The organism is Streptomyces sp. NPDC041124, assembly GCF_055592385.1.
In genome coordinates, this window is record NZ_JBVIYR010000001.1 from 1 (window position 1) to 55,681 (window position 55,681).

Annotated in this window: 52 protein-coding genes and 1 pseudogene (1 of these 53 cut by a window edge); 32 read left to right on the forward strand and 21 right to left on the reverse strand. The window is 71.7% G+C overall.

The genetic code is table 11. The features are described 5' to 3' along the window. From ACZ6A9_RS00005 to glgB, 3 genes are all read left to right on the forward strand, one after another. Positions 1-113: alpha-glucosidase C-terminal domain-containing protein (locus ACZ6A9_RS00005; RefSeq protein ID WP_385059174.1), on the forward strand; the 113-nt coding region annotated here is incomplete at its 5' end. 112 nt (positions 114-225) lie between these two features. Continuing rightward, positions 226-1,644, forward strand: coding sequence for a maltokinase N-terminal cap-like domain-containing protein (locus tag ACZ6A9_RS00010; protein WP_468975630.1), 1,419 nt, complete (start codon positions 226-228; stop codon positions 1,642-1,644). Positions 1,645-2,056: 412 nt separating this feature from the next. After that, on the forward strand, positions 2,057-4,261 hold the full coding sequence (gene glgB / locus ACZ6A9_RS00015) for a 1,4-alpha-glucan branching enzyme (protein WP_468977877.1): 2,205 nt from the start codon (positions 2,057-2,059) through the stop codon (positions 4,259-4,261). A gap of 10 nt (positions 4,262-4,271) precedes the next feature. Here the strand turns inward: glgB and ACZ6A9_RS00020 are convergent, their stop codons facing one another. From ACZ6A9_RS00020 to ACZ6A9_RS00035, 4 genes are all read right to left on the reverse strand, one after another. Continuing rightward, positions 4,272-6,503, reverse strand: coding sequence for a HelD family protein (locus ACZ6A9_RS00020; protein ID WP_468977879.1), 2,232 nt, complete (start codon positions 6,501-6,503; stop codon positions 4,272-4,274). A gap of 178 nt (positions 6,504-6,681) precedes the next feature. Beyond that, positions 6,682-7,005 carry a thioredoxin family protein gene (locus tag ACZ6A9_RS00025; RefSeq protein WP_468975633.1) on the reverse strand — a complete coding sequence of 108 codons (324 nt, stop codon included), beginning with the start codon at positions 7,003-7,005 and terminating at the stop codon, positions 6,682-6,684. Then, the gene (locus tag ACZ6A9_RS00030; RefSeq protein WP_468975635.1) at positions 7,002-7,430 is read right to left on the reverse strand and encodes a MerR family transcriptional regulator; all 429 of its coding nucleotides are present in this window, start codon (positions 7,428-7,430) and stop codon (positions 7,002-7,004) included. The genes ACZ6A9_RS00025 and ACZ6A9_RS00030 overlap by 4 nt, the downstream gene beginning before the upstream one ends. A gap of 206 nt (positions 7,431-7,636) precedes the next feature. After that, the gene (locus ACZ6A9_RS00035) at positions 7,637-9,034 is read right to left on the reverse strand and encodes a cation:dicarboxylate symporter family transporter (RefSeq protein WP_468975638.1); all 1,398 of its coding nucleotides are present in this window, start codon (positions 9,032-9,034) and stop codon (positions 7,637-7,639) included. 175 nt (positions 9,035-9,209) lie between these two features. Here ACZ6A9_RS00035 and ACZ6A9_RS00040 point away from each other — a divergent pair, with 175 nt between their 5' ends. Further along, positions 9,210-10,835, forward strand: a complete 1,626-nt coding sequence (locus ACZ6A9_RS00040) for a sensor histidine kinase (protein ID WP_468975641.1) — start codon at positions 9,210-9,212, stop codon at positions 10,833-10,835. Further along, the gene (locus tag ACZ6A9_RS00045; protein ID WP_468975644.1) at positions 10,832-11,530 is read left to right on the forward strand and encodes a response regulator; all 699 of its coding nucleotides are present in this window, start codon (positions 10,832-10,834) and stop codon (positions 11,528-11,530) included. Before ACZ6A9_RS00040 ends, ACZ6A9_RS00045 begins: the two co-directional genes overlap by 4 nt. A 79-nt stretch (positions 11,531-11,609) precedes the next feature. On the opposite strand, the pseudogene ACZ6A9_RS00050 reads toward ACZ6A9_RS00045, so the two are convergent. Further along, positions 11,610-12,374 (reverse strand): annotated as a pseudogene (locus ACZ6A9_RS00050) (tetratricopeptide repeat protein); the annotation flags it as partial. On the opposite strand from ACZ6A9_RS00050, the gene ACZ6A9_RS00055 reads away from it, so the two are divergent. Further along, positions 12,367-13,962, forward strand: a complete 1,596-nt coding sequence (locus tag ACZ6A9_RS00055) for a tetratricopeptide repeat protein (RefSeq protein WP_468975647.1) — start codon at positions 12,367-12,369, stop codon at positions 13,960-13,962. The pseudogene ACZ6A9_RS00050 and the gene ACZ6A9_RS00055 overlap by 8 nt on opposite strands. Positions 13,963-14,002: 40 nt before the next feature. Here ACZ6A9_RS00055 and ACZ6A9_RS00060 read toward each other — a convergent pair whose 3' ends face one another. Next, complete coding sequence (locus ACZ6A9_RS00060; RefSeq protein WP_468977880.1) at positions 14,003-14,239, reverse strand: DUF7848 domain-containing protein; 237 nt, start codon at positions 14,237-14,239, stop codon at positions 14,003-14,005. Positions 14,240-15,032: 793 nt separating this feature from the next. Here ACZ6A9_RS00060 and ACZ6A9_RS00065 point away from each other — a divergent pair. The 4 genes from ACZ6A9_RS00065 (at position 15,033) to ACZ6A9_RS00080 (ending at position 16,771) form a co-directional block, all read left to right on the forward strand. Next, positions 15,033-15,770, forward strand: coding sequence for an XRE family transcriptional regulator (locus ACZ6A9_RS00065; RefSeq protein WP_383351533.1), 738 nt, complete (start codon positions 15,033-15,035; stop codon positions 15,768-15,770). 5 nt (positions 15,771-15,775) lie between these two features. Beyond that, positions 15,776-15,967, forward strand: coding sequence for a hypothetical protein (locus ACZ6A9_RS00070; protein WP_468975651.1), 192 nt, complete (start codon positions 15,776-15,778; stop codon positions 15,965-15,967). Positions 15,968-16,085: 118 nt separating this feature from the next. Next, entirely contained in the window at positions 16,086-16,328 is a 243-nt protein-coding gene (locus tag ACZ6A9_RS00075; protein ID WP_383351542.1) for a hypothetical protein, read from the forward strand. After that, positions 16,325-16,771 (forward strand): hypothetical protein, encoded by a 447-nt coding sequence (locus tag ACZ6A9_RS00080; protein WP_468975654.1) that lies wholly within the window; start codon positions 16,325-16,327, stop codon positions 16,769-16,771. The genes ACZ6A9_RS00075 and ACZ6A9_RS00080 overlap by 4 nt, the downstream gene beginning before the upstream one ends. Positions 16,772-16,992: 221 nt before the next feature. Here ACZ6A9_RS00080 and ACZ6A9_RS00085 read toward each other — a convergent pair whose 3' ends face one another. Next, positions 16,993-18,018, reverse strand: coding sequence for an ATP-dependent 6-phosphofructokinase (locus ACZ6A9_RS00085; protein WP_468975656.1), 1,026 nt, complete (start codon positions 18,016-18,018; stop codon positions 16,993-16,995). Positions 18,019-18,221: 203 nt separating this feature from the next. On the opposite strand from ACZ6A9_RS00085, the gene pta reads away from it, so the two are divergent. From pta to pyk, 3 genes are all read left to right on the forward strand, one after another. Further along, positions 18,222-20,330, forward strand: a complete 2,109-nt coding sequence (pta, locus tag ACZ6A9_RS00090) for a phosphate acetyltransferase (RefSeq protein WP_468975659.1) — start codon at positions 18,222-18,224, stop codon at positions 20,328-20,330. Beyond that, positions 20,327-21,538, forward strand: a complete 1,212-nt coding sequence (locus ACZ6A9_RS00095; protein WP_468975662.1) for an acetate kinase — start codon at positions 20,327-20,329, stop codon at positions 21,536-21,538. The genes pta and ACZ6A9_RS00095 overlap by 4 nt, the downstream gene beginning before the upstream one ends. Before the next feature lie 73 nt (positions 21,539-21,611). Then, a complete protein-coding gene (gene pyk, locus ACZ6A9_RS00100; RefSeq protein WP_468975665.1) occupies positions 21,612-23,039 on the forward strand; it encodes a pyruvate kinase in 1,428 nt (475 codons plus the stop codon). Positions 23,040-23,122: 83 nt separating this feature from the next. Here the strand turns inward: pyk and ACZ6A9_RS00105 are convergent, their stop codons facing one another. The 4 genes from ACZ6A9_RS00105 to ACZ6A9_RS00120 form a co-directional block, all read right to left on the reverse strand. Further along, positions 23,123-24,430, reverse strand: coding sequence for a prolipoprotein diacylglyceryl transferase (locus tag ACZ6A9_RS00105; RefSeq protein WP_468975668.1), 1,308 nt, complete (start codon positions 24,428-24,430; stop codon positions 23,123-23,125). Continuing rightward, on the reverse strand, positions 24,420-25,022 hold the full coding sequence (locus ACZ6A9_RS00110) for a DUF6114 domain-containing protein (RefSeq protein WP_468975671.1): 603 nt from the start codon (positions 25,020-25,022) through the stop codon (positions 24,420-24,422). The genes ACZ6A9_RS00105 and ACZ6A9_RS00110 overlap by 11 nt, the downstream gene beginning before the upstream one ends. A gap of 117 nt (positions 25,023-25,139) precedes the next feature. Beyond that, on the reverse strand, positions 25,140-25,772 hold the full coding sequence (locus tag ACZ6A9_RS00115; RefSeq protein ID WP_468975674.1) for a DUF6230 family protein: 633 nt from the start codon (positions 25,770-25,772) through the stop codon (positions 25,140-25,142). A 690-nt stretch (positions 25,773-26,462) separates the two neighbouring features. Beyond that, positions 26,463-27,437: a tetratricopeptide repeat protein gene (locus ACZ6A9_RS00120; protein ID WP_468975676.1), complete on the reverse strand. Its 975-nt coding sequence runs from the start codon at positions 27,435-27,437 to the stop codon at positions 26,463-26,465. 239 nt (positions 27,438-27,676) lie between these two features. On the opposite strand from ACZ6A9_RS00120, the gene ACZ6A9_RS00125 reads away from it, so the two are divergent. The 5 genes from ACZ6A9_RS00125 to ACZ6A9_RS00145 all read left to right on the forward strand — a co-directional run bounded on the left by ACZ6A9_RS00125 (position 27,677) and on the right by ACZ6A9_RS00145 (position 31,912). After that, the gene (locus tag ACZ6A9_RS00125; protein WP_468975679.1) at positions 27,677-28,297 is read left to right on the forward strand and encodes a TetR/AcrR family transcriptional regulator; all 621 of its coding nucleotides are present in this window, start codon (positions 27,677-27,679) and stop codon (positions 28,295-28,297) included. Positions 28,298-28,410: 113 nt separating this feature from the next. Further along, complete coding sequence (locus tag ACZ6A9_RS00130) at positions 28,411-29,223, forward strand: SAM-dependent methyltransferase (RefSeq protein ID WP_468975681.1); 813 nt, start codon at positions 28,411-28,413, stop codon at positions 29,221-29,223. A 56-nt stretch (positions 29,224-29,279) separates the two neighbouring features. Beyond that, entirely contained in the window at positions 29,280-30,185 is a 906-nt protein-coding gene (locus ACZ6A9_RS00135; RefSeq protein ID WP_468975684.1) for a LysR family transcriptional regulator, read from the forward strand. A 93-nt stretch (positions 30,186-30,278) separates the two neighbouring features. Next, a complete protein-coding gene (locus ACZ6A9_RS00140; RefSeq protein WP_468975687.1) occupies positions 30,279-30,869 on the forward strand; it encodes a cysteine dioxygenase family protein in 591 nt (196 codons plus the stop codon). After that, a complete protein-coding gene (locus ACZ6A9_RS00145; RefSeq protein ID WP_468975689.1) occupies positions 30,869-31,912 on the forward strand; it encodes a YeiH family protein in 1,044 nt (347 codons plus the stop codon). Before ACZ6A9_RS00140 ends, ACZ6A9_RS00145 begins: the two co-directional genes overlap by 1 nt. 74 nt (positions 31,913-31,986) lie before the next feature. On the opposite strand, the gene ACZ6A9_RS00150 is transcribed toward ACZ6A9_RS00145, so the two are convergent. Both ACZ6A9_RS00150 and ACZ6A9_RS00155 read right to left on the reverse strand, forming a co-directional pair. Then, positions 31,987-33,687, reverse strand: a complete 1,701-nt coding sequence (locus ACZ6A9_RS00150; RefSeq protein ID WP_468975692.1) for an acyl-CoA mutase large subunit family protein — start codon at positions 33,685-33,687, stop codon at positions 31,987-31,989. 85 nt (positions 33,688-33,772) lie between these two features. Then, positions 33,773-34,111 (reverse strand): DUF3817 domain-containing protein, encoded by a 339-nt coding sequence (locus ACZ6A9_RS00155; RefSeq protein WP_468975696.1) that lies wholly within the window; start codon positions 34,109-34,111, stop codon positions 33,773-33,775. A gap of 172 nt (positions 34,112-34,283) precedes the next feature. On the opposite strand from ACZ6A9_RS00155, the gene ACZ6A9_RS00160 reads away from it, so the two are divergent. Next, positions 34,284-34,787 carry a hypothetical protein gene (locus tag ACZ6A9_RS00160; RefSeq protein ID WP_468975698.1) on the forward strand — a complete coding sequence of 168 codons (504 nt, stop codon included), beginning with the start codon at positions 34,284-34,286 and terminating at the stop codon, positions 34,785-34,787. Positions 34,788-34,844: 57 nt separating this feature from the next. On the opposite strand, the gene ACZ6A9_RS00165 is transcribed toward ACZ6A9_RS00160, so the two are convergent. The 3 genes from ACZ6A9_RS00165 to ACZ6A9_RS00175 form a co-directional block, all read right to left on the reverse strand. Beyond that, complete coding sequence (locus tag ACZ6A9_RS00165; RefSeq protein WP_468975701.1) at positions 34,845-35,354, reverse strand: MarR family winged helix-turn-helix transcriptional regulator; 510 nt, start codon at positions 35,352-35,354, stop codon at positions 34,845-34,847. Positions 35,355-35,500: 146 nt separating this feature from the next. Beyond that, a complete protein-coding gene (locus tag ACZ6A9_RS00170) occupies positions 35,501-35,800 on the reverse strand; it encodes an MTH1187 family thiamine-binding protein (RefSeq protein WP_468975703.1) in 300 nt (99 codons plus the stop codon). After that, a complete protein-coding gene (locus ACZ6A9_RS00175; protein WP_468975706.1) occupies positions 35,797-36,141 on the reverse strand; it encodes a DUF3817 domain-containing protein in 345 nt (114 codons plus the stop codon). Before ACZ6A9_RS00175 ends, ACZ6A9_RS00170 begins: the two co-directional genes overlap by 4 nt. 194 nt (positions 36,142-36,335) lie before the next feature. On the opposite strand from ACZ6A9_RS00175, the gene ACZ6A9_RS00180 reads away from it, so the two are divergent. From ACZ6A9_RS00180 to ACZ6A9_RS00195, 4 genes are all read left to right on the forward strand, one after another. After that, positions 36,336-36,968, forward strand: coding sequence for an AIM24 family protein (locus ACZ6A9_RS00180; protein ID WP_468977882.1), 633 nt, complete (start codon positions 36,336-36,338; stop codon positions 36,966-36,968). Position 36,969: 1 nt separating this feature from the next. Beyond that, complete coding sequence (locus ACZ6A9_RS00185) at positions 36,970-37,620, forward strand: AIM24 family protein (RefSeq protein ID WP_468975709.1); 651 nt, start codon at positions 36,970-36,972, stop codon at positions 37,618-37,620. Continuing rightward, on the forward strand, positions 37,617-38,405 hold the full coding sequence (locus tag ACZ6A9_RS00190; protein WP_468975712.1) for an AIM24 family protein: 789 nt from the start codon (positions 37,617-37,619) through the stop codon (positions 38,403-38,405). Before ACZ6A9_RS00185 ends, ACZ6A9_RS00190 begins: the two co-directional genes overlap by 4 nt. Positions 38,406-38,502: 97 nt before the next feature. After that, entirely contained in the window at positions 38,503-38,979 is a 477-nt protein-coding gene (locus ACZ6A9_RS00195; RefSeq protein WP_468975714.1) for a MarR family winged helix-turn-helix transcriptional regulator, read from the forward strand. Between the two features lie 21 nt (positions 38,980-39,000). Here the strand turns inward: ACZ6A9_RS00195 and ACZ6A9_RS00200 are convergent, their stop codons facing one another. Both ACZ6A9_RS00200 and ACZ6A9_RS00205 read right to left on the reverse strand, forming a co-directional pair. After that, entirely contained in the window at positions 39,001-40,461 is a 1,461-nt protein-coding gene (locus ACZ6A9_RS00200; RefSeq protein WP_468975716.1) for a sensor histidine kinase, read from the reverse strand. Further along, positions 40,458-41,177 (reverse strand): response regulator transcription factor, encoded by a 720-nt coding sequence (locus ACZ6A9_RS00205; RefSeq protein ID WP_468975718.1) that lies wholly within the window; start codon positions 41,175-41,177, stop codon positions 40,458-40,460. Before ACZ6A9_RS00205 ends, ACZ6A9_RS00200 begins: the two co-directional genes overlap by 4 nt. Before the next feature lie 120 nt (positions 41,178-41,297). Between ACZ6A9_RS00205 and ACZ6A9_RS00210 the strand changes: the two genes are divergently transcribed. After that, positions 41,298-41,942, forward strand: a complete 645-nt coding sequence (locus ACZ6A9_RS00210; RefSeq protein ID WP_468975720.1) for a PepSY domain-containing protein — start codon at positions 41,298-41,300, stop codon at positions 41,940-41,942. A gap of 112 nt (positions 41,943-42,054) precedes the next feature. On the opposite strand, the gene meaB is transcribed toward ACZ6A9_RS00210, so the two are convergent. Together meaB and ACZ6A9_RS00220 are read right to left on the reverse strand one after the other, a co-directional pair. Further along, positions 42,055-43,011, reverse strand: a complete 957-nt coding sequence (meaB, locus tag ACZ6A9_RS00215; protein WP_468975723.1) for a methylmalonyl Co-A mutase-associated GTPase MeaB — start codon at positions 43,009-43,011, stop codon at positions 42,055-42,057. Positions 43,012-43,061: 50 nt separating this feature from the next. Continuing rightward, the gene (locus ACZ6A9_RS00220) at positions 43,062-44,285 is read right to left on the reverse strand and encodes an acetyl-CoA C-acetyltransferase (protein WP_468975726.1); all 1,224 of its coding nucleotides are present in this window, start codon (positions 44,283-44,285) and stop codon (positions 43,062-43,064) included. 147 nt (positions 44,286-44,432) lie between these two features. Between ACZ6A9_RS00220 and mce the strand changes: the two genes are divergently transcribed. The 7 genes from mce to ACZ6A9_RS00255 all read left to right on the forward strand — a co-directional run bounded on the left by mce (position 44,433) and on the right by ACZ6A9_RS00255 (position 54,146). Beyond that, entirely contained in the window at positions 44,433-44,873 is a 441-nt protein-coding gene (gene mce / locus ACZ6A9_RS00225; RefSeq protein WP_468975728.1) for a methylmalonyl-CoA epimerase, read from the forward strand. A 227-nt stretch (positions 44,874-45,100) separates the two neighbouring features. Then, on the forward strand, positions 45,101-48,982 hold the full coding sequence (gene scy, locus ACZ6A9_RS00230) for a polarized growth protein Scy (RefSeq protein WP_468975730.1): 3,882 nt from the start codon (positions 45,101-45,103) through the stop codon (positions 48,980-48,982). A gap of 184 nt (positions 48,983-49,166) precedes the next feature. Beyond that, positions 49,167-50,105, forward strand: a complete 939-nt coding sequence (locus ACZ6A9_RS00235) for a cellulose-binding protein (RefSeq protein ID WP_468975733.1) — start codon at positions 49,167-49,169, stop codon at positions 50,103-50,105. A gap of 86 nt (positions 50,106-50,191) precedes the next feature. Then, on the forward strand, positions 50,192-51,145 hold the full coding sequence (locus ACZ6A9_RS00240; protein ID WP_468975736.1) for an ABC transporter ATP-binding protein: 954 nt from the start codon (positions 50,192-50,194) through the stop codon (positions 51,143-51,145). A gap of 2 nt (positions 51,146-51,147) precedes the next feature. Next, entirely contained in the window at positions 51,148-51,921 is a 774-nt protein-coding gene (locus ACZ6A9_RS00245; RefSeq protein ID WP_468975738.1) for an ABC transporter permease, read from the forward strand. Between the two features lie 120 nt (positions 51,922-52,041). After that, positions 52,042-53,277, forward strand: a complete 1,236-nt coding sequence (locus ACZ6A9_RS00250; RefSeq protein WP_468975740.1) for an ABC transporter ATP-binding protein — start codon at positions 52,042-52,044, stop codon at positions 53,275-53,277. After that, positions 53,274-54,146, forward strand: coding sequence for an ABC transporter permease (locus ACZ6A9_RS00255; RefSeq protein WP_468975743.1), 873 nt, complete (start codon positions 53,274-53,276; stop codon positions 54,144-54,146). Before ACZ6A9_RS00250 ends, ACZ6A9_RS00255 begins: the two co-directional genes overlap by 4 nt. 16 nt (positions 54,147-54,162) lie before the next feature. Here the strand turns inward: ACZ6A9_RS00255 and ACZ6A9_RS00260 are convergent, their stop codons facing one another. Next, positions 54,163-54,495 carry an ATP/GTP-binding protein gene (locus ACZ6A9_RS00260; protein ID WP_468975745.1) on the reverse strand — a complete coding sequence of 111 codons (333 nt, stop codon included), beginning with the start codon at positions 54,493-54,495 and terminating at the stop codon, positions 54,163-54,165. Positions 54,496-54,735: 240 nt separating this feature from the next. Between ACZ6A9_RS00260 and ACZ6A9_RS00265 the strand changes: the two genes are divergently transcribed. Beyond that, a protein-coding gene (locus ACZ6A9_RS00265; RefSeq protein WP_468975748.1) for an LLM class flavin-dependent oxidoreductase crosses the window boundary here: on the forward strand, positions 54,736-55,681 show its 5' portion. 83 nt of this gene lie beyond the right edge of the window; 946 of the gene's 1,029 nt are visible here — the first part of the coding sequence; its start codon is at positions 54,736-54,738; its stop codon lies off the right edge, out of view.

Below are 55,681 nucleotides of genomic sequence, written 5' to 3' on the forward strand. Positions count from 1 at the left end.
CCGTCGAACTGTTCGGCGGGGTGCGGTTCCCGGCCGTCGGCGAGCTGCCGTACCTGCTGACCCTCGGGGGCCACGGCTTCTACTGGTTCCGGCTCCGCAAGGACGCCGCGTAAATGCGGGGCGGGTCGGTTTTCACCGGCCCGCCCGGGGCACGCATCAGTAACACCCCGCCCACCGGCGGCGCCCCGTGCGGCGCGCCGAAAAGAGGGGAGAGGACGCGACGCCATGTCGGAAGCCGTCACACGCACCGTCACGACACCACCCGGCCTCCTTGCGTCACTGGATCCGCTGCTGAGGGAGTGGCTGCCGCGGCAGCGCTGGTTCGCGGGCAAAGGCAGGCCGGTCACCGGGTTCGCCCTGGTCGCGGCCACCGAGCTGCTGCCGCCCACCGCCAACCTGGGCCTGTACCACCTGCTGGTGCGCGCCCACCAGCCGCTCCAGCCGGGGCACACCGGGCAGGACCGGCCCGGCGACTGCTACCAGTTGCTGATAGGCGTGCGCGAGGCGCTGCCGCCCCGGCTCGCGCCCGCGCTGATCGGTCATGTGACGCGGGGCCCGCTGGCCGGACGGACGGTCTACGAGGCCCTGCACGACACCCGGCCCGCCGAACTGCTCCTGGAGGCCCTGCGCACCCAGGCCCGGATCGGCGGGCTTCGTTTCGAGCGCGACCCGCGCCAGGAGATCCGCTCCGGGCTGGTCCCGCGCCTGATGACGGCCGAGCAGTCGAATTCGTCGGTCGTCTACGGCGATACGTTCATCCTGAAACTGTTGCGCCGGATCGTGCCCGGGGTCAATCCCGACCTGGAGCTGCCGCTGGCGCTGGCCCGCGAGGGCTGTCCCCGGGTGCCCCCGCCGACGGCCTGGCTGGTCGCGGACCCCGACGAGCCGTCCGGCCGGCCGCCCGCGGCCCAACCGTACGTCCTGGGGGTGCTCCAGCCGTTCGTGCAGGGCGCGACGGACGGCTGGGAACTGGCGCTGCGGGAGCTGGCCAAGGGCGAGGACTTCATCGCCGAGGCGCGGGCGCTCGGCCGGGCCACCGCCGAGGTGCACACCGCGCTGGCCCGCGCGCTGCCCACGGTCACCCTGGGCCACGCCCAGATGCGCTCCCTGGTCGACGGCATGACCGAGCGGCTGGAGGCCGCCGTGCACGCGGTGCCCGCGCTGCGGCCGTACGCGGACGGGCTGCGCTCCGCGTACACGGCGCTGGACGACCTGGCCGCCGGGGGACGCGCCTGGACCGCGCAGCGGGTGCACGGCGACCTCCACCTCGGGCAGTGCCTGCGCTCCCCGGCCGGGGAGTGGTCGCTGATCGACTTCGAGGGCGAACCGGCCCGGCCGCTGGCGGAGCGGCGGATGCCGCAGCCGGCGGTGCGGGACGTCGCCGGCATGCTGCGGTCCTTCGACTACGCGGCCCGTTCGGCGGACCCGCCGCAGCCGGACTGGGCCACGCACTGCCGGGCGGCGTACTGCGCCGGGTACGCGGAGGCCGCGGGCCGTGATCCGCGCACCGAGCCGGTGCTGCTGCGCGCGTACGAGACCGACAAGGCGGTCTACGAGGCGGTCTACGAGGCCCGGCACCGCCCCGACTGGCTCCCCGTGCCGCTGGCCGCCGCGCACCGGCTGGCGTCGCCCGACCGGATCTGACCCCACTCCGACCTTCGCCCAGGAGGCTTCGCCCGTGACCCCCCGCCCCACGTCCAGCGGTTCGCATCCGGAGCAGCCGGCCGACCAGCGGCGCACCGAGCCACCGGCGCCCGCGCGGAAGAAGGCAGCCGTGAAGAAGGCCAGCGCGAAGAAGGTCCCCGCGAAGAAGACGGCCGCGGCGGCCAAGGCCACGGCCAAGAAGGCGGCGACCGAGAAGTCGGCGGTGAAGAAGGCCGCGGTGAAGAAGGCCGCGAAGAAGGCGGTGGAGAAGACCTCGGCCAAGACCTCGGCGAAGGGCGCGGGAAAGGAGGGCGCGGCGAAGACCGCAGGGAAGGCCGGAAAGAAGGCCCCGCAGGCGAGGACCCTGCGGGACACCACCGCCCCCTCGCCCGTCCCGCCCGTCCCGCCCGAGATGGATCTGGAGATCGCCGTCTCCCCCGCCCTGGACGCCGCCGACCGGGAGCGGCTGCTGGACGGCACCCACCACGCCCCGCACTCGCTGCTCGGCGCGCACCCGGTGCCCGGCGGGGTCGTCTTCCGGGCGTTCCGTCCCTACGCCCGGGCGGTGAGCGTCGTCTCCGGCGGTGTGACCGTCGAGCTGCACGACGACGGGGACGGCTTCTTCTCCGGACTGCTGCCGCTGCGCGAGGTACCGGCCTACCGGCTGCTCGTGACGTACGAGGGGACGGTGCAGGAGACGGAGGACGCCTACCGCTTCCTGCCCACGCTCGGTGAGCTCGATCTGCACCTGATCGGCGAGGGCCGCCACGAGGAGCTGTGGACGGTGCTCGGCGCGCACCCGATGACCCACCAGGGTGTCACGGGCACCCGGTTCTCGGTGTGGGCGCCGAACGCGCGCGGGGTGCGGGTGGCGGGCTCGTTCAACTTCTGGGACGGCACCGGCTTCCCCATGCGGTCGCTGGGCGCGACCGGGGTGTGGGAGCTGTTCGTGCCGGGCATCGGCGAGGGGGAGCTGTACAAGTTCGAGATCACCCGTCCCGACGGCTCGAAGACCCTGCGCGCCGATCCGCTGGCCCGCCGGACCGAGGTCCCGCCCGCCACCTCGTCCGTCATCACCTCCTCGGCGTACGAGTGGGGCGACGCCGAGTGGCTGGAGCGCAGGGCCGGCGTACCCGCCCACCGGGCGCCGTTGTCCGTCTACGAGGTGCACCTTCCCTCCTGGCGGCCGGGACTGACCTACCGCCGGCTCGCGGACCAGCTCCCCGCGTACGTGAAGGACCTCGGCTTCACGCACGTGGAGCTGATGCCGGTCGCCGAGCATCCCTTCGGCGGCTCCTGGGGCTACCAGGTCACCGGGTTCTACGCGCCCACCGCCCGCCTCGGCACCCCGGACGACTTCCGGTACCTGGTCGACGCCCTGCACCGGGCCGGCATCGGCGTGATCATGGACTGGGTGCCCGCGCACTTCCCGCGCGACGAGTGGGCGCTGGCCGAGTTCGACGGGCGCCCGCTGTACGAGCACGAGGACCCGCTGCGGGCCGCCCACCCCGACTGGGGAACCCTGGAGTTCGACTTCGGGCGGCGCGAGGTGCGCAACTTCCTCGTCGCCAACGCCCTCTACTGGTGCGAGGAGTTCCACATCGACGGGCTGCGCGTCGACGCGGTCGCCTCGATGCTCTACCTCGACTACTCGCGCGAGCCGGGCCAGTGGACGCCGAACGAGCACGGCGGCCGGGAGAACCTGGACGCGGTGGCGTTCCTCCAGGAGATGAACGCCACCCTGTACCGCAGGGTGCCGGGGGTCGTGACGATCGCGGAGGAGTCCACCGCCTGGGACGGCGTCACCCGGGCCACCCACCACCGGGGCCCCAGCGGTTTCGGGGGGCTGGGGTTCGGGCTGAAGTGGAACATGGGCTGGATGCACGACTCGCTCGAGTACATGAGCCACGAACCGGTCCACCGCCGCTACCACCACGGCGAGATGACGTTCTCGATGGTCTACGCCTACAGCGAGAACTACGTGCTGCCGATCTCCCACGACGAGGTGGTGCACGGCAAGGGGTCCCTGGTGTCGAAGATGCCCGGCGACTGGTGGCAGCAGCGCGCGAACCTGCGCGCCTACCTGGCCTTCATGTGGGCCCACCCCGGCAAACAACTCCTCTTCATGGGCCAGGAGTTCGCGCAGGGCGCGGAGTGGTCGGAGGTGCACGGCCCGGACTGGTGGCTGCTGGACCCGCACTACGGCGCCGAGGCAGACCACCGCGGGGTGCGCGACCTGGTGCGCGACCTCAACACCGTGTACGGGCAGACCCCGGCGCTCTGGCAGGGTGACACCGACCCGTCCGGTTTCCGGTGGGTGACCGGGGACGCGGCCGAGGACAACGTGTTCGCCTTCCTGCGGTACGACTCCGACGGCTCCCCCCTGCTCGACGTGTCGCACTTCGCGCCGGTGGTGCGGCAGGACTACCGGATCGGGGTCCCCGACGACGTGCCGGCCTGGCATGAGGTGGTGAACACCGACGCCGGGCGCTACGGGGGCGGTGACGTCACCACCCCCGACCCGGTCAAGCCGGAGCCGCAGGGGTGGCACGGTCACCCGGCGAGCATCCGGCTGACCCTGCCGCCCCTGGCGACGGTGTGGCTGCGCCCGGCCTGAGCGCCGCCGCTCAGTCCAGGGCGGCGGCCAGCGGCTCCGGCAGCGGCCCGGTGTGCAGGACGCCGAGCCGCTGCGTGGCACGGGTGAGCGCCACGTACAGGTCGCTGGTGCCGTAGCGGCCCGGTTCGACCACCAGGACCGAGTCGAACTCCAGCCCCTTGGCCTGGCGCGGGTCGAGCAGGACGACGTCGTGCGTCAGGTCCGGTTCGGCGCCGGCCGTCACCCCGTCCAGCCGGGCCGCCAGCGGGCGGTGCAGTTCGCGCGGGGCGATGACGGCGAGGCGGCCCTCGTCGGGGGTGAGTTCGGCGACGGCCTCGGCGACGGCGGCCGGCAGGTCGCCGGTGGCGCGGGCCCAGGGCCGTACACCCGTGGCGCGCACCGATCCGGGCGGCTCGAAGGCGGGGTGCCCGGCGCGCACGACCGCGGCGGCCACGTCCATGATCTCGGCAGGGGTGCGGTAGTTGACGCCCAGCCGGGTGTGCTCCCAGCGATCGGCGACGTACGGGGTGAGGATGTCCTCCCAGGAGCCGACGCCGCCCGCCTCCGAGGTCTGCGCCGGGTCGCCGACCAGGGTCATGGAGCGGGTGGGGCTGCGCCGCATCAGCAGCCGCCACGCCATCGGGGACAGTTCCTGCGCCTCGTCGACGATGATGTGCCCGAACGCCCAGGTGCGGTCGGCCGCGGCACGTTCGGCGGCACTGCGGTGGTCCTCCTCCTCGTGCCGCTCGGCGAAGCGTTCGGCGTCGATGATGTCGTGCGCGGACAGCACCTCCGAGGAGTCGGGGTCGTCGTCCTCCTTGTCCTCGAACTCGAAGGTCCGCGAGGCGTAGGAGACGTCGAGGACGCCCTGGGCGAAGGCGATCTGCGTCTGCCGCCGGCGTTCGGCCCGCTCCCGGGCGAGCCGGTCGTCCTCGCCGAGGAGCTCGGCGGCCTCGTCGAGCAGGGGCACGTCGGAGACGGTCCAGTGCCGGGTGACCGGGCGGCGGACCGCGGCGGCGTCCTCGTCGCAGAGGTACCCCTCGGGGGCGGCGAGGAAGTCGGCGACCAGGCGTTCGGGAGTGAGGCGCGGCCACAGCCGGTCGACGGCCGACCAGACCTCGGGGTTCTCGGCGAGTTCGTCGCGGATCTGGGTGATGTCACTGGGGTCGAGCAGGTTGGAGCCGTCATAGGGGTCGGTGCCGATGCGTTCGGCGACCATGTCGGTGAGCGCGTTGAGGACGTGGCCCTCGAAGTGCTCACGGGCCACGTTGTGCGGCAGCCCGGTGGCGCGGGTGCGCTCGCGGGCGACGTTGACCAGTCCGTCGTCGAGCAGGAGGACCTCGCGGTCGTGCTCGATCGCGATCACCGGGTCGGGCAGCGTCTGCCGGTCGCGTACGAGGTCGGCGAGGACGTCCGCCATGTCGGCGCGGCCCTTGACGGTGGCCGCCGCCGGGGTGTCCGTACGGGTGGTCCGCACCCCGGGGTACAGCTCGCCGACGGTCGCCAGGAGTACGCCGGTCTCGCCGAGGCTGGGCAGCACCTCGCCGATGTAGCCGAGGAACGCCGGGTTGGGGCCGACGATCAGGACGGCGCGGCGGGCCAGCAGCTCGCGGTGCTCGTAGAGGAGGTAGGCGGCGCGGTGCAGGGCGACGGCGGTCTTGCCCGTGCCGGGGCCGCCCTCGACGACCATGACCCCCCGGTGCGGGGCGCGGATGATGCGGTCCTGGTCGGCCTGGATGGTGCGCACGATGTCGCCCATGCGGCCGGTGCGCGCGGAGTCGAGGGCGGCGAGCAGGACGGCGTCGCCGGTGGGGTCCTCGTGGCCGGTGCGGGTCTCGTCACCGAGGTCGAGGATCTCGTCGTGCAGGGCGGTGACCCGCCGCCCCTCGGTGGCGATGTGGCGGCGGCGCCTCAGGCCCATCGTGGTGTGGCCGGTGGCCAGGTAGAACGGGCGGGCCACGTCGGCGCGCCAGTCGATGAGGACGGGCGTGCGCTCGGCGTCGTCGGCGCGCAGGCCGATGCGGCCGATGTGGTGGGTCGCGCCGGAGGCGAGGTCGATCCGGCCGAAGCAGAGGGAGCCGTCCACCGCGTTCAGCGCGGCGAGCAGCCCGGAGCGCTCGGCGACGAGGATGTCCCGCTCCAGCCTGGCCTGCCGGGGGGTGTGGCCCTGGGCGAGCGCGTCCGTGACGGAGTCCTCGGCGTCGCCGCGCAGGACGTCCACGCGTGCGTACAGTCCGTCGATGAATTCCTGTTCCTGCCGCAATTCATCGTCCGGAAATTCGGTGTTTGACAATTGCACTCCCGCCCGGATATACTGTGCTCACTGAACTTCACCGCGACTCGCCTTTCCGAAGTCGCGAATCAATGAATATACGCAGGGAAAACCCCCGAGCGCAATTGCCCGGGGGTTCCTTTGTGTCCGCCGACGACCGGTCCGCAGGTCAGAGCACGTCCGCCAGCTCCTCGAGCAGCCTCCGTTTGGGCCTCGTCCCCACCATCGAGCGCAGCGGCTCCCCGTCACGGAACACGATGAAGGTCGGCATCGACAGCACCTTGTACGCGTGGGTCGTGTCCGGATTGGCGTCCACGTTCACCTGCACCACCTTCAGCCGGCCCTCCTCCTCCGCCGCCAGCGCGCCCAGCACCGGCGCCATCTGCCGGCACGGCGGGCACCAGTCGGCCGTGAACTCCACCAGCACCGGCAGCCGCGACCCGATCACCTCCGTGGCGAAATCGGCATCACTCACTTCGGGTACATTCCTCACCGCGGTTCCCCTCCCAGTTCGCACGCCGGTTCCGGACCGCCCGGAACCGCTGCACCGGCCGCCAGTCCGCGCATCGCCGCCTCAGCCCGCGCCAGCTGGTGTCCCACCTCGGCCCGCACCGTCCGCAGCTCCCCGATGAGCGCGTCGAGCTCGTCGAGCTTGCGCCGGTAGACCTGGAGCGAGGCGGGACACGCGTCGCCCTCGGGGTGGCCGGCCCGCAGGCACTCCACGAAGGGCCGGGTCTCCTCCAGGTCGAACCCGAAGTCCTGGAGCGTGCGGATCTGCCGCAGCAGCTTCAGGTCGCCCTCGTCGTACGTCCGGTGGCCGTTGGCCGTCCGCCGCGCGGGCAGCAGCCCACGGGATTCGTAGTACCGCAGCGTCCGCGTGGTGGTCCCGGCCCGTGCGGCCAGCTCGCCGATTCGCATGCGTACGAACGTAGGCCTTGACGTCGGCGTCAGGGCAAGGGCGGCCGGAAGGCGGGAACGAACCGAGCGGCCGGGCCCACGGGGGTGGGAACCGGCCGCTCGGCGGTGGTGGAGGTCCCGGCAAGGGCAGGGGCCTCCAGGACCGGGCGGCTGGGCTACGGGGGAGTACCCGGCCGCCCGGAGTGTGCGGGGAGTGACACCGGCCGTCAGGCCTTGGCCAGCTCCTTCTCGCTGCTCCTGCCGGGCAGCTCGGCGCGGGGCTCCTCGGAGTCGCCGCCGCCGCCGTGGTCGTCCAGCAGCGTCGTCTCGTCGAAGGGCGCGCGGCCGGCGAGGACGTCGGCCACCCGGTCCTTGTCGATCTCCTTGGTCCAGGTGCCGATCAGCACCGTGGCGATGGCGTTGCCGGCGAAGTTGGTCAGCGCGCGCGCCTCGCTCATCAGGCGGTCGATGCCGACGATGAGGCCGATGCCGTCCACCAGGGCCGGCTTGTGCGACTGCAGTCCGCCGGCCAGCGTCGCGAGGCCGGCGCCGGAGACACCGGCGGCACCCTTGGAGGCGACCAGCAGGAAGAGCAGCAGCGGGATCTGCTCACCGACCGACATCGGCGTGCCCAGGGCGTCGGCGATGAACAGCGAGGCCATGGTCATGTAGATCATGGTGCCGTCGAGGTTGAAGGAGTAGCCGGTGGGCACGGTGATGCCGACGACCGGCTTGCTGACACCGAGGTGCTCCATCTTCGCGATGAGGCGCGGCAGCGCGGACTCCGAGGAGGAGGTCGACAGGATCAGCAGGAACTCGCGGCCCAGGTACTTGAACAGCGACAGGACGTTCAGCCCCGCGACGATCCGCAGCATCGCGCCGAGCACCACGAAGATGAACAGCACGCAGGTGATGTAGAAGCCGAGCATCAGCACCGCGAGGCTCTTCAGGGCGTCCACGCCCGAGGCACCGGTGACGGCGGCCATGGCGCCGAAGGCACCGATCGGGGCGGCCCACATGATCATGGCGAGGACCCGGAAGACGAGCCGCTGGATGTGCTCGATGCCGCGCAGGACCGGCTGGCCGGCCTTGCCCATGGCCTGCAGCGCGAAGCCGCACAGCAGGGCGATCAGCAGGGTCTGCAGGACCTCGCCCTGGGTGAAGGCGGACACGATCGTGGTCGGGATGATGCCGAGCAGGAAGTCGGTGGTGGACTTGGCCTCGGCGTCGACCTGGGCCTGGCCCGTCTCCTTGACCGCGTCGGTCACCGCGAGACCCGTACCCGGGTCCAGGATGTTGCCGACGACCAGGCCGATGCCGAGCGCGACGACCGACATCACCATGAAGTAGCCGAGGGCGATGCCGCCGACCGCGCCGACCTTGGCGGCCTTCCGCACCGACCCGATGCCCAGCACGATGGTGCAGAAGATGATCGGCGAGATCATCATCTTGATCAGGTTCACGAACCCGGTGCCGATCGGCTTCAGCTCGACCGCGAAATCGGGAGCGATCAGACCGACGGTGATTCCGAGGGCGACCGCGACGATCACCGCGATGTAGAGATAGTGCGTGCGGTCCCGCTTGGCTTTGGGTGCGGCAGGTGCCGGAGCGGCAGTGCTGGTCACGGCGGCCCTCCTTGACGTCTTCGTCGGCATCACCGGCGTGCGGCTCACGTCCGGGGGATGGGGGGTCAGGGCCCGTCCGGCCCTGGGGGAACGCCGTGACTATGCCGCGCCCTGTGAGTGCGGTCACCCTTCCGTTCATTTAGTTCATCGCGGAACCGCGAGGCAGACTGTCGGGATGCGCCCCACCCTCCCCCTGCCCCGCTCCCTCGCGGGCCAGCTCTTCGCCATGCAGGCCGTGCTCATCGCGGTCGTCGTGGCCGGGTACGCGCTGTTCAGCTACGTCAGCGACCGCGGCCAGGCCGAGGATGCGGCGGGCCGCCAGGCCACCTCGGTGGCCCTGTCGGTCGCCGACTCCCCGTCCGTGCGGGAGGCGATCCGTACGCCCGACCCGTCGGCGGAGCTCCAGCCGTACGCGCTGGCCGTGGTGCGCGACGCCGACGTCGACTTCGTGACGATCATGGACCCGCGGGGCATCCGCTGGACGCATCCCGACCCGGCCCAGATCGGCCTGGCCTTCCGGGGCCACACCGCCCCGGCGCTGGAGGGCCGCACCTTCACCGAGACCTACACCGGCACCCTCGGTCCCTCGGTCCGCGCGGTCACCCCGGTCCTGGACGGCGAGCGGATCGTCGGGCTGGTCAGCGCCGGCATACGGGTCGAGGAGATCAGCCAGCGCGTCCAGGAGCAGCTCACCGCGCTGCTCGGCGTCGCGGCCGGCGCCCTCGCACTCGGCGCGGTCGGCACGTACGTCATCAACGCCCGGCTGCGGCGTCACACCCACGGAATGAACGCGACCGAGCTCAGCCACATGCACGACTACCATCAGGCCGCGCTGCACGCCGTGCGCGAGGGGCTGCTGATGCTGGACGGGCAGTACAGGGTGGCGCTGATCAACGACGGCGGCCGGGAGCTGCTGGGCGTGGACCAGGAGGAGGACGTGGTGAGCAGGCCGGTCACGGAGCTGGACCTTCCGGCGCCGCTGACGGGTGCGCTGCTCGCCTCGGAGCCCCGGGTGGACGAGGTGCACCTGACGGCGGACCGGGTGCTGGTGGTGAACACCTCGCCGGTCACCGGAGGCCAGCGGCGCGGCACGGTGGTGACCCTGAGGGACGTGACCGAGCTGCAGTCACTGATGGGTGAGCTGGACTCCGAGCGCGGTTTCACCCAGGCTCTGCGGTCGCAGGCGCACGAGGCGGCGAACCGGCTGCACACCGTGGTCTCGCTGATCGAGCTGGGCCGGGCCGAGGAGGCCGTGGACTTCGCGACGGCCGAGCTGGAGCTGGCGCAGGCGCTCACCGACCAGGTGGTGGCCGCGGTGAGCGAGCCGGTGCTCGCGGCGCTGCTGCTGGGCAAGACGGCCCAGGCCAACGAGCGGGGCGTGGAGCTCGTGGTGTCGCCCGACAGCCGTCTGGACGACGGTCTGCTGCCGGACTCCCTGCCCGCCCGGGACCTGGTGACCATCCTCGGCAACCTGATCGACAACGCCGTGGACGCGGCACAGGGCGGGGTGCGGCCCCGGGTGACGGTGACGGCGCTGACCGCGGACCCCTCGCGGCTGATCCTGCGGGTGTCCGACACCGGCCCCGGGGTGGACCCGGAGCGGGCGGAGGAGGTCTTCCGGCGCGGCTTCACCACCAAGCCGTCCGGCCCCGGCGGGCGGGGCCTGGGCCTGGCGCTCGTCCGGCAGGCGGTGACGCGGCACGGCGGGGCGCTGTCGGTGGCCTCCGGGGAGGAGGGCGGCGCGGTGTTCGAGGTGCGGCTGCCGCTCGGCAGGGCCGCGGCCGCGGGAGGTGCCGTATGACCGCGGGGCAGCCCATCAGGGTGCTGGTCGTCGAGGACGACCCGGTCGCCGCCGACGCCCATGTGATGTACGTCGGCCGGGTGCCCGGGTTCGTCGCGGTCGGCAAGGCGCACACCGGCGCGGAGGCCCGCCGGGCTCTGGAGCGCACCCCCGTCGACCTGCTCCTGCTCGACCTGCACCTGCCCGACGTGCACGGCCTCCAGCTGGCCCGCTCCCTGCGGGCGGCGGGCCACCACGCCGACGTGATCGCGGTGACCTCCGCCCGGGACCTCGCGGTGGTGCGCGAGGGGGTGTCGCTCGGGGTGGTGCAGTACGTGCTGAAACCGTTCACGTTCGCGACCCTGCGGGACCGGCTGCTGCGGTACGCCGAGTTCCACGCGGCGGTGGGCGAGGCCAGCGGGCAGGACGAGGTGGACAGGGCGCTGGCGGCCCTGCGCGCCCCCGGTCCCGCCGCGCTGCCGAAGGGACTGAGCGCACCGACGCTGGAGCGGGTGACGGGGGCACTGCGGGAGGTCGAGGACGGGCTGACCGCGGCGGGGGTCTCCGAGGCGGTGGGGATCTCCCGGATCACGGCCCGGCGGTACCTGGAGCACCTGGTGGAAGCGGGGAGGGCCGGGCGGGCTCCGGTTTACGGGCAGGTGGGGCGGCCGGAGTTGGTGTATCGGTGGGTTCGGGGAGTCGAGAAGGGGCGTTAGGGGGCGGGGTGTCCAGGACGGCGGCGCGGGTGCGGGCTTCGGCGGCTTCGGTGGGGGCGTTGGCGCGGGTGTAGGCGTTGGCGGACTGGAGGTAGGCGGTGCGGGCCTCGACGGGGCGGCGAGCAGCCCCATGAGCGGCGGCCAGGTTGCTGAGGGTCTGCCCCTCGCCGTACCAGTCATCGAATCCCCGGCGGCACTTCAGGGACCTGCCGTACGCCTTGATCGCCTTCTCCACCCGGCCCGCCTTGTGCAGGGCGAGGCCGAGGTTGTGCCATACGATGGCTTCCTCGTGGCGATCTCCGGTGACCTTGTACAGGTTACGGGCCCGGGTGAGGGCGTCGATCGCCTCTTTCACCCGACCCACCTCGTGCAAGGCGAGGCCGAGGTTGTTCAACGCCCTGGCTTCGCGGTGGTAATCTCCGGCAGTCTGAGACAGGTCACGAGCCCAGGTGAGGACGTCGATCGCCTCCTCCACCCGGCCTGCCTCGCGCAGCGCGTTGCCGAGGTTGTTCCACACAATGGCCTCGTCGTGGCGATCTCCAGTGGCCTGGTACAGGTCACGGGCCCGGGTGAGGGCGTCGATCGCCTTCCTCGCCTGGCCCGCCTCACGTAGAGCGTTGCCGAGGTGGTCCCACGCGATGGCCTCGCTCAGCCGGTCTCCAGCAAGGCGGGCGGCTTCACGCGCCGCCTCCGCGACGGCGATCAAGTCGTCAAAGTACCGCCGCCAGGCCAGATACTCCCCCAGACACTGGGCCAGCCGCACCGCCACGCCCGCGAACCGCTCCTCCCGCCCCCCCCAGTACCTGCCCCTCCTGCACGGCACGGACCACCACCGGGTGCTCATCACCTCCCGGGACCGCCCCGACGCCCTCCCGGTACGCCTGATCGACCTGGAAACGCTCGCCCCGGACGACTCCGTCGCCCTCGTGGCCCATGCCCTGCGCGACACCGACGAACGGGACGACCGCCCGGCGCGTGAACCCGACGCACTGCGCGAACTGGCCGATCTCTGTGGTCATCTGCCCCTGGCCCTCCAGATCGCGGCGGGCATGCTGCGTCGGCGTCGCCATAGGGGCATCGCTTCTCTGGTGGCCGAGATCCGGGAGACCGGGGACGCGACCACCGTCCTCGACCACGGCAGTCCCGGAACCGACCTGTACGGACGCTCACTTGTCCTGCGCCCTGTTCTGGAGACCTCCTACCGCCGACTGCCACCCGACCATGCCCGGCTGCTGCGCCTGCTCTGCCTCGCGCCGGGCGCGGAGACCGGCACGGAGGCGATCGCCGCTCTCGCCGACCTCGACACCAGTTCCGTGTTGTCACTGCTGGAGGATCTGGCTGCCCGGGGGCTCGTCAAGCCAGTGGGTGCTGGCAACGGGACGGCTTCCGCCATGCGGTGGCGGTTGCATGACTTGGTGCGGGTGTTCGGGGCGGGTGTGGCGGCGGGGGATGCGAGGTTGTGGGAGGAGGGGGAAGCTGCGAGGGAGCGGGTGCTGGAGTTCTACGCGCAGTGGGCGGCTGCGGCCGATGACCGGTTGCGGTGGCTGCCGGGAAAGCCGGTGCCGGAACGGTTCGGGGGCCGGAGGGAAGCATTGACGTGGCTGGACGCGGAGCGTGCGGTTCTGGTCGCAGCGGTGGGGTGGGGGCGGGAGGAGCGGTTCGCGGACACGGCAATGCGGCTGGCCGAGCGCCTGGGGGAGTACCTGGACTGGCGGCGGTACTTCGATGACCTGATCGCCGTTGCGAAAGCTGCACTCGATGCAGCATTGCTTTCCGGGGACCAACTGAACGAGGCCAACGCGTGGAACAGCCTCGGCAACGCCCTGCTGGTGGCGGGCCGGGCGGAGGAGGCGATCGACGCCCACAGCCAGGCCCGCTACCAGTACCAAGCCACCGGAGAACTCCACGACGAGGCTATAACGTGGGGCAACCTCGGCAACGCCCTGCGCGCTGCGGGCCGGGCGGAGGAGGCGATCGACGCCCACGCCTGGGCCCGGGACCTGTACCAGGCCGTCGGAGACCGCCACCGCGAGGGCATGGCGTGGAACAACCTCGGCAACGCCCTGCAGGAGGCGGGCCGGACCAGGGAGGCGATCGACGCCCACACCCGGGCCCGCGACCGGTTGCAAGCCGCCGGAGACCGCCACGGCGAGGGTCGGGCCTGGCACAACCTCGGTAACGCTCTGCGAGCTGCGGGCCGGGTGGAGGAGACGATCGAGGCTTACGGCAAGGGTCTGGAGATCTTCAGGGAGTTCGAGGACTGGTACGGCGAGGGACAGACCCTTCGCAACCTGGCCCACGTTTACAGGACCATCCACCGCCCCGTCGACGCCCGCGCCGCCTACCTCCAGGCCGCCGACGCCTACACCCGCGCCAACGCCCTCGCCGAAGCCGCCCAAGCCCGCGCCTGGGCAGCCGAACAACCGGAATGACTCCCCACCCGAGCCCACCCCCGCGTACCTCCGGGTGTACTCAGGCGTCAAGCTCCCGGTAAGGGTTGCCCTCCGCCGGAGTCACCCGCCAATAGGTCTCGACCATGGCCTTGAACTGCCGATGGGCCGGATTCAGACCCGTGTGTTTCAGCACCCAGACCTCCACTGGCTCAGAAGAGTCGTCCGACGCCGGCGCCTCTGCCCCGCACGCCGTGCACAGGGCGGAACAGACGGCCTGCGGGGCACCCTCGCCGGTTTCCGGACAGCGCCCATTCAGCCGCTTCGATGATCGAGCGCGTCACAGTTCCCCCCGACTCCGCCTGTTCACTTCCGTCACTTGGGCGCGCAGCCTCGCATCCGTCCTCGCCCGGCAACGCGGGCAGGCACAGGGCGGAAACCTGTCGAAGAGTTCCGGTACATCGGCAGGCTTGACGGTCCGCAACGGCCGGATCTGAGTACGGACGCCTGTCCTCGGGTTGATCCGGTAGACCTCGATCGTCATCGTCACCGGGCATCACCCCAGGAATTCACCCAGGGTCCCGCCCATGCCTGAGCGTCCGTGCGGCCGGTCCTGGCCGAAACGCCCAGATGTGCCACGTAGGGCCGGACAAGTACGCCCGCCGGCGCCCAGGCTTCCTCCGCCTCCCAGTCACGGAGCGACTGCGCCCGCGTCTGCGGTGGCGTCGGGCGCCCTTTCATGTGGAGCCGATGCACGGTGACCAGTCGAGCACCCAACACACATGGGAAGAGAGGGAATTGCACCCTCCGGGGCGCCGCGGAGGCCACTGCGCGTCGGCTGTGCCTGCCGGAAGTACGCGGTCCGAACAGGATCGCTCTCAGCCAGTCGAGCAACTGCGTGATAAGCATGGGTCGTCGACGCTCCTCGTAAGCGTTGGCCATGCCCCGGGGCCGTTCGCGCGGTCGCCGGGGTCCTTGCGTCTCGTCATGCTGACGCGCCCTCAAGGAGCTTTCGGGGCAGTTATGGATACATCTGAGACGTTTCAGCGGTAGCGTGGAATAACGCCCAAACGTCCTCGGGGGAAGTCTTGAACAGCGCACTGAGAGCGGCTATGCAGTCGGCCAATCTGTCGCCCAGGCAGTTAGCGGTACGGGTGGGCGTTTCCGGCAAGACCGTGGAACGGTGGGTGGCGGACGCCGAACTGATCCCGCACGCCAGGAACCGGGAAGACGCCTGCGAGGCTCTGGGAGTTGACGAAGAGATGCTGTGGCCGAAAGCAGTGAAGGACCGGATCAAGTCCGGCGGGGACCGCGAGATCATCCATTCCTACCCGTACCGGTCCTCCTGTCCGTCGACGGTCTGGGCCGAACTCGTCGAGAAGTCCACGACGGACATCCTCTTCGCGGGGTACACGAACTACTTCCTCTGGATCGACCAGCCCGCGTTCGTGTCGACCCTGCGCCGGAAACTCGACAGCGGGTGCCGCGTGCGTTTCCTGCTGGGCGACCCCGACGGTGAGACGACGCGCGACCGCGAGCAGATCGAAGACGTGGCCCTCACCGTTTCCACGCGCATCCGGATCACGCTTGAGCACCTGGACAAACTCGGTGCGCACGAGGGCCTGGAAGCACGTTTCTCCGCGGCGGGCGACGCGACCAGTCACGTCTCGCTGTCGGTCTTCCGTTTCGACGACGAGGCGCTTGTCACGCCCCACCTGGCCCGACTGGTCGGGCACGACTCACCTCTGCTGCACCTGCGGAAGTTCGGCGGTACCGGCATGTTCGCCCGGTTCGCCGAACATGCCGAAGAGTTGTGGTCAAAGGGAGTGCCGACAGGCCCTCGAGCCTAGCCGCCATGAACGACATCACCTGGGAAGACCCCTTCTGCGCCGAGGGCAACAACTGCTTCCGCATAGGCACCGACCCCCGAGGCAACGCCTACATCGCCGTCGCCGGCCAGGAGGACCACTACCTCACCGACTCCCGCGAAGCCCTCCGCACCCTCATCCGCGACATCAAGGCAGGCAAGGCAGACCACCTGCTCTGACCACCGCCCCTACGGCAGCACCCCGGGACGAAACGGCACCACCCCTGCCACACGCCGCTCCTCTCGCCCCGAAAGTTCGCAAGAGGAATTTTCCTACCAGCGGTGCTACGTTTCAGGCATGAGCTCTCACGCCGTCTCCCCCACACCGGAGCGGGCTGGTAAGCGGTCCGTCTCCCTGCCGCAGTCGTTGATAAAGGAGGTCGAGGTTCGGACCGGGAAGTCCGGGTTCTCGGCCGTCGTCTCCGAGGCGCTGGAGCAGTGGCTTGCCATGGCCAAGCTGCGCGAGGCCGTCGAGGCCGACGAGCGCGAGTTCGGGCCGGTCAGCGACGAGGCGATGAGGCGGGCGGAATCCGAGTGGTGAGCAAACGTCTCAAGGCCAGGGTGCAGGCCGGAGGCACTCTCGTGCTGGACCCCCAGGGCCTGTTCCTGTATGTCGACGGTGACGACGGGATGCGAGCCCGGATCAAGTCCGCCGAGCAGAACGGTCGCAGGGTGGCGCTGTCCGCTCTCACGCCGCTCGAGGTGCGGCGCTCGGGGCAGCAGGGCAAGCGCCTCGCGTTCCTGTTGTCCCGGTTGGACACCAGGGCCGTCGACGACAGCGTCCTCGAGACGGCCGGCCGCCTCCTGGACGCGACCGGCCTGGACGGTCACGAATGTCTGGTAGACGCCGTCGTCGTGGCCACCGCGGCACTGTGCACACCGCCCGTCCGCCTTGTGACGTCCGACAGATCACACATACCGAAGCTGTGTGCCGCCGCCCTGGACCTGCCGGGACAGCCCTCGATCGGCGTCATCACGGTGTGAGTGAGCGCAGGTGGCCCCCACCACTGAACGGGACACTGTCGACGAATCCCACCACCGTTCGGTGATGGGAGCGTTTCTCCCGTCGAAACACCGTATGAGCGGCGTCACGCCTGGAGAAACGCTCCCATCATGCTGCTGGCGCGGGGGACTGAGCGGCCGTCCGACGGGTTCGCCGACGGCATCCGCTCGACGGGGCGGGGCCGCCCCTCGGGCGGTACCGCCTAGAAGACCGACTCCGCCTCGTCCATCCGGTCGCCCGGGACGGTCTTCAGCTCGGTGACCGCCTCCGCGAGCGGCACCATCACGATGTCCGTGCCGCGCAGCGCGGTCATGTTCCCGAACTCGCCCCGGTGCGCCGCCTCCACCGCGTGCCAGCCGAAGCGGGTGGCCAGGACGCGGTCGTACGCCGTCGGCACGCCGCCGCGCTGGACGTGGCCGAGGATGACCGGCTTGGCCTCCTTGCCGAGGCGGCGCTCCAGTTCGTACGCCAGCGCCGTGCCGATGCCCAGGAAGCGCTCGTGGCCGAACTTGTCGATCTCGCCCTTGCCGTAGTCCATGGTGCCGTCGGCCGGGTGGGCGCCCTCGGCGACGCAGATCACCGCGAACTTCTTGCCGCGGGCGAAGCGTTCCTCGACCATCTTCACCAACTGGGCAGGGTCGAAGGGGCGTTCGGGCAGGCAGATGCCGTGGGCGCCGGCGGCCATGCCGGACTCCAGGGCGATCCAGCCCGCGTGCCGGCCCATGACCTCGACGACCATCACGCGCTGGTGGGACTCGGCGGTGGTCTTCAGGCGGTCCATCGCCTCGGTGGCGACGCCGACGGCGGTGTCGAAGCCGAAGGTGCGGTCGGTGGAGGAGATGTCGTTGTCGATCGTCTTCGGGACGCCGACCACCGGCAGGCCCGCCTCGGACAGCATGTGCGCGGCCGTCAGCGTGCCCTCGCCGCCGATCGGGATCAGCGCGTCGATGCCGAAGTCGCGGATCATGTCCGAGGCGTTCTCGCAGGCCTCGCGCAGCCGGTCGCGCTCCAGCCGGGAGGAGCCCAGTATGGTCCCGCCCCGGGCCAGGATGCCGCTGACCGCGTCGAGGTCGAGGGCGCGGTAGCGGCCGTCGAGCAGGCCCGAGTAGCCGTCCTCGAAGCCGATGACCTCGTCGCCGTAGTTGTCGATCGCGCGATGCACGACCGACCGGATCACTGCGTTCAGGCCGGGGCAGTCGCCGCCTGCGGTGAGAACTCCGATACGCATCGCGCTGTGTCTCCTGGTCCGTGTCGATACCGGGTGAGCCAGTCCCGATTGTTTCATGCCCCCCAGCGCGACGCCGACGCCGGACAGGCGGGCGTCCTAGCCAGCGCCAAGGGTATTGTCAAGAGGGATCTGCTCACCTCTGTGGGCGATTTTTGTGGCCTTGACGTTGACTCTTGCGGCCCCCGACGAAACGGAGAGCACGCGTGACCCGCAGCGTGTACGTGACCGGCATCGACCGCGGCGACGGCCGTCAGGTCGTCGAACTCGGGGTCATGGAGCTCCTGACCCGGCAGGTCGACCGGGTGGGCGTGTTCCGTCCCCTGGTGCACGACGGCCCGGACCGCCTCTTCGAACTGCTGCGGGCCCGCTACCGGCTCACCCAGGACCCGGCGACCGTCTACGGCCTCGACTACCACGAGGCGTCCGCCCTCCAGGCGGAGCAGGGCACGGACGAACTCGTCTCCACCCTCGTCGACCGGTTCCACCGGGTCGCCCGCGACTACGACGTCGTCCTCGTCCTGGGCACCGACTACGCCGACACGCAGTTCCCCGACGAACTGGCGCTGAACGCGCGGCTCGCCAACGAGTTCGGCGCCTCGGTGATCGGCGTCGTGGGCGGGCGCAGGCAGACCGCCGAGTCGGTGCGCGCCGAGACCCGCAACGCCTACCGCGCCTACGCCACCCTGGGCTGCGACGTGCTCGCCATGGCCGTCAACCGGGTCGCCCGCGAGGACCGCGACGAGATCGCCGAGCGGCTCGCCAACCGGCTTCCGGTGCCCTGCTACGTGTTCCCCGACGAGCCGGCGCTCTCCGCCCCGACCGTCTCGCAGATCGCGCACACCCTCGGCGCGAAGGTGGTGCTCGGCGACGACTCCGGGCTCGCCCGCGACGCGCTCGACTTCGTCTTCGGCGGTGCGACGCTGCCGAACTTCCTCGCCGCGCTCTCCCCCGGCTGCCTGGTGGTCACCCCGGGCGACCGCGCCGACCTGGTCATCGGCGCGCTGGCCGCGCACAGCTCCGGCACCCCGCCGATAGCGGGGGTGCTGCTCACCCTGGACGAGGTGCCCGGCGAGCACGTCCTCACCCTCGCCGACCGGCTCGCCCCCGGCACCCCGGTGCTCTCCGTGCCGGGCACCAGCTTCCCCACCGCGGAGCAGCTCTTCTCCCTGGAGGGCAAGCTGAACGCGGCCACCCCGCGCAAGGCGGAGCGGGCACTGGGCCTCTTCGAGCGGTACGCCGACACCGCGGAGCTCACCCAGCGGGTCTCCGCGCCCAGCAGCGACCGCGTCACCCCGATGATGTTCGAGCACAAGCTGCTCGAACAGGCCCGCTCCGACCTGCGCCGGGTCGTGCTCCCCGAGGGCACCGAGGAGCGGGTGCTGCACGCGGCGGAGGTGCTGCTGCGCCGGGGGGTGTGCGAGCTGACCCTGCTCGGCGACGTCGACCAGATCCGCAAGAAGGCCGCCGACCTCGGCGTCGACCTCGGCGACACCCAGCTCATCGACCCGGCGACCTCTCCCCTGCGGGACTCCTTCGCCGAGCAGTACGCGGCGCTGCGCGCCCACCGGGGCGTCACCGTGGAGCTGGCCTACGACGTCGTCTCCGACGTCAACTACTTCGGCACCCTGATGGTGCAGGAGGGCCTCGCCGACGGCATGGTGTCGGGTTCGGTGCACTCGACGGCCGCGACGATCCGGCCCGCCTTCGAGATCATCAAGACGCGGGAGGACGCGGGGATCGTCTCCTCGGTCTTCTTCATGTGCCTGGCCGACAAGGTCCTCGTCTACGGCGACTGCGCGGTCAACCCCGACCCGGACGCCGAGCAGCTCGCCGACATCGCCGTGCAGTCGGCGGTCACCGCCGCGCGGTTCGGGGTGGAGCCGCGGATCGCGATGCTGTCGTACTCCACGGGCACCTCCGGCTCCGGCGCCGACGTCGACAAGGTCCGCACCGCCACCGAACTGGTGCGCTCGCGCCGGCCCGATCTGCGGATCGAGGGGCCGATCCAGTACGACGCGGCCGTGGAGCCGTCGGTCGCGGCGACCAAGCTGCCGGGCTCGGAGGTCGCCGGTCTGGCGACCGTGCTGATCTTCCCCGACCTGAACACCGGCAACAACACCTACAAGGCCGTGCAGCGCTCGGCCGGGGCGATCGCCGTCGGCCCGGTGCTCCAGGGTCTGCGCAAGCCGGTCAACGACCTGTCCCGGGGCGCCCTGGTCCAGGACATCGTCAACACCGTCGCCATCACGGCGATCCAGGCCCAGTCACCGGTCACGTCCCCGGCCCCGAGCGAGAAGGCAGCCGCCCAGTGAGCCCCTCCCGTGTCCTCGTCCTCAACTCCGGCTCCTCGTCGGTGAAGTACCAGCTGCTGGACATGGGTGACAGCAGCCGGCTGGCCACCGGGCTGATCGAGCGCATCGGCGAGCGGACCTCCCTGGTGCGGCACACCCCGCTCGCGCCGGGCGGGGAGCCCCGGGAGCGGACCGGCCCGGTCGCCGACCACGAGGCCGCCCTGAAGGCGATGGCGGAGGAGCTGGCCTCCGACGGCCTGGGCCTGGACTCCCCCGAGCTGGCCGCGATCGGCCACCGGGTGGTGCACGGCGGGATGCACTTCACCGAGCCGACGGTGATCGACGACCGGGTGCTGGCCGAGATCGAGCGGCTGATCCCCGTGGCGCCGCTGCACAACCCGGCCAACCTCACCGGCATCCGCACGGCCATGACGCTGCGCCCCGACCTGCCGCAGGTCGCCGTCTTCGACACCTCCTTCCACACCACGATGCCGGAGTCGGCCGCCCGGTACGCGATCGACGTGAAGACCGCCGACGAGCACCGCGTCCGCCGCTACGGCTTCCACGGCACCTCGCACGCCTACGTCTCCCGGGAGACCGCGAGGCTGCTGGGGAAGGCGCCCGGGGAGGTCAACGTCATCGTGCTGCACCTGGGCAACGGGGCGTCCGCCTCGGCCGTGCGCGGCGGGCGCTGCGTGGACACCTCCATGGGGCTGACGCCCTTGGAGGGGCTGGTGATGGGTACGCGGTCCGGAGACATGGACCCGGCCGTCATCTTCCATCTGATGCGCGTCGGCGGAATGTCCGCCGACGAGATCGACACTCTCCTCAACAAGAGGAGCGGTCTGGTCGGGCTGTGCGGTGACAACGACATGAGGGAGATCCGGCGCCGGATCGACGAGGGCGACGAACAGGCGAAGCTCGCGTTCGACATCTACATTCACCGTCTGAGGAAGTACATCGGTGCCTATTACGCCGTTCTCGGGCGGGTGGACGCGGTCGCCTTCACCGCCGGGGTGGGCGAGAACGCGGCGCCGGTGCGGGAGGCGGCCGTGGCGGGCCTGGAGGGCATGGGCCTGGCGGTCGACGCCGGGCGCAACGCCGGGCGCGGCGGCGGGGCCCGGCTGATCTCGCCCGAGGGCGCGCGGGTGGCGGTGGCGGTGGTGCCGACGGACGAGGAAATGGAGATCGCACAGCAGACCTACGCACTGGTCGGAAAGGACAACTGAGCAGGGACTTTCTCATTTGTATCTTCCGCCAGACGGAATATTCCGTAGCGAAACAAACGGATAGGATCGCCCCATGCGCCGTTCGAAAATCGTCTGTACTCTCGGCCCCGCGGTCGACTCCCACGAGCAGCTTGTCGCCCTGATCGAAGCCGGCATGAACGTGGCCCGCTTCAACTTCAGCCACGGCACGCACGCCGAGCACCAGGGCCGGTACGACCGGGTCCGTGCCGCCGCCAAGGAGACGGGCAGGGCCATCGGCGTCCTCGCCGACCTCCAGGGCCCGAAGATCCGCCTGGAGACCTTCGCCGAAGGCCCCGTCGAGCTGGTGCGCGGTGACGAGTTCACCATCACCACCGAGGACGTCCCGGGCGACAGGACGATCTGCGGGACGACCTACAAGGGCCTTCCGGGCGACGTCTCCCGCGGCGACCAGATCCTCATCAACGACGGCAACGTCGAACTGAAGGTGCTGGACGTCGAGGGCCCCCGGGTGAAGTCGATCGTCATCGAGGGCGGTGTCATCTCCGACCACAAGGGCATCAACCTGCCCGGCGCGGCCGTGAACGTGCCCGCGCTGTCCGAGAAGGACATCGAGGACCTGCGCTTCGCCCTGCGGATGGGCTGCGACCTGGTCGCGCTGTCCTTCGTCCGGGACGCCAAGGACGTCGCGGACGTCCACCGCGTGATGGACGAGGAGGGCCGCCGGGTCCCGGTCATCGCCAAGGTGGAGAAGCCGCAGGCGGTGGAGAACATGGAGGGCGTCGTGGCGGCCTTCGACGCCGTCATGGTCGCGCGCGGCGACCTGGCCGTCGAGTATCCGCTCGAGAAGGTCCCCATGGTGCAGAAGCGCCTGATCGAGCTCTGCCGGCGCAACGCCAAGCCGGTGATCGTGGCGACCCAGATGATGGAGTCGATGATCACCAACTCGCGGCCGACCCGCGCGGAGGCCTCCGACGTGGCCAACGCGATCCTCGACGGCGCCGACGCGGTCATGCTGTCGGCCGAGTCGAGCGTGGGCGCGTACCCGGTCGAGACCGTGCGGACGATGTCGAAGATCGTCCAGGCGGCCGAGCAGGAGCTGCTCTCCAAGGGCCTGCAGCCGCTGGTGCCGGGCAAGAAGCCGCGCACGCAGGGCGGTTCGGTGGCCCGCGCGGCCTGCGAGATCGCCGACTTCCTCGGCGGCAAGGGCCTGGTGGCCTTCACCCAGTCCGGCGACACCGCCCGGCGGCTGTGCCGCTACCGGGTCGCCCAGCCGATCCTGGCGTTCACCACGGACGAGTCGACGCGCAATCAGCTGGCGCTCAGCTGGGGCGTGGAACCCCACGTCGTGCCGTTCGTGAACAGCACCGACGAGATGGTCGAGCTGGTGGAGCAGGAACTGGTCAAGCTGAACCGCTTCGCCGAGGGCGACACCGTGATCATCACCGCCGGCTCTCCCCCCGGCGTCCCGGGCACCACCAACATGGTCCGCGTCCACCACCTGGGCGGCGCGACCGCCTGACCGCGCGCACGACCGAGGGCGTCCCCGCGACGGGGGACGCCCTCGGTCGTTGTCGCTCGCCTCCCGGAGGAGGCCCGCGGTGCTCAGGTGATGTACTGGTGCAGGCCCGGGATGTGCAGGGTCCCGCCGAACTGGCCGGCCTGCTGCACCGTCACGTCGGTGAAGTAGATCAGCGGGATGTTCAGCGGCGGCGGGTGCTCCGGGTCGAAGGTGATCGGGATGAGCCCGAGCAGCTTGCCGGAGATGCTCTCCGTGTACATCACGGTGTCGCCGTCGCGGATGGTGGACGTCGACCCCTTGGCGGCCTGCACGTGGTAGGTCTTGCCGGACTGTTCGTCCTTGACCGTCTGGTGCAGGTCCCCGATGTCGGTGCCGCCCGAGACGACGTACTTCAGCACCTTCTTGGTGGTGCCGTTCGCGGTCCGCACCTCGACGATGCCCTTGTAGTCGGCGCCCTTCAGGGTCAGCGAGCTGGCGTTCAGGTACCAGGGGGTGTCCGGCAGCGGGACCTTGTTGTCGACCCCGCCCTCGGCGTCGGTGGCGACCGGGCAGTCCTCCAGGTCGGTCCCGGACGTCTCGGAGGGACTCGGCGAGGGGGTGGCCTCCGGAGTGGCGGTCGCCTCCTCGGTCTTCTCCTCGGCCTTGTCCTCGGTGTCCCCCGCGGCCTCGGACGCCTTGGCCCCGGTGTCCTCGGTGGTGTCCTTCGCCGGTTCGGACGCCGTCCCGGCGGTGTCCTGCGCCGCGTCGGCCTTGTCCTCGGCCGCCGGGGCGGAGGCGGACGGGGTGGGGCTCGGGCTCGCCTCTTCCTGCTTGTCCTTCGGAGTGAAGACGTCCTTGATGGCGTCCCCGATCTCCTCCAGCACGTTGCGGTCGGTCTCCGAGGGCGCGGGCGCGGGTTCGTCCGGCTGCTCGGCGGCCTGTCCGGCCGCGGACGCGGAGGGCGTCGGCTCGGGCTCGGGCTTGTCGTCGGAACCTGAATCCGGCGAAGAGTCCGTGCCCTTGTCCGTGTCCTTGTCCTTCTGCCCGGGCGCCGACGGGTCCGGCTCCGTGGAGGGCCCGTCGTCCGGGGACGCGCTGTCGCTCGCCGTGGCGGACGGGGTGGGCGACGCGGTGGTGTCCCCCTTCTCGGCCTCCTCGATGGCCTCCAGGCACTCCTTGAACTCTTCGGCCGTGAGGTTCTTCGACGACGGCTGGTCGTCGGCCTGGGCGAGAGTCGGGGTGAAGCCCATGCCCATGAGGACCGCGGTGGGCATCGCCGCTATGGCTATCGCCTTCCCGGCCGGCATGTGGAACCTGGTGAACAGCGGCTTCTTGGGTGCCGCGTGGCGCGGCCCGGTTCTCACACGGGACGTATCCACGTCAGTCCCGTGGGTCACCTCGTCAGCCGGCACTGTGCCTCCCGTTCGCCCCGTTCGCCGGGCTCGTTCCTGACAGGTCGTTCTCTCCCGGCGTCTTGGGCGCGTGGGAGTGGTCCTCGGGGACCGCCGGCGCGGTGCCGCCGGCGGGTTCCAGGACCGTGGTGTCGGCGACCGCGCCCTCCGGGGCTCCGCCGTGGCCCTCGCCGGTCGCCGGCGGCTCCTCGGCGGGCGGTACGCCCGGCGCCCACGACACGGCCATCGCTCCGCCCACCAGGGCGAGGAGGAAGCCGATGAGGAAGCCGCCGATGTTGGACACGGGGATGGACACCAGCGCCAGCAGGATCGCCGCGACACCCGCGAAGACCCGGATGTGATGCTGGAACCAGATGCTGGCGCCGAGGACGACGAGCAGCACGCCGATGATCAGGGACCCGGCGCCCGCCGTGGTCGCCATGGCCAGCGTCAGGTGTCCGATCTGGAGGTTCGCGTACGGGAAGTAGGCGATGGGGAGTCCGCCGAGCATGACGAACAGCCCGGCCCAGAACGGCCGTCCACCCCGCCAGGCGCGGAACTGCAGCCTGCGGCGGGTGAACTGGCCGGCGGCGGCAGGAGTCTCGGCGCTCATGGAAAACAGCTCCCTGGTACGGCTTTGCTGTGGTGGTGATGTGCGCCGCGCGTGAAGGCGCGGCGGGAAGGTGGACGGGCGGGGGCGCCACCGGCTCCCCCGCCCGTCAGCGAGTGCTTAGTAGCACTCCTTGACACCCGTGGAGAGCGACATCTTCAGACCGCTGAGCTTGAAGGTTCCGGCGGTGGTCGCCCACGCCGTCTGCTTCACGTCCTTCAGGACGGCCTTCTCTGCCTGCTGGGCGAACCCGTACGGGTTGGCCTGCTCGCCGCCGCCCTTCATGCCCGGACCCTTGCTGGCGTCCTTGGCGGCCACACCGATGTCGATGTTCGTGAACGTCGCGTCGGCGTTCAGGTCGGCGACATCGATGTAGAGGTTCTCGGCCTCGACCGGTGCGCCCTGACCCGCACGCAGCATCAGGCTGACGTTCCCGAGCACCGGAATGTTCGGGGTGACGACCGACTGGCACATGTTCTTGATGGTCGCCGACTTGAACGCCGAGACCGCGACAGGGTGCGCCGTCTTCTTGCCGGTGAGGGTGTACCCCTCGTCGAGGGCACCGTACTGGGAGAAGCCCGTACCGACGAGCTCGTCCGTGGTGACCTTGAACGACTGGCCCGACACGCTGAACGACGCCGCGAGGGCGCCCTGCGCGAGGGCGACACCTATGCACGCCGTGGCGGCGACGCTGGGCACCATGACCACAGCGAACCGCTTCCATCTGGTCCCGCCACGCACCTGGGACTCCATATTTCCTCCTTCTCGGACGTACATCTCCTGTCCTGACTCGCCGCCATGAACGGCGGCCGGGCCGGGCAGGGATGGGAGAAGTGCTACGTCCTCGGAAAGGAGAGCGCCCGCACTCGGCGGCGCGGAGACGCGCCCGAATCACCGGCGATCACCCCCGAGCGACAACCACTGGTCGCGCCTGACACGCATCACGCACAACCTTGCTGGACAGGCTTCACCCGGTGGGCGAAGACCCCCCTGTCCAAGAGCCGGCGCCACTGCCGCCGGCTCTGCTCGGTGGGGACCCAGGGATTCCCGCGGCCCGACCGGCTGTCGGGGGTGCGGGGTGATGGACCGAGCGTGGCCGATCGTGGTGCATTCTCGGCCCCCGCACAAGGGGGTTCGTTACTCGCTAGTAACGGGCGGATAACCGTGCGGCGACCCGCCGGCTTCGCGCGGCGACGCTCGGTGCACCGCGGGGGGTGTACAAAACAGTTGATCAAAGGACGGATTCCGACAGATCAACGCCTGCGACTTACTCGCAGTAACAGCGGCCGCGATTGCCAAGATTTGGCAAAGCGCGGCCGCATCGGCCCCCATTGAGCCATTCGGCCACTCGGGCACCACGCACCCGGTCGACCGGAGAAAACGGTACGGACCGGGCGCCGTGGCCCTTCCCCGCCGCAGGCGGGCCCGTGTGACCCGCTCGGCTCAGAACAGTGCCCGTGCCAGCGCCCGCCGTGCGGCGACCACGCGCGGGTCGTCGGCTCCGACCACCTCGAACAGCTCCAGCAGCCGCACGCGCACGGTGTCACGTTCGTCGCCGGCGGTGCGCGCCACCGTCTCGATGAGCCGGCCGAAGGCGTCCTCGACGTGACCGCCCACCAGGTCCAGGTCGGCGGCGGCGATCTGCGCGGCGGCGTCCCGCGGCCTGTCGGCGGCGTCCTTGCGCACCTGCTGGGGGTCCAGGCCCCGCACCCGCTGGAGCAGTTCGGCCTGGGCGAGGCCCAGCGCGGCCTCCGGGTTGCCGGGGTCGTCGGCGAGCACGTTCTTGTACGCCTGGACGGCACCGGCGAGGTCACCGCTGTCCAGAGCCCGCACGGCGGCCTCCAGCAGGGCGTCGTACGGACCGGCGGCCTCGGCCTGTGCGGGCGTCGCACCGCCCGGCACGGCGTCGGGATCGACGGTGAGGCCGGTCAGGCCGAAGCGCTGCTCGCCGACCTGGACCAGCTGGTCCAGGGTCTGGCGGATCTGCGCCTCACCCGCGGTGCCCTGGAAGAGCGGCAGCGCCTGCCCGGCCACCACCGCGAAGACCGCCGGGATCCCCTGGATCCCGAACTGCTGCATCAGCATCTGGTTGGCGTCGACGTCGATCTTGGCGAGGAGCACGCGCCCGTTGTACTCGACGGTGAGCCGCTCCAGGAGAGGGCTCAGCTGCTTGCAGGGCTCGCACCACTCGGCCCAGAAGTCGATGACGACCGGGACCTCGGTGGACCGCTGCAGGACGTCGCGTTCAAAACCGGCCTCGTCGACGTCGATCACGAGGTCGGCCGGGGAGACGGCACCCCCTCCGCCCTGCCGGGCCGATTCGGCGCGCGCCTGCTCCGCCTTCGCCTTGGCCTCCTGGGCCGCCTTCACCGCGGCGAGGTCGACGACCCCGCTCATGGACATGTTCCGTGGCTGCATGCGTCTATCCTCCCCCGTACCCCGCGCGTGTGTGAAAAACGCCCGGGAAACCCAGGCGTACGTGTGGTGTTGGCGCCGGGTCCCCACCCCACGCCCGTGTGGTCGTCGCTCGGGCACGCCGGTCGAGCGTGCTTTCGCTACGGGTCGTAGCGTAATACCGGCCGGAGTCCCGGGGGCACCCCTTCGCCGTGATCTCTCTCACGACCGACCGCGCGGTATCCGCCGTTATGGTTCCTGCCATGCCCAGCCCCACCCCCGCCCGTCGCACCGGGCGCCCGCGCAACGCCGCAGCGGACGCCGCGATCCTGGCCGCGACCCGTCACGCTCTGGTGGAACTCGGCTGGTCCAAGCTCACCTTGGGGGACGTGGCGGTCCGCGCCGGGGTCGCGAAGACCACCCTCTACCGCCGCTGGGCGGGCAAGAACGAACTGGTGGTGGACGCGGTGGCGGAACTCTTCGACGAGCTGGTGCTGCCCGACCGCGGCTCGCTGGCCGCCGACATCGAGGGCGTGGTGCTCCAGTTCGCCGCGATACTGGCCCGCCCGGAGGCCAGGAGCGGACTGATGGCGGTGGTCGCCGAGGCCACCCGCGACGAGGCCCTGCGGGAGCGCATCCGCGCCTCCATCGTCGAACGGCAGAAGCGTCTCGTCCTCGCGGGCCGTGCCCGTGCCCAGGAACGGGGCGAGCTGCCGGCCGAGCAGGACGCCGGGGAGGCGGCCCGGGCGGTCGACCTGATCTTCGACATGGTGGCCGGCGCGGTGGTGCACCGCACCCTGGTCAGCGCCGAACCGGCGGACCGGGAGTGGGTGCACCGCTTCACCCGGGTCCTGTTGTCGGGCCTCGTCACCGCCCCCGGGTGAGCGAACCGGCCACTCTCGGCCGGTAGTCGCCTGTCGTCGCCCCCGGGGCTTTGCGAGGATCCTGATCATCCCCACCGGGGCACACGGGACACCGAGCGGCCAGGGAGGCGCGCATGACCGGCACCGAACGCGTCACCGTACGGATCGACACCTCCCGGCCGCACCCGGCCCGGGTCTACGACTGGTTCCTCGGGGGGAAGGACAACTACCCCGTCGACGAGGAACTGGGCCGGCGGATCATGGGCGTCGACGGCACGGCCCGGCACGTCGCCCGCACCAACCGCTGGTTCATGCAGCGCGTCACCCGGTGGCTGGCCGGCGAGGCGGGCGTCCGGCAGTTCCTCGACATCGGCACCGGGATCCCCACCGAACCCAACCTGCACCAGATCGCCCAGCGCGTCGCGCCCGAGTCCCGCGTCGTCTACACGGACAACGATCCCATCGTCCTCAAGCACGCGGAGGCGCTGCTGCGCAGCACCCCCGAGGGCGTCACCGCCTACGTGCAGGCCGATGTGCGCGACCCCGGGCGCATCCTGCGGCAGGCCCGCGAGAGCCTGGACCTCGGCCGGCCGGTGGCGCTGTCCCTGGTGGCGCTGACGCACTTCCTCGGCGACGAGGACGACCCGTACGCCCTGGTCGCCGAACTCGTCGACGCCCTCCCCCCGGACAGTTACCTGGTGCTGTCCCAGCTGACCGCTGACTTCGACCCCGACGGCGTCGGCCGCGGTGTCGCGATGTACGCGGCGGGCGGTGTCACGCTCGCGCCGCGCACCCGCGCGGAGATCGCCCGGTTCTTCGAAGGGCTGGAGCCCGTCGAACCCGGCCTGGTCCAGCTGACCGACTGGCATCCCGAGCTCGCCGAAGGGGAGAGCACCGACGACAGCGCCGTCATCTCGCTGTACGGCGCGGTGGCCCGCAAGCCGTGAGGGGCCCCGCCCCGGCGGACGGTGGCGGCCCCCCAACAGCCGCTTATGTTGCCCCGGTGTTCGACTCCCGGCACATCAGGACGTTCCACGAGGTGGTCAGGACCGGCTCCTACTCGGCCGCCGCGCGGTCCCTCGGCTACACCCAGCCGGCGATCACCCAGCAGATGAAGGCCCTGGAGCGGGACACCGGCTCCGCCCTGTTCGTCCGCGTGGGCCGCGGGCTGCGGCTCACCGAGGCCGGTGAGGCCCTGGCCCGGCACACCTCGTCGATCCTCGGCGCCATGTCGGCCGCGCGGGAGCAGATGAACGCCCTCACACGGCTGCGCGCCGGGCGGGTCCGGCTGTGCGCCTTCCCCAGCGCCAACTCCACGCTCGTCCCGGAGGCGCTGGCCCGGCTGTCGGCCGACCACCCCGCGCTGAGGGTGGACCTGCTGGAGAACGAGCCGCCCGAGTCGCTGCGGCGGCTGACCCGCGGCGAGTGCGACATCTCGCTGGCGTTCACCTATCCCGGACTGCACGAACAGGTGCCGGAGGGGCTGGTGGAGATCCCGCTCCTGGAGGACCAGCTCACCGTGCTGCTGCCCACCGGACACCCGCTGGCCCGGAGGCGGGCGGTGCGGCTGACCGATCTGGCCGGGGAGCGCTGGATCGCCGGGTGCGCGCGCTGCCGGACCAACCTGCTGCACGAGTGCGCGGAGGAGGGTTTCGTCCCCGACATCGCCTTCATGACCGACGACAACCTCGCCGTGCAGAGCCTGGTCGCGGAGGGGCTGGGGGTCGCCATGCTGCCCTCGCTCGTCCTGAACTTCATGCGCCACCCGAAGGTCACCGGCCGCCCGCTCCGGCCCCTGTCCCGCCGCAAGATCTCCGCCTACGTCCTGCCCGAGCACCTGCGCATACCGGCGGCGGCGCGGGTGCTGGACCGGCTGCGGGCGGTCGCGGCCGCGAAGGACGGCTGCTGAGCCCTCCGCGCCCCCGCGCCCATAAGCGATGTTTGGGCAGGGCCAAGAAACTGTCGTTGGACGTCATACCCGCGTCCGTCCGACGCTCCCGGTATGCCTCCCGCACCCAGTGCCACGAGTCTCCCGGGCGCCTTCACCGCGCCGCGCCCCACAGCACGCCTCGCCGCCCTCGTCGCGGACATCGGGGCGACCGTCGGCCGCGGCCTGCCGCCCGACCCCACGGCCCACCTCGTCGGCGAGTGCCTCGCCCCGCACCTGGGCGCCCCCGACCTGCTCACCCCGGAGCAGTGCGAGAGCGACCCCACGCGCTACCGGCAGCACCTGCTGCACGCCGAGCACGACGGCAGCTTCTCCCTCGTCGCCCTGGTGTGGCTGCCCGGTCAGGGCACCTCGGTGCACGACCACATCGCCTGGTGCACCACCGGCGTCCACGAGGGCCGGGAACACGAGCGCCGCTACCGGCTGCTGCCTGCCGCCGGACCCGACAGCGGCGCACGGCTGGTCGCCACCGCCGACGTGGTCAGCGAGCGCGGCGAGGTCTGCGGCTTCGCCCCGCCGGGCGACATCCACCGGGTGTGGAACGACGGGCCCGGCAGAGCCATATCCCTGCACGTCTACGGCGCCGACATATCCCGCTCCGGCACCAGCGTCCGCCGCGTCTACCCGCAGCCGGCCGACCGCTGATGGCGCTGCTGCGGGAACGGTCCGCGTCGGCGGCCGGCGGCCGCCCGGCCCCGGCCCCGGCCCGCCGGCACGGTCTCGCCCTCGCGGCGCTGGGGGTGGCCCTCGCCTGGTCCGTGCACCGGCTGCTGCCGGGCGTCCCGATGCTCACCGCCGCCGTCGTGCTCGGCGTCGTGGCCGCGCACCTGCCCCGGCTGCGGACCCTCGTGGGGACCACGGCGCGGCCGGGACTCTCGTACGCGGGCAGGCGGCTGATGCGGGCCGGGATCGTGCTGCTCGGGCTGCGGCTCGCCTTCGACGACGTCCGCGCGCTGGGCTGGGGCACCGTCCTGATGGTCGTCGGCGTGGTGACGTGCACGCTGCTGGGCACCTGGTGGCTGGGCAGACGGCTGGGGCTGCCCGGCGACCAGCCGCTGCTGATCGCCGCCGGGTACGCGGTGTGCGGGGCGTCCGCGATCGGCGCGGTGGGCGAGGCGCGGGGCAGCGACGAACGGGACGCGGCCACCTCGGTCGCCCTGGTCACCCTCTGCGGGACCCTCGCCATCGCCGTACTGCCCCTGCTGCAGGGCGTACTCGGCCTTACCGACGCGGAGTTCGGCCGCTGGGCCGGGGCGAGCGTGCACGACGTCGGGCAGGTGGTCGCCACCGCCCAGACCGCGGGCGGTGCGGCGCTCGGGGAGGCGGTGCTGGTCAAGCTGATGCGGGTGGCCCTGCTCGCCCCGATCGTCGCCGCGGTCGCCCTGGACGTCCGGCGCGGACGGGGGCGGGCCGCGGGGGCACCCCGGGTCCCCCTGGTGCCGCTGTTCGTCGTCGGTTTCCTGGCCGCCGTGGCGCTGCGCAGCACCGGCCTGCTGCCGCCTGCGGCCCTGGACACGGCCCACGTGGCCCAGGAACTCCTGCTGGCCGCCGCCCTGTTCGGCCTGGGCAGCGCGGTCCACCTGCCCACCCTGACCCGCACGGGCGGCCGCGTCGCGGCGCTCGGCCTGTGCGCGTGGGTGACCGTGGCGGGCCTGTCGTACGGGGGCGTGCTGCTGGTGTCCGGCTGAACCGGGCCCGTACGTGTCCGGCGGGCACCGTGTCCGGGGACACCGCGCCCGCCGGGTGGCCGGGTGGGCAGGCGTCAGAAGCCGGGGGGCTCCGTGTACACGCCCCACTCGTCGCGCAGGACGCCGCAGATCTCGCCGAGCGTCGCCTCCGCGCGTACGGCGTCGAGCATGGGCTCGATCATGTTGGCGCCGGAGCGCGCGGCGGCGACCATGGTGTCCAGCGCGCCGCGCACCTTCGCGTCGTCCCGCCGGTCCTTGCGCGCGCCGAGCAGCCGCACCTGCTCGCGCTCCACCTCGTGGCTGACCCGCAGGATCTCCAGGTCGCCGGTGACCGACCCGGTGTGGACGTTGACGCCCACGACCCGCTTGTCGCCCTTCTCCAGCGCCTGCTGGTAGCGGAACGCCGATTCGGCGATCTCGCCGGTGAACCAGCCGTCCTCGATGCCGCGCAGGATGCCGGAGGTGATCGGCCCGATCGGGTGCCTGCCGTCCGGGTGGGCGCGCAGGCCGCGTTCCCTGATCTGCTCGAAGATCTTCTCGGCGTCCGCCTCGATCCGGTCCGTGAGCTGCTCGACGTACCAGGAACCGCCCAGCGGGTCCGCGACGTTGCCGACGCCGGTCTCCTCCATCAGCACCTGCTGCGTGCGCAGGGCGATCTCGGCGGCCTGCTCGCTGGGCAGCGCGAGGGTCTCGTCGAGGGCGTTGGTGTGCAGCGAGTTGGTCCCGCCGAGGACGGCGGCCAGCGCCTCGACGGCGGTCCGCACGACGTTGTTGTAGGGCTGCTGCGCGGTCAGCGAGACACCGGCGGTCTGGGTGTGAAAGCGCAGCCACTGCGCCTTGTCGCTCTTCGCGCCGTACACGTCCCGCATCCAGCGCGCCCAGATCCGCCTGGCCGCGCGGAACTTGGCGATCTCCTCGAAGAAGTCGACGTGCGCGTCGAAGAAGAAGGACAGCCCGGGCGCGAACACGTCCACGTCGAGCCCGCGGCTGAGCCCCAGCTCCACGTAGCCGAAGCCGTCCGCGAGCGTGTACGCGAGCTCCTGCGCGGCCGTCGCACCGGCCTCGCGGATGTGGTAGCCGGAGACGGAGAGCGGCTTGTAGGCGGGGATGCCGGCCGCGCAGTGCTCCATCAGGTCACCGATGAGCCGCAGGTGCGGCTCGGGCTGGAAGAGCCACTCCTTCTGCGCGATGTACTCCTTGAAGATGTCCGTCTGCAGCGTGCCGTTGAGCACGCCCGGGTCGACGCCCTGCCGCTCGGCGGCGACGAGGTACATGCAGAAGACGGGCACGGCGGGCCCGCTGATCGTCATGGAGGTGGTGACGTCCCCGAGCGGGATGTCCTGGAACAGGACCTCCATGTCGGCCGCGGAGTCGATCGCCACCCCGCAGTGACCGACCTCGCCGAGGGAGCGCGGGTCGTCGGAGTCGCGGCCCATGAGCGTCGGCATGTCGAAGGCGACAGAGAGCCCGCCCCCGCCGTTGCCGAGGATCTTCTTGTACCGGTCGTTGGTCTGCTCGGCGTTCCCGAACCCGGCGAACTGCCGGATGGTCCACGTCCGCCCCCGGTAGCCGGTCGGGTACAGCCCGCGGGTGAAGGGGTACTCCCCCGGCCAGCCGATCCGCTCGAACCCGTCGTAGGTGTCTCCGGCCCGGGGCCCGTACACCGGCTCCACGGGATCGCCGGAGAGCGTGGTGAAATCCGCGTCGCGCTTCCGCGCGGCGTCATACCGGGCCTGCCAGCGTCGGCGGCCCTCGTCGATGGCGTCAGCGTCCATACCCCCGAATTTACTAGGACGTCCAAGTAAATGTCGATGGCAACCCGCCGCACGCTGCTCCGTGCGGCGGTGACCTGGAAGAACGTTATGCCTTGGCGACCGCGGGGGCCTCGTCCGCGAGCCTGCCCTCGAGCTCGCGGCTGATCCTGCGCTCCACGAAGAACGCGGCCGTGGGCACCGTACCGGCCAGCAGCACCCAGAGCTGCTTCTTCACCGGCCACTTCAGCTTCGAGCCGAGGTCGAAGGCGAAGATCAGGTAGACCACGTAGAGCCAGCCGTGCGCGATGCTGACCACCTGCGTGAAGTCGGCCGCGCCACCCATGTCGAGCACGTACTTGCCGATCATGCCGAAGGTCAGCGCGACGAGGAGGACACCGGTGACGTAGGCCATGACCCGGTAGCGGGTGAACACGCTCTTCTTCATGGCGTCGAGCCTAACCGGCCGCCCCCCGCGAACCGGGCCCGGGGCGCGTGCCCCGCGTCACCCCGGGTGCGGCACGGACGCGCTCGCGGCCCCGGGCCGTACCGGCTCCCCTTCCCCGCCCGCCCGCCCGCACTACCCTGGCCTCGGCAGGGCGGATGCCGGGGGGTACGGGATGGACGGGACAGCCACGACCGGACGGCCGGGCAGGGGGGCCGGGGTGCTCCTGCTCGGGGCGGGGGCACTGCTGTTGCTCGCGGGAGGCGGAGTGACCGCCGTCGGGACCGGGGCACCGGGACTGGAGACGCGCACCTTCACCCGGATCTCCTGCCAGGAGACGCGCACCGCCGAGGGCGGCAGCGTGTGGCACTGCTACGGCAGCACCGCCGCGCAGATCGAGGCGGCCGCGGAGGATCAGCGGCGGGCCCGGTCGGACGCGCTGCGCGGGCAGTACCCGGACATCGCGTCCCGGGAGCCCTCCCAGCGCACCCGGCTGACCTTCGTCGACCACGACGGCCGCCAGGACCCCACCACGGTCACCGCGACCCGCGTCGGCTCGCGGTGGATCGCCCACGCGCCGGGCGTGGCCGGCACGGGCGTCGCACTGCTCGCGGCGGGAGCCGGGGTGACGGCGGCGGGTGCCCTACGGGTGCGGGCGGCAGGCAGGCGGCCGGACTGACCCCGCCCCCGCGGGAGCGGCACCGGCCGGGGCCACGGTCGCCGCCCGGGCCGGCGCTCAGCCTTCCTCGAAGTCCCCCGCCGCGACCCTCAGCGGCCGCAGGATGGCGAAGAGTTCGCCGCACTCCTCGGCGTCGTAGGCGCTCAGACCGAAGTCCATCGCCATCAGGTCACGGGTGGCGGACTCGACCACCTCGCGGCCCTTGTCCGTGATGGTGGCGAGGGTGCCGCGGCCGTCGTTGGGGTTGGGGCGCTTGGCGACCAGACCCGACTTCACCAGCCGGTCCACGGTGTTCGTCACCGATGTGGGGTGCACCATGAGCCGCTCGCCGATCTTCGACATCGGCAGTTCGCCCGACTTGGAGAAGGTCAGCAGCACCAGCGCCTCGTACCGCGCGAACGTGAGCCCGTACGGCTTGACGACCGCGTCGACCTCGGCCAGCAGGATCTGGTGGGCGCGCATGACGGAGGTGATCGCGGCCATCGACGGCACGCTGCCCCAGCGCTGCTTCCAGAGCTCGTCGGCGCGGGCGATGGGATCGAACGAGAGACTGAGCGGCTTCGGCACGGCTCAGACCCTACCGGCCGGTCATATGCCGGTCAGCCCTGTCTCACACATCGGTCCGCGCGGCCGCGGGCGGACGGTTCCGGTCCGGTCCGCGGGGCCGCGGGCGGACGGTTCCGGTCCGGTCCGCGGGCCGCAGGGCGGCGGCGTCAGCGGTCGCCCGCCAGGTGACGTTCGACCGTCTCCACCTTCGAGGTGAGGCCGTCCGTCACGCCCGGGCGGATGTCCGCCTTGAGGACGACGGACACGCGCGGGGCGCGTGCCTCCACGGCGGCCACCGCACGCTTGACCACGTCCATGACCTCGTCCCACTCGCCTTCCAGTGAGGTGAACATGGCGTCGGTGCGGTGGGGCAGTCCGGACTCGCGGACCACGCGCACGGCGTCGGCTACGTACTCCCCCACGTCCTCGCCGACGCCGAGCGGTGTCACCGAGAAGGCGACGATCACGCCTTCACCACTCCCTCGGTGCGGGCGCGGGAGGCGATCACCGCGTCCTCTGCCTCGCGCCTGAGCCGGCGATCGGCGAAGAAGCCGCCGGTCGGCAGGACCGACATCGCGAAGTAGAAGACGGCGGTCTTCAGCGGCCACTTGGCGCGGTTCCAGGCGTCGGCCCAGAAGAGCACGTAGAGGACGAAGAGGAAGCCGTGGACCGCGCCCATCACCGGGACGGCGTTGAAGTCGGTGGTCCGCTTCAGGACCGAGCAGACGAGCAGCAGCAGGAACGAGATCGCTTCGGGGCCCGAGACCAGGCGGAGGCGGCGGAGGGCGGAGGCGGTCTTGATGTCCACGGGTCACCTTCGGTGGGAGAGACGTCGGCGTCGACGGTTCGGACGGCTTGTGAACACACGCACAAGCGCGTCCATTGTGGCAAACCCCGTACGTGATCCAGGGAGCGGGTCCTCAGGGGGCGGGTCAGGGGACGACTCGGGCCACGGGATCTGTCGGTCGGGGCGAAGGGGCGGCTACCGTCGCAACCGTGGCGATGTTCCGACTTCAGAGCAGCAAGGTGCTCGCCGTCGACATGACCGGGGACGCCGTGAAGGCGAAGAACGGCTCCATGGTCGCGTACGACGGCGAGATGGCCTTCAAGAAGCTCAGCGGTGGCGGTGAGGGCCTGCGGGGCATGGTGACCCGCAGGCTCACGGGCGAGCAGATGACACTGATGGAGGTGAAGGGGCACGGGACCTGCTTCTTCGCGGACCGTGCCTCCGAGATCAACCTCGTGGGGCTGCGGGGCGACACGCTGTACGTGGAGTCCAGCAATCTGCTGGCGACGGACGGCGGGCTGCGCACCGGGACCACGTTCACGGGCCTGCGCGGCGCCTCGCAGGGCAACGGGCTGTTCACGACCACGATCGAGGGCCACGGCCAGGCGGCGCTCCTGTCGGACGGGCCGGCCGTGCTGCTGCGGGTCAGCCCGCAGTACCCGCTGACCGTCGACCCGGGCGCCTACGTGGCCCACCAGGGGAACCTGCGGCAGTCCTTCCAGTCGGGTGTGACCTTCCGCACTTTGATGGGAGAGGGCAGCGGCGAGGCCTTCCAGATCCGGTTCGAGGGCGACGGGGTGGTCTACGTCCAGCCCAGTGAGCGCAACACGATCGCGGGGGACGTGTGAGATGGGCTTCAGGGAGATCAACTCCAAGATGATCGAGGCGACCGTGGCGCCCGGTCAGCGGCTGTTCAGTCAGCGCGGCGCGATGCTCGCGTACAAGGGGGAGGTCGGCTTCACCCCGAACCTGCGCGGCGGCCAGGGCGGGGTGATGTCGATGATCGGGCGGCGGGTCGCGGGTGAGGACACGCCCCTGATGACCGTCGAGGGCAGCGGCACCGTGCTGTTCGGGCACGGCGGTCACCACATCCAGGTGATCGACCTCTCCGGGGACACGCTGTACGTCGAGGCCGACCGGCTGCTCGCCTTCGAGGGCACGCTGGAGCAGGGCACGGTGTTCCTCGGCTCCCAGGGCGGGGTGATGGGCATGGTCCGGGGCCAGGTCTCCGGGCAGGGGCTGTTCACCACCACGCTGAAGGGGCACGGCTCGGTCGCCGTGATGGCGCACGGAGGGGTGATCGAGATCCCGATCACCCCGCAGCGGCCGGTCCGGGTCGACCCGGGGGCCTACGTCGCCCACCACGGCGACGTGCGCAACAAGCTGTCCACCGCCCTCGGCTGGCGGGACATGGTGGGCCGCGGCTCCGGGGAGGCCTTCCAGTTGGAGCTGAGCGGCAGCGGTGCCGTGTACGTCCAGGCGTCGGAGGAGAAGCTGTGAGCACGTACGGAGCGCCGGGTGCCGGGCCCGTGGTCCACGACCCGATGACGCTGCCGGCCGACGACAACGTCGACCCCTACACCTTCTGCGTGGAGCTCAAGGGCACCCAGTGGTTCATGCAGAAGGGGAAGATGATCGCCTACTACGGTTCGATCGAGTTCGACGGCATCGGGCACGGGCGACTCGACCGACTTGTCCGTACGGCGTTCCATTCGCCTCTGCACGCGAGCGACTGGGTCGTGGCGGAGGGCTCCGGCAAGATGCTCCTCGCCGACCGGGCCTTCGACGTGAATGCGTACGACCTCGAAGAGGGCAACCTGACCATTCGCTCGGGCAACTTGCTAGCTTTTCAGCCAAGTCTCTCGCTGAAGCAGTCGATCGTGCCGGGTTTTCTCACACTGATCGGAACCGGAAAGTTCGTGGCCGCCTCTAACGGTCCGGTGGTGTTCATGGAACCTCCGATCCGGGTGGACCCGCAGGCGCTGGTCGGCTGGGCGGACTGCCCGTCCCCGTGCCATCACTACGACCACGGGTACCTGACCGGCGTGATGGGCGGTCTACGTGCGATGACCGGCCTGGGCGGGGCTTCCGGCGAGGAGCACCAGTTCGAGTTCGTCGGGGCGGGCACGGTACTGCTCCAGTCGTCCGAGGCACTGATGACGGAGCAGGCCACGGGGGTGCCTCCGCACGAGCCGGGAGTGCCCGGGGGCGGGCAGGGACAGCCAGGGGGCGCACCGCGCCTTCCCGGACAACTGGGGGACCTCCAACGCCGCTTCGGACTGTGAGCGGTAATGTGCGGGGTGTGACATCGAACGCCTGCACGTGATGTCACGCGAAAGCCTCATTAGTTCGTCTTTCAACTTCCTTAGGTAGACTTCATTCATGGAGACCGAGACGGCCACCCGCTGGCTGACCAATGCGGAGCAGTGCGCCTGGCGCACCCACCTGGAGGTCAACAGGCTGTTGACGTACCAGCTCGAGAAGGATCTGCAGCCGTTCGGCCTGACGATGAACGACTACGAGATTCTGGTGAACCTCTCCGAGTCGGAGGACCGGCGGATGCGGATGAGCGACCTCGCCTCCGCCACCATGCAGTCCAAGAGCCGGCTGTCGCACCAGATCACCCGCATGGAGAACGCGGACCTGGTCCGGCGGGAGAACTGCGAGTCCGACCGCCGGGGTCTGTACGCGGTCCTCACCGAGCACGGGCTGGGGACCATGCAGAAGGTCGCCCCGCACCACGTGGCGTCCGTGCGCAGACACTTCATCGACCTGCTCGCCCCCGAGGCACTCACCGAGCTCGACAAGGCCCTCAAGCCCATCGCCGAGCATCTGCGGGGGCAGCGGGGGCGCCCCTGACGCCCCCGCTCCGCTTCGGCATCAGCCGGAGAGCGGCAGGCGGAGTTCGAACAGGGCTCCGCCTGCGGGCGCCGTGCCCGCCGTGAGCGTCCCTCCGTGCCGTACGGCGACGTCCCTCGCGATCGCGAGGCCCAGACCGGCGCCGCCGTCGTCGCGGCTGCGGGCCGCGTCCAGCCGTACGAACCGCTCGAAGATCCGCTCCCGGTCGGCCTCGGCCACGCCCTCGCCGTCGTCGGCCACCGCCACCACCGCCAGGGCGCCCTCCCGCCGCACGGTCACGGTGACCCGCTCACGGGCGTGCCGCCCGGCGTTGTCCAGCAGGTTGGCGAGGACACGTCCGAGCTGCCCGCGGGAGCCCGCGACCTCCGCGGGTTCCGCGTCCACCGTCACCCCGGTACGCCCCGCGGCCTCCTCGCGGGCCAGCGCCGCCAGGTCGACCCGGGCGTCGGCGGGCCGCTCCCCCGCGTCCAGCCGGGCGAGCAGCAGCAGATCGGCGGCGAGGTGCTGGAGCCGCACGGTGTCCTCCACCGCGCCGTCCAGGTCGAGGAGCTCGGGGTGGGCGGCGGCCACCTCCAGCTGGGTGCGCAGGGAGGCGATGGGGCTGCGCAGTTCGTGGGAGGCGTCGGCGACGAACCGCCGCTGCCGTTCCACGGCCGCCTCCAGGGCGGCCAGGGTCTCGTTGGTGGTGCTGGCCAGGCGGGCGATCTCGTCGTGCGTCGCCGGTTCGGGGACACGGCGGGTGAGGTCCTCGGAGGCGGTGATCGCGGCCATCTCCCGGCGGATGCCCTCCACCGGACGCAGGGCCCGGCCGGTGACCAGCCAGGTCACCCCGGCGACGACGCCGAGCAGCAGCGGCAGACCGATGAGCATGCCGGTCAGCGTGGTGTCCACCGCACTGTGCTCGGCGGCGAGCGGGGCACCCGCGGTGACCGTCAGCCGGCCCCCGTCGGCGGCCCCCACGTCCACGGAGGCGAACCGGTAGTCCTCGGCGTCGCCGTCGATCGTCGCCGAGCCGTTGCCGAAGGTCGTCCCGCTGCCGATCTCGCCGGGGGCCAGGGAAGCTCCCAAGTCGTCGTCGGAGTCACCGGAACCCTCGTCGGGGTCGTCGGGGTCGTCGGGGTCATGGGGCTCGTCGTCATCGTCGTCACCGGGTGCCGACGGGCGTGGCGTCACCTCGGTCGTCGACGTGCCCGCGATCCGTTGCAGGTCCTCGGAGGCCGCGACGAGCGTGCCGTCCTCGTCGACGACCTGCACCGGCCTGTCGTCGCCGTCCAGCCCGGAGAGCTGGTCGTACGGCGTCCGGGCGGCGAGCTCGCCGGCGACCGCCCGCGCGGACTGCTCCGCCTGGGTGCCCGCCTCACCGATCAGGTTGGAGCGCAGGGACATCAGGACGGCGGTGCCGGCCGCGACCAGGGCCACCGCGACGACGAGGGTGGCACCGAGCGTCGCCCGCGCGCGGACCGAGCCGAACAGGCGGCTCACGGCGCGGTCTCCAGCCGGTAACCGGCGCCGCGCACCGTACGGATGAGTCCGGCGCGCAGTTTGCGGCGCAGGGCGCTGATGTAGACCTCGACGATGTTGGGGTCGCCCTCGTAGGCGAAGTCCCAGACGTGCTCCAGGATGTCGGCCTTGGAGACCACCTCTCCGGCCCGCAGCACCAGCTGCTCCAGCACCGAGAACTCCTTGGCGGTCAGCGTCACCTCCTCCTCGCCGAGGAACACCCGGCGGGCGGCGGTGTCCACCTTGAGGTCACCGTGCACGTGGACCGGACAGGCCCCGGTGGCCGCCCGGCGGCGCAGCAGCGCCTTGATCCGGGCGACGAGGACGACGTACGAGAACGGCTTGGTGAGGTAGTCGTCGGCACCCGTGTCCAGGCCCTCGGCCTCGTCGTACTCGCCGTCCTTCGCGGTGAGCATCAGGATCGGCACGTCGTGTCCGGCGGCACGCAGGGCGGCGCAGACGCGGTAGCCGTTCAGCCCGGGCAGCATGATGTCGAGGATCAGGAGGTCGTACGTGCCCTCCGTGGCCCGGTGCAGGCCCTCCCGGCCGTCGTGGACGACGTCCACGGCGTAGCCCTCGGCGGTCAGCCCCTTGGCGAGGGAGAGGGCGAGGCGTTTCTCGTCCTCCACGATCAGGAGTCGAAAGGGGCGGCGCGAAGCGCCTCCGGCAGGGTGGTGGTGGGAGACGGGCGGGCGCATGGGCCAAGGGTCGCAAAGCGAACCTGAAGATCACTTCAGGCGGCTTCAGGTTCCTCTCAGCGTCGGTCGGCGAGATTGATGCCGTACAGCGCGAAACGCAGCGACTCGGGAGGAACAGACATGAAGCGCAACATCGTGATCGCGGTCGTCACGGCAGCGGCTCTGGTCGGCGGGGGCACGGCGACGGCGATCGCGGTCTCGGGGGACGACGACGGCGGGCCTTCGGCGGTGGCGCAGACGGAGCAGCGGGCGGGAGCCGGCGACGCACCGGACGACGACCGTGACGACAGCCGCAGCGACGACCGCGACGACGACGGACGTGACGACGACCGGGACGACCGCGGCACCTCCGGCGGCGTGACCGCCGCCGACGCCATCGCCGCCGCGCTGCGGCACACGCCGGGCACGGCCGTCTCCGCCGAGCTGGACGACGGCGCCTGGGAGGTCGACGTCCTCGGCAAGGGCGACGACTGGCGCAGCGTGCGCGTCGACCCGGGCACCGGCAAGGTGCTGGGCGCCGAGAAGGACGACGAGGACGACGCCGGCGAGGTGCGGGCCGCGCTGAAGGGCGCGTCGGTGACCGCCGGGCAGGCCGCGAAGGCGGCGGCCGCCAAGGGCGTCGTGACGTCGGTGGAGCTGGACGACGACGACCGCGGCTGGGAGGCCGAGACGGGCGCCGGCTCCGGCGACGACGACAGGGACTGGCGGGTGGACCCCGAGAACGGCAAGGTCACCGCCGACCGGAACGGCTCCGACGACGACTGAGCGCGGAACGGCCGGCCACCGGCCGCCCGGCGCCGCCGCCCGCGTTCCACGTACCCCGCGTCTCGGCACCCGCCTTCCGCCTCCTGCCCGACGGTCTCTGACCACTGCGGGGTCAGCCCTGTGTCAGCCCCGCCACCAGTTCGTCCGCCGCCCGGTACGGGTCGAGCTCGCCGGCGATGATGCGTTCCGCGAGGGCGCCCAGCCGGCGGTCGCCGTGGAGGTCGCCGATGCGTTCGCGCAGGGCGGTGACGGCGATGGTCTCGACCTCGCGGGAGGCGCGGGCCGTCCGGCGTTCCGTCAGGACTCCGCGCTCCTCCATCCAGGCCCGGTGCTTCTCCAGGGCCTCGACCACCTCGTCGACGCCCTCCTGGCGGGCGGCGACCGTCTTGACGATCGGGGGGCGCCAGTCGCCCGGGGCCCGGGACTCGCCGAGGCCGAGCATGTGGTTCAGCTCCCGGGCGGTGGCGTCGGCGCCGTCACGGTCGGCCTTGTTGACGACGTAGACGTCGCCGATCTCCAGGATCCCGGCCTTGGCGGCCTGGATGCCGTCCCCCATGCCGGGGGCCAGCAGCACCACGGAGGTGTCGGCCTGGGAGGCGATCTCCACCTCCGACTGGCCCACGCCCACCGTCTCGACGAGGATCACGTCGCAGCCGGCCGCGTCCAGGACGCGGATGGCCTGGGGGGCGGCCCAGGCGAGACCGCCCAGGTGGCCGCGGGTGGCCATGGAGCGGATGTACACGCCCGGGTCTGAGGCGTGGTCCGACATCCGGACGCGGTCGCCGAGCAGGGCGCCCCCGGAGAAGGGGGAGGACGGGTCGACGGCCAGGACACCGACCCGCTTGTCCTGCTTGCGGTACGCGGTCACCAGGGCCGAGGTCGAGGTGGACTTGCCGACGCCCGGAGAGCCGGTGAGGCCGACCACGTACGCGTTCCCGGTGAGCGGCGCCAGGGCCGCCATCACCTCCCTGAGCTGCGGGGACGCCCCCTCCACCAGGGAGATCAGCCGGGCCACGGCCCGTGGCCTGCCTTCCCTGGCCTGGGCGACCAGCGAGGAGACGTCCTGCATCACAGCTCCGTTCACGAGAGGGAATTCAGCACACCGCGGGAAGGCCCGGCTCAGGCCCTGGGCACCCGCACGATCAGCGCGTCACCCTGGCCGCCACCGCCGCACAGCGCCGCCGCGCCGACACCGCCGCCGCGCCGCTTCAGCTCCAGCGCCAGGTGCAGCACCAACCGCGCGCCGGACATCCCGATCGGGTGACCGAGGGCGATGGCACCACCGTTGACGTTCACCTTTTCGGTGGAAACGCCGAGGTCCTTCATTGACTGGACGGCGACCGCGGCGAAGGCCTCGTTGATCTCGATGAGGTCGAGGTCGGAGACCTCCAGGCCCTCCTTCTTCAGCGCGTGCCGGATCGCGTTGGACGGCTGCGACTGGAGCGAGTTGTCGGGCCCTGCCACGTTGCCGTGGGCGCCGATCTCGGCGATCCAGTCCAGGCCCAGCTCCTGCGCCTTGGCCTTGCTCATCACGACCACGGCCGCCGCACCGTCGGAGATCTGCGAGGAGGAGCCGGCGGTGATGGTGCCGTCCTTGGCGAAGGCGGGACGCAGTCTGCCGAGGGACTCGGCGGTGGTGTCGCCGCGGATGCCCTCGTCCTTGCTGAACAGGACCGGGTCGCCCTTGCGCTGCGGGATCTCGACCGGGGTGATCTCGGCCTCGTAGATGCCGTTCTTCTGCGCGGCGGCGGCGCGCTGGTGGGACAGGGCGGCGATCTCGTCCTGCTCGGGGCGGGCGATGCCGAGACGCGTGTTGTGCTTCTCGGTCGACTCGCCCATCGCGATGTTCTCGAAGGAGTCGGTCAGACCGTCGTGCGCCATGGCGTCGAGCACCTGCACCGCGCCGTACTTGTATCCCTCACGGGACTTCGGCAGCAGGTGGGGGGCGTTGGTCATGGACTCCTGGCCGCCGGCGACGACCACGTCGAACTCGCCGGCGCGGATCAGCTGGTCGGCCAGCGCGATCGCGTCGAGGCCGGACAGGCACACCTTGTTGATGGTGAGCGCCGGGACGTTCATCGGGATGCCGGCCTTGACGGCGGCCTGGCGGGCCGGGATCTGCCCCGCCCCGGCCTGGAGCACCTGGCCCATGATCACGTACTGGACCTGGTCGCCGCCGATCCCCGCACGGTCGAGGGCGGCCTTGATCGCGAAGCCGCCGAGGTCGGCTCCGGAGAAGGACTTCAGCGAGCCGAGCAGCCGACCCATGGGGGTGCGGGCGCCCGCGACGATGACGGAGGTCGTGCCGTTCGTTGCGGATGATGCGGAAGTTTCGGAAGACATGAGCTGCGATCCCCTTCCGGCTGCACAGCCGAGGAGTGAACGAGGGTTTACTTCGAATGTACTGACGTGCGGTGGACCCCGTCATCGGCCTTTCGGTGTGATCGCGCGCACGTTGCGTAACCGCCCGGTGGGCGCTCCACTGAATCCATGCTGACGCGAATCGACCACATCGGGATCGCCTGTTTCGACCTGGACAGGACGGTGGAGTTCTACCGGGCCACGTACGGCTTCGAGGTGTTCCACTCCGAGGTCAACGAGGAACAGGGCGTGCGCGAGGCCATGCTCAAGATCAACGGCACCTCGGACGGCGGCGCCTCCTACCTGCAGCTCCTCGAACCGACCCGGGAGGACTCCACCGTCGCCAAGTGGCTGGCGAAGAACGGCGAGGGCGTCCACCACATCGCTTTCGGTACGGCGGATGTGGACACGGACGCGGCCGACATCAAGGACAAGGGCGTACGCGTTCTGTACGAAGAGCCCCGGCGCGGCTCCATGGGGTCACGGATCACCTTCCTGCACCCCAAGGACTGCCATGGCGTACTGACAGAACTGGTCACTTCGGCGCCTGTTGAGTCGTCCGAGCACTGACCCACGTACATAGGGGCCGGTAGGGTTGGGTCCGGTCGCCGCTCGATCCGTGGCGACCTTCCCGTCGTCTTTGGCGACGGGATCGCCGGGGTCCGGTTTTCGGGGGGCGAGCGCGGGGCAGCGGCCCATGCTCCGCCGTTGATCTGACACCATTCCCCGGGGGCCCCGTTCGGCGGTTGGACGGAGCTCGGCCAGACTTGCGACCAGGGGACGGATGGGACCGCGCAGTGCGGGGCTACGAGAGCCAGGAGCGAGAGCCGGCGGCTGACGTCGACCACCTCTCTCGGTTCGAAGCCGAGATGAAGCGGCTGAAGACCGAGCGGGAAAAGGCGATCCAGCACGCCGAGGACCTCGGCTACCAGGTCGAGGTGCTGCGCGCCAAGCTGCACGAGGCGCGGCGCACCATCATGTCCCGGCCCGCCTACGACGGCGGTGACATCGGCTACCAGGCCGAGCAGATGCTGCGCAGCGCGCAGATGCAGGCCGACCAGCTGCGCGCGGACGCCGAGCGGGAGCTGAGCCAGGCCCGGGCGCAGACCCAGCGGATCCTGCAGGAGCACGCAGAGCAGGCGGCCCGGCTCCAGGCGGAGTTGCACCAGGAGGCGGTGACCCGGCGCCAGCAGCTCGACCAGGAGCTGGCGGAGCGCCGGCAGACCGTCGAGTCGCACGTCAACGAGAACGTGTCGTGGGCGGAGCAGCTGCGGGCCCGCACCGAGGAGCAGGCCCGCCGGCTCCTGGAGGAGACCCGCGCGGAGCGGGAGCAGGCCCTGGCCGCCGCCCGCGCGGAGGCCGAACGGCTGACGTCGGAGGCCCGTCAGCGGCTGCAGAGCGAGGCCGAGTCGGCCCGCGCGGAGGCCGAGCAGCTGCTGCGCCGGGCCCGCGCGGACGCCGAGCGGCTGCTGACCGCCGCGTCCACGCAGGCGCAGGAGGCCACCGACCACGCCGAGCAGCTGCGGACGTCCACGGCGACCGAGTCGGAGTCGGCGCGCCGCGAGGCCCAGGAGCTCGCCAAGGCGGCCGAGCAGCGCATGGCACAGGCCGAGACCTCGCTGCGCGAGGCGCGCTCCGAGGCGGAGAAGGTGCTCGCCGAGGCGAAGGAGGCCGCCGCCAAGGCCATCGCCTCCGCCGAGTCCGCCAACGAGACCCGCACGCGCACCGCCAAGGAGCAGGTGGCGCGGCTGGTCAGCGAGGCCACCAAGGAGGCGGAGACCACCAAGGCGGACGCCGAGCAGTTGGTCGCCGACGCCCGCGCGGAGGCCGAGAAGATCGTCGCCGAGGCCGCAGAGAAGGCCCGCACGCTCACCGCGGAGGAGTCCGCCACCCAGCTCTCCAAGGCGGCCAGGACCGCCGAGGAGGTGCTCAACAAGGCGTCCGAGGATGCCAAGCAGACCACGAAGGCGGCGGCCGAGGAGGCCGAGCGGATCCGCCGGGAGGCCGAGGCGGAGGCGGACCGGCTGCGCGCGGAGGCGCACGACATCGCCGCGCAGCTCAAGGGCGCGGCGAAGGACGACACCAAGGAGTACCGCGCCAAGACCGTCGAGCTCCAGGAGGAGGCGCGCCGGCTGCGCGGCGAGGCGGAGCAGCTGCGCGCCGACGCGGTCGCCGAGGGCGAGAAGATCCGCGCGGAGGCCCGCAAGGAGGCCGTGGCGCAGATCGAGGAGGCGGCGAAGTCCGCCGAGGAGCTGCTCGCCAAGGCGAAGGCGGACGCCGACGAACTGCGCTCCACCGCGCAGACGGACAGCGAGAAGGTCCGCACGGAGGCCATCGAGCGGGCCACGACGCTGCGCCGGCAGGCCGAGGAGACGCTGGAGCGCACCCGCAAGGAGGCCGAGCGGCACCGCGCGGAGGCCGTCGAGCAGGCGGACGCGCTCAAGGAGGACGCCGAGCGGGCCGCGCGCGAGCTGCGCGAGGAGGCCGAGCGTGCCGTCGAGGACCGCCGCGCGGAGGCGGCCGCGGAACTGACGCGGCTGCACGCGGAGGCCGAGGAGCGGCTCGCCTCCGCCGAGCGGGCGCTCGGCGAGGCGCGCGAGGAGGCCGCCCGGATCCGCCGGGAGGCGTCCGAGGAGGGCGAGCGGCTGCGCACCGAGGCCGCCGAGCGGATCCGTACGCTGCGGCAGCAGGCGGAGGCCGAGGCCGAGCGGCTGCGGGACGAGGCCGCCGCGGACGCGTCGGCGTCCCGCGCGGAGGGCGAGTCCGTCGCCGTGCGGCTGCGGTCGGAGGCCGCGGCCGAGGCGGAGCGGCTGAAGGCGGAGGCGCAGGACAGCGCCGACCGGATGCGGGCGGAGGCGCAGGCCGCCGCCGAGCGGATCGGTGCGGAGGCGTCCGAGGCGCTGGCCGCCGCGCAGGAGGAGGCCGCCCGGCGCCGCCGCGAGGCCGAGGAACTCCTCGGCGCGGCCCGGCAGGAGGCCGACCAGGAGCGTCAGCGGGCCCGCGAGCAGAGCGAGGAGCTGCTGGCATCGGCGCGCACGCGCGTCGAGGAGGCGCAGGCCGAGGCCGTACGGCTGGTCGAGGAGGCGGACCGGCGCGCCACGGAGATGGTGTCGGCGGCCGAGCAGCACGCGCAGCAGGTGCGGGAGTCCGTCGCGGGCCTGCACGAGCAGGCGCAGGAGGAGATCGCCGGGCTGCGGTCCGCCGCCGACCACGCGGCGGAGCGTACGCGCCGTGAGGCGGAGGAGGAGGCGGACCGGGTCCGCGGCGACGCCTACGCGGAGCGGGAGCGGGCGAGCGAGGACGCGGGCCGGCTGCGGCGCGAGGCGCACGAGGAGACGGAGGCCGCCAGGACGCTGGCCGAGCGCACCGTGTCCGAGGCGATCACGGAGGCCGAGCGGATCCGCGCGGAGGTGTCCGAGCACGCCCAGCGGCTGCGCACGGAGGCCTCCGACGCGATCGCGGAGGCCGAGCAGGCCGCCGCGCGCACCCGGGCGGACGCCCGGGAGGACGCCAACCGGATCCGTTCGGACGCGGCGACGCAGGCGGACACCCTCATCACGGAGGCGCGCGCCGAGGCCGAGCGGCTCACCGAGGACACCATCACGGAGACCGACCGGCTGCGCACCGAGACGGTCGCCGAGGCCGAGCGGGTGCGGTCGGATTCGGTCGCCAAGGCCGAGAAGCTGATCGCGGACGCCACCGGTGACGCCGAGCGGCTGCGGGCCGAGGCCGCGGAGGCGGTCGGGTCGGCGCAGCAGCACGCGGAGCGGATCCGGCAGGAGGCCGAGCGGGTCAGGTCGGACACGGAGTCGCAGGCCGAGCGGATGGTGTCCACCGCCCGCGAGGAGGCCGAGCGGACGCTGGACGAGGCCCGCAAGGAGGCCAACAAGCGCCGCTCGGAGGCGGCGGAGCAGGTCGACACGCTCATCACGGAGACCACCGCCGAGGCGGACAAGCTGCTCACCGAGGCGCAGCAGCAGGCCCAGAAGGCGACCGCGGACGCGGAGTCGCAGGCGGACACGATGGTCGGTGCGGCCCGCACGGAGGCGGAGCGGCTGTTGGCCGAGGCGCGCGTCGACGGCAACTCGCTGGTGGAGAAGGCCCGTAGGGACGCGGACGAGCTGCTGATCGGTGCGCGCCGGGACGCGACGCAGGTCAGGGAGCGCGCCGAGGAGCTGCGCGACCGCCTCACCGGCGAGATCGAGGAGCTGCACGAGCGGGCCCGCCGTGAGGCGGCGGACACGATGAAGTCCACGGGTGACCGCTGCGACGCGCTCATCAAGGCGGCCGAGGAGCAGCTGGCCAAGGCGGAGGCGAAGGCCAAGGAGATCGTCTCCGAGGCGAACTCCGAGGCGGGCAAGGTGCGCATCGCCGCGGTGAAGAAGGCCGAGGGTCTGCTGAAGGAGGCGGAGCAGAAGAAGGCCACGCTGGTCAGGGAGGCCGAGGAGCTGAAGGCCGAGGCGGTCCGCGAGGCGCGGCGCACGGTCGAGGAGGGCAAGCGCGAGCTGGAGGTGCTCGTGCGGCGCCGGGAGGACATCAACGCGGAGATCTCCCGCGTGCAGGACGTCCTGGAGGCGCTGGGGTCCCTGGAGGCACCGATGGGCGGCAAGGAGAACGGGGTCAAGGCGGGGGCTTCGGCAGGGGCTACCCGTACGGGTGGCAAGTCATCCGATAGCTAGCAAAGCGGGCGAAATCCTCTGTACGGTGGGGGCTTTGACCACGGCTTTGGCAAGCCTTCCAGCGGCGCGCCACCCAAAAGGGGTGTCATTCTGCATATCAAACGTGCATCCGCTCGATGACACACCGCATTGGCGCCTAGGATTCCCTCTATCACCTCACCCGGTCTCTTTCGACAGGAACCCCATGAGCGACACTTCCCCCTACGGCTTCGAGCATGTGCGGCGTGGGTACGACCGCGCTCAGGTGGACGAGTACATTTCCAAGGTTCTCTCCGACCGTGACAGCGCTCTCGCCCGCATCACCGCTCTGGAAAAGCGCATCGAGGAGCTCCACCTCGAGACGCAGAACGCCCAGGCCCAGGTCAACGACGCCGAGCCGTCGTACGCGGGTCTCGGCGCGCGTGTGGAGAAGATCCTCCGCCTCGCCGAGGAGGAGGCGAAGGACCTGCGCGAGGAGGCCCGGCGCGCGGCGGAGCAGCACCGCGAGCTCGCCGAGTCGGCCGCCCAGCAGGTGCGCAACGACGCCGAGTCGTACGCCTCCGAGCGCAAGGCGAAGGCCGAGGACGAGGGCGTCCGGATCGTCGAGAAGGCCAAGGGCGAGGCGTCCCAGCTGCGTTCCGAGGCGCAGAAGGACGCGCAGTCCAAGCGCGAGGAGGCGGACGCCCTCTTCGAGGAGACCCGCGCCAAGGCCGCGCAGGCCGCCGCCGACTTCGAGACGAACCTCGCCAAGCGGCGTGAGCAGTCGGAGCGCGACCTGGCCTCGCGTCAGGCCAAGGCCGAGAAGCGCCTCGCGGAGATCGAGCACCGCGCGGAGCAGCTGCGCCTGGAGGCCGAGAAGCTGCGCACCGACGCCGAGCGCCGCGCCCGCCAGACGGTGGAGACCGCGCAGCGCCAGGCCGAGGACATCGTGGCCGACGCCAACGCCAAGGCGGACCGCATCCGTTCGGAGTCCGAGCGCGAGCTCGCGGCGCTGACCAACCGCCGCGACTCCATCAACGCCCAGCTCACCAACGTCCGCGAGATGCTGGCGACGCTCACGGGTGCGGCGGTGGCCGCGACCGGCGCGCCGGCCGCCGAGGACGAGCCGATCTCCCGCGGGGTTCCGGCCCAGCAGTCCCGGTAACACCCGCGCCGCACGGCGGCCACGCAGCGGCGAAGCCCTCTGTCACTGAGGTGGCAGGGGGCTTTGTCCCGTTCTAGCGTGGCCGCATGATCGAGCTCGAGGGGCTGACCAAGCGGTACGGCGAGAAGGTGGCGGTCGACGGTCTGACCTTCACCGTCCGGCCGGGCATCGTCACCGGCTTCCTCGGTCCGAACGGCGCCGGCAAGTCGACGACCATGCGGATGATCCTGGGCCTGGACCACCCGACCGCCGGGGACGTGCGGATCGACGGCACGCACTACCACCGCCTCAGGGAGCCGCTGACCCGCATCGGTGCCCTGCTCGAGGCGAAGGCGATGCACCCGGGCCGCAGCGCCCACAACCACCTGCTGTGCCTCGCCCAGAGCAACGGCATCCCGCCGCGTCGGGTGCACGAGGTGCTGGACGCGGTCGGGCTGACGGCGGTGGCGCGGAAGAAGGCCAAGGGGTTCTCGCTCGGCATGGGCCAGCGGCTCGGCATCGCCGCCGCGCTGCTGGGCGACCCGCGGATCCTGATGTTCGACGAGCCGGTCAACGGGCTCGACCCCGAGGGCATCCACTGGATCCGCACGCTGATGAAGTCGCTCGCCGCCCAGGGCCGTACGGTCTTCGTCTCGTCCCACCTGATGAGCGAGATGGCGCTGACCGCCGACCACCTGGTCGTGATCGGCCAGGGCAGGCTGCTCGCCGACACCTCGATGGCCGAGTTCATCGAGCGCAACTCGCGCTCCTGGGTCCGGGTGCGCAGCCCGCAGCGCGAGCGCCTGCTGGACTCGCTGCACCGGGCCGGTGTCACCGCGGTCGTCAGCGGCGACGGGGCGCTGGAGGTGGACGGTTCCCAGGCCGAGCGGATCGGGGAGCTGGCGGCCCGGAACGAGATCGTGCTGCACGAGCTGAGCCCGCAGCAGGCCTCCCTGGAGGAGGCGTTCATGCGGTTGACCGCGGAGTCGGTGGAGTACCACTCCCACTCCGGCACTCCCCTGCCCCCGCGAGCGTGGGGCGAGGGCTGGAAGAAGGGCTGAGCATGGCGGTGACGCAGGTCGTACGGTCGGAGTGGACCAAGATCCGGTCGGTGGCGTCCACGGTGTGGACGCTCTCCCTGGCGGTGGTCGTCACCATCGCGCTCGGGATGCTGATCTCGGCGCTGTCGAAGGCCGAGTTCGACTCGCTGAGCGAACGGGACCGGCTCTCCTTCGACCCGACCTTCATCAGTTTCGCGGGGATGAGTCTCGGTCAGCTCGCCATGATCGTGTTCGGGGTGCTCGTGGTGTCGAACGAGTACAGCACCGGCATGATCCGCGCCTCGCTGGCCGCCGTGCCGCAGCGCGGCACCTTCCTGTTCAGCAAGCTCGCGGTGGCCACCGCGCTCGCCCTCGTCGTCGCCATGGCCACCAGCTTCGCCGCCTTCTTCCTGGGCCAGGCGATGCTCGGCGAGCACAAGGCGTCCCTCGACGACCCCGGTGTGCTGCGCGCGGTCATCGGCGGCGGCCTCTACATGACGCTGATCGCGCTGTTCTCCATGGGAGTCGCCGTGATGCTGCGCTCGCCGATGCTGTCGCTGGGCATCCTGATGCCGTTCTTCTTCCTGATCTCCAACATCCTCGGCAACGTGGACGCCACGAAGAAGGTCGGCCGGTTCCTGCCCGACCAGGCCGGCAGCAAGATCATGCAGGTGGTCACGCCCGTCGACGACGACACCCCCTACGGGCCCTGGGGCGGCCTGGGGATCATGGTGCTGTGGGTGATCGCCGCGCTGGCCGGCGGCTACGTGCTGCTGAAGCGGCGCGACGCCCAGTGAGCGGCCGCCCGGGGCCGGATTTTACCCGGCCTTGGGCGGAACCGTCAGCGCCCCGATATCCTCCTAACCCTTACGGGGGCGTGTGCCCCGCTGTCCTGAACCTTTCGATGGGTGCGGAGCATGATCGAGGCAGTCGGCCTGACCAAGCGGTACGGCGACAAGACCGCTGTGTACAACCTTTCCTTCCAGGTGCGCCCCGGCGCCGTCACCGGGTTCCTGGGCCCGAACGGCTCGGGCAAGTCGACGACCATGCGGATGATCCTCGGTCTGGACAACCCGAGCGCCGGCCGGGTCACGATCGGCGGCTTCCCGTACCGGAAGCTGCCCAACGCGCCCCGTCAGGTCGGCGCACTGCTGGACGCCAAGGCGGTGCACGGGGGCCGCAGCGCCCGCAACCACCTGCTGAGCCTGGCCCAGCTGTCGGGCATCCCGGCCCGGCGCGTGGACGAGGTGCTGGGCGTGGTGGGTCTGCACGACGTGGCGCGCAGACGGTCCAAGGGCTTCTCCCTCGGCATGGGCCAGCGGCTCGGCATCGCCGCCGCGCTGCTCGGCGACCCCCAGGTGCTGCTCTTCGACGAGCCCGTCAACGGTCTCGACCCCGAGGGCATCCTCTGGGTCCGCAACCTGATGAAGTCGCTCGCCGCGGAGGGCCGCACGGTCTTCGTCTCCTCCCACCTGATGAGCGAGATGGCGCTGACCGCCGACCACCTCATCGTGATCGGCCGCGGGCAGCTGATGGCCGACATGAGCGTAAAGGACTTCATCTCCGCCAACTCCGCCGGCTTCGCGCGCGTGCGCACCCCGGACACCGAACCGCAGCAGCGGGAGAAGCTGTCCTCCGCGATCACCGAGGCGGGCGGCCATGTGCTGCCTGAGCAGGACGGCGGGCTGCGGGTGACCGGACTGCCGCTGCCGCGCATCAGCGACATCGCCCACGACAACGACGTACGGCTGTGGGAGCTGTCGCCGCACCAGGCCTCGCTGGAGGAGGCCTACATGCGGATGACGCAGGGCGCCGTCGACTACCGCTCGACCATCGACCAGAAGGAAGGGCTCCAGCAGCAGCTGCCGCCCGGCGCGCAGCCGCCGGCGCCGGTTCCGGGCCAGGGCCAGCCCGGCTGGTACGCGCCCCCGCCGCCGCAGGGCGGGCAGCCCTTCGCGCCGCCGCAGGGCCCGCCGGGGCAGGCTCCCGCGGGCGGCCCCTACGGCGCCCCCGGGGCGGCTCCGGGTGCCCCTGCCGCCAACCCGTACGCGCAGCCGGCCCCGCAGGTGCCCCCGGCTCCGGCCGCACCTGAGGCCGCCGCTCCCCCGCCCGCTCCCGCCGCCGACCTGACCAAGCCCGAGGACGCCCGATGAGCACGCCCCCGCCCCCGATGCCGCAGAACGCCGCACCCGAATGGCAGGCGGCCCCCGGCCACCCCTATCCCGGCTACACCTCGCCGATCCCGGTGGTGCGCACGCACCTCGGGCACGCGATCGCCTCCGAGTGGACGAAGATCAAGTCCGTGCGCTCCACGATGTGGACGCTGGGCGTGTTCGTGCTGCTGGTGATCGGCATCGGCCTGCTGGCCGGTGTGGTGGTCGCGAGCTCCGATCCCGACCTGGGGGGCGAGAGCCCGCTGTCCCTCGGCTTCTTCGGGCTGCTGCTGGGCGGCATGTGCGTCATCACGCTGGGCGTGCTGACCACCGCCTCGGAGTACGGCACCGGCATGATCCGCACCACGATGGTCGCCTGTCCCACGCGTGGACGGGTGCTGCTGGCGAAGGCCCTGGTGTTCTTCCTGCTGGCCTTCGTCGTGACCCTGGTGTGCGCCGCGCTGATCGGCCTGCTGCACGTGTCGTTGCTGGAGGAGCACAACGCCAAGGCCCCCTCCGGCGAGGAGTGGCTGAAGGGCACGGTCGGCGTCTCGCTCTACGTGGCGCTGCTCGGCACGCTGTCGCTGGCCATCGGGTCGATCATCCGGCACTCGGCGGGCGCCATCACCATCATGATCGGCGCCGTGCTCGCCCCGCTGGTGATCGCGCTGTTCATGTTCTCGTCCTCGCTCCGGGACGTTCAGCAGGCGCTGTTCGAGTACTCCATCCCGAACCAGATGAGCATCTTCTACGCCAACTCCCTGAGCGAGTCGGGCCCGTCGGGCTGGGACCCGCTCTGGATCATGCTGGTCGCCACCGGCGCCGCGATCGGCGGCGCCTTCGCGCTGCTGGAGAGCCGGGACGTCTAGCCCGTCCCGGGGCCTTTCAGAACTTCGGCGCGTTACGGGACCGCCGCACCCGCGTGGTGCGGCGGTCCTTCGCGTTCCAGCACGCCTTGTGCCAGTGCCGGCGGTCGTCGACTCCCGCGTGCTCCGGCCAGGCCACCAGGTGCGGCACCCCGTCGGGGATCAACTGGTCGCAGCCCGGGCAGCGGTAGGCCTTGCCCTGGGCGCTGGCCCCCGCCACGTGCCGTACGCTCCACTCCTCGCCCCGCCAGCTCTCCGTGGCCTGCCACCCGCCGTAGCGCCCGGAACGGTCGTCCTCGGCGCTCCGGCCGGACGAAACGGCTCCCTTCGGTCGGTTGCGACGCGGGGACACAGGACACCTCACGGGGCTATACAGGATGCTGGGGCCGCGTCCAGCCTACGCGGCACGGGCAGGGGCACGCGTACGGAACCAATCGCCACAAGTCCCCTCCGCGGCGACGCGGTGGTTCCCGGCAGCGCGCCATTCTGCAGACAATCCGCTCATTGCTCGCCCGGCCGTGTCCTCGGCACGTGTCGGGCGGTTATGCCCTGCGGGGGAGCTCCGTGTCGGAGCCAAGGAAGCAGGAAAGCAATGCGCGTTGGAAGTTTCGTGTTGGCCGCCCAGTTCCCCGGGCAGGGCGAGGGGGAGGCGCTGCACCGCGCGGTCCGCTCGGCCGAGGTGTCCGAGGAGGCGGGCCTCGACACGGTCTGGCTGGCCGAGCACCACTTCGTGCCCTACGGCACCTGCCCGTCGGCCGTCACCCTGGCCGCGCTGCTGCTCGGCCGCACCCGCCGGCTGCGCGTCGGCACGGCGGTCAGCGTGCTGCCCACCGTCCACCCCGTCGCCCTCGGCGAACAGGCCGCGCTGCTGCACGTCACGAGCGGCGGCCGGTTCTCGCTGGGGGTCGGGCGCGGCGGGCCGTGGGTGGACCTGGAGGTGTTCGGGGCCGGCCTGGAGGCGTACGAGAAGGGCTTCCCGGAATCACTCGATCTGCTGGTGCGCTGGCTGCGCGAGCCGTCCGTCGGCGCGGACGGCGGACGGTACCGCTTCCGTGAAGTGCCCGTCGTGCCGCGCCCGTCGGAGTCCCTGACCGAGACCGAGGGCCCGGAGGTCGTGGTCGCCTGCACGTCCCCGGCGAGCGTACGGCTGGCCGCCGAGCGCGGGCTGCCGATGCTGCTCGGCATGCACATCGGGGACGAGGAGAAGGCCGAGATGGTCGCCCTGTGGCGCAGCCACGCGCGCGCGAGCGGCCGCCCGGCCGGGGAGGTCCACCGCGCCGCCCATGTCTCGGCCGGTGTGTGCCAGATCGCGGACCGGCGCACGGACGCGGCGGAAGTCCTCATGAAGGCGATGCCGGGCTGGCTGAAGCAGGGGCTTCAGGCCCATGTCACGGTGGACGGGCGGCAGCGGCAGATGCGCGATCCGCTGGCGTACACCGAACTGCTCTGCGGGCTTCACCCGGTGGGCACCCCACGGCTGTGCGCCGACCGGCTCGCCGCAACCAGTGAGCGCACCGGCATCTCCCGCTTCGCCCTGC

What these genes read in the sequence shown, in the direction of transcription:
- ACZ6A9_RS00010 (WP_468975630.1), top strand. Translation starts at nt 226, where the DNA reads ATGTCGGAAGCCGTCACACGCACCGTCACGACACCACCCGGCCTCCTT.
- glgB (WP_468977877.1), top strand. Translation starts at nt 2,057, where the DNA reads ATGGATCTGGAGATCGCCGTCTCCCCCGCCCTGGACGCCGCCGACCGG.
- ACZ6A9_RS00030 (WP_468975635.1), bottom strand. Translation starts at nt 7,430, where the DNA reads ATGCGAATCGGCGAGCTGGCCGCACGGGCCGGGACCACCACGCGGACG.
- ACZ6A9_RS00040 (WP_468975641.1), top strand. Translation starts at nt 9,210, where the DNA reads ATGCGCCCCACCCTCCCCCTGCCCCGCTCCCTCGCGGGCCAGCTCTTC.
- ACZ6A9_RS00045 (WP_468975644.1), top strand. Translation starts at nt 10,832, where the DNA reads ATGACCGCGGGGCAGCCCATCAGGGTGCTGGTCGTCGAGGACGACCCG.
- ACZ6A9_RS00065 (WP_383351533.1), top strand. Translation starts at nt 15,033, where the DNA reads ATGCAGTCGGCCAATCTGTCGCCCAGGCAGTTAGCGGTACGGGTGGGC.
- ACZ6A9_RS00070 (WP_468975651.1), top strand. Translation starts at nt 15,776, where the DNA reads ATGAACGACATCACCTGGGAAGACCCCTTCTGCGCCGAGGGCAACAAC.
- ACZ6A9_RS00075 (WP_383351542.1), top strand. Translation starts at nt 16,086, where the DNA reads ATGAGCTCTCACGCCGTCTCCCCCACACCGGAGCGGGCTGGTAAGCGG.
- ACZ6A9_RS00085 (WP_468975656.1), bottom strand. Translation starts at nt 18,018, where the DNA reads ATGCGTATCGGAGTTCTCACCGCAGGCGGCGACTGCCCCGGCCTGAAC.
- pyk (WP_468975665.1), top strand. Translation starts at nt 21,612, where the DNA reads ATGCGCCGTTCGAAAATCGTCTGTACTCTCGGCCCCGCGGTCGACTCC.
- ACZ6A9_RS00110 (WP_468975671.1), bottom strand. Translation starts at nt 25,022, where the DNA reads ATGAGCGCCGAGACTCCTGCCGCCGCCGGCCAGTTCACCCGCCGCAGG.
- ACZ6A9_RS00115 (WP_468975674.1), bottom strand. Translation starts at nt 25,772, where the DNA reads ATGGAGTCCCAGGTGCGTGGCGGGACCAGATGGAAGCGGTTCGCTGTG.
- ACZ6A9_RS00120 (WP_468975676.1), bottom strand. Translation starts at nt 27,437, where the DNA reads ATGCAGCCACGGAACATGTCCATGAGCGGGGTCGTCGACCTCGCCGCG.
- ACZ6A9_RS00125 (WP_468975679.1), top strand. Translation starts at nt 27,677, where the DNA reads ATGCCCAGCCCCACCCCCGCCCGTCGCACCGGGCGCCCGCGCAACGCC.
- ACZ6A9_RS00130 (WP_468975681.1), top strand. Translation starts at nt 28,411, where the DNA reads ATGACCGGCACCGAACGCGTCACCGTACGGATCGACACCTCCCGGCCG.
- ACZ6A9_RS00140 (WP_468975687.1), top strand. Translation starts at nt 30,279, where the DNA reads ATGCCTCCCGCACCCAGTGCCACGAGTCTCCCGGGCGCCTTCACCGCG.
- ACZ6A9_RS00145 (WP_468975689.1), top strand. Translation starts at nt 30,869, where the DNA reads ATGGCGCTGCTGCGGGAACGGTCCGCGTCGGCGGCCGGCGGCCGCCCG.
- ACZ6A9_RS00150 (WP_468975692.1), bottom strand. Translation starts at nt 33,687, where the DNA reads ATGGACGCTGACGCCATCGACGAGGGCCGCCGACGCTGGCAGGCCCGG.
- ACZ6A9_RS00155 (WP_468975696.1), bottom strand. Translation starts at nt 34,111, where the DNA reads ATGAAGAAGAGCGTGTTCACCCGCTACCGGGTCATGGCCTACGTCACC.
- ACZ6A9_RS00160 (WP_468975698.1), top strand. Translation starts at nt 34,284, where the DNA reads ATGGACGGGACAGCCACGACCGGACGGCCGGGCAGGGGGGCCGGGGTG.
- ACZ6A9_RS00180 (WP_468977882.1), top strand. Translation starts at nt 36,336, where the DNA reads ATGTTCCGACTTCAGAGCAGCAAGGTGCTCGCCGTCGACATGACCGGG.
- ACZ6A9_RS00185 (WP_468975709.1), top strand. Translation starts at nt 36,970, where the DNA reads ATGGGCTTCAGGGAGATCAACTCCAAGATGATCGAGGCGACCGTGGCG.
- ACZ6A9_RS00195 (WP_468975714.1), top strand. Translation starts at nt 38,503, where the DNA reads ATGGAGACCGAGACGGCCACCCGCTGGCTGACCAATGCGGAGCAGTGC.
- ACZ6A9_RS00205 (WP_468975718.1), bottom strand. Translation starts at nt 41,177, where the DNA reads ATGCGCCCGCCCGTCTCCCACCACCACCCTGCCGGAGGCGCTTCGCGC.
- ACZ6A9_RS00210 (WP_468975720.1), top strand. Translation starts at nt 41,298, where the DNA reads ATGAAGCGCAACATCGTGATCGCGGTCGTCACGGCAGCGGCTCTGGTC.
- meaB (WP_468975723.1), bottom strand. Translation starts at nt 43,011, where the DNA reads ATGCAGGACGTCTCCTCGCTGGTCGCCCAGGCCAGGGAAGGCAGGCCA.
- ACZ6A9_RS00220 (WP_468975726.1), bottom strand. Translation starts at nt 44,285, where the DNA reads ATGTCTTCCGAAACTTCCGCATCATCCGCAACGAACGGCACGACCTCC.
- mce (WP_468975728.1), top strand. Translation starts at nt 44,433, where the DNA reads ATGCTGACGCGAATCGACCACATCGGGATCGCCTGTTTCGACCTGGAC.
- ACZ6A9_RS00235 (WP_468975733.1), top strand. Translation starts at nt 49,167, where the DNA reads ATGAGCGACACTTCCCCCTACGGCTTCGAGCATGTGCGGCGTGGGTAC.
- ACZ6A9_RS00240 (WP_468975736.1), top strand. Translation starts at nt 50,192, where the DNA reads ATGATCGAGCTCGAGGGGCTGACCAAGCGGTACGGCGAGAAGGTGGCG.
- ACZ6A9_RS00245 (WP_468975738.1), top strand. Translation starts at nt 51,148, where the DNA reads ATGGCGGTGACGCAGGTCGTACGGTCGGAGTGGACCAAGATCCGGTCG.
- ACZ6A9_RS00250 (WP_468975740.1), top strand. Translation starts at nt 52,042, where the DNA reads ATGATCGAGGCAGTCGGCCTGACCAAGCGGTACGGCGACAAGACCGCT.
- ACZ6A9_RS00255 (WP_468975743.1), top strand. Translation starts at nt 53,274, where the DNA reads ATGAGCACGCCCCCGCCCCCGATGCCGCAGAACGCCGCACCCGAATGG.